This is a genomic window from Bifidobacterium thermacidophilum subsp. thermacidophilum DSM 15837, from assembly GCF_000426425.1.
Taxonomy (GTDB): Bacteria; Actinomycetota; Actinomycetes; order Actinomycetales; family Bifidobacteriaceae; genus Bifidobacterium; species Bifidobacterium thermacidophilum.
In genome coordinates, this window is sequence record NZ_AUFI01000001.1 from 1 (window position 1) to 57,671 (window position 57,671).

The 57,671-nt window shown below is 60.6% G+C and carries 40 protein-coding genes and 1 pseudogene; 35 read left to right on the forward strand and 6 right to left on the reverse strand.

The window, feature by feature from the left end; translation table 11 throughout:
- Nucleotides 1-229 precede the first annotated feature (229 nt).
- The 18 genes and pseudogenes from K315_RS0100005 (at nucleotide 230) to K315_RS0100095 (ending at nucleotide 23,262) form a co-directional block, all read left to right on the forward strand.
- Entirely contained in the window at nucleotides 230-1,750 is a 1,521-nt protein-coding gene (locus K315_RS0100005; RefSeq protein WP_029575634.1) for a glycine--tRNA ligase, read from the forward strand.
- A 163-nt stretch (nucleotides 1,751-1,913) separates the two neighbouring features.
- Nucleotides 1,914-3,149: a tRNA dihydrouridine synthase DusB gene (gene dusB / locus K315_RS0100010; protein WP_081666341.1), complete on the forward strand. Its 1,236-nt coding sequence runs from the start codon at nucleotides 1,914-1,916 to the stop codon at nucleotides 3,147-3,149.
- 115 nt (nucleotides 3,150-3,264) lie between these two features.
- Nucleotides 3,265-4,566, forward strand: a complete 1,302-nt coding sequence (ftsZ, locus tag K315_RS0100015) for a cell division protein FtsZ (RefSeq protein ID WP_033521116.1) — start codon at nucleotides 3,265-3,267, stop codon at nucleotides 4,564-4,566.
- A 35-nt stretch (nucleotides 4,567-4,601) separates the two neighbouring features.
- A complete protein-coding gene (locus K315_RS0100020) occupies nucleotides 4,602-5,084 on the forward strand; it encodes a cell division protein SepF (protein WP_029575637.1) in 483 nt (160 codons plus the stop codon).
- Nucleotides 5,085-5,252: 168 nt separating this feature from the next.
- Nucleotides 5,253-5,534, forward strand: a complete 282-nt coding sequence (locus tag K315_RS0100025) for a YggT family protein (protein ID WP_029575638.1) — start codon at nucleotides 5,253-5,255, stop codon at nucleotides 5,532-5,534.
- A gap of 214 nt (nucleotides 5,535-5,748) precedes the next feature.
- Nucleotides 5,749-7,179: a DivIVA domain-containing protein gene (locus K315_RS0100030; RefSeq protein ID WP_029575639.1), complete on the forward strand. Its 1,431-nt coding sequence runs from the start codon at nucleotides 5,749-5,751 to the stop codon at nucleotides 7,177-7,179.
- A 40-nt stretch (nucleotides 7,180-7,219) separates the two neighbouring features.
- Nucleotides 7,220-7,708, forward strand: a pseudogene (locus K315_RS0100035) (signal peptidase II); the annotation flags it as partial.
- A 206-nt stretch (nucleotides 7,709-7,914) separates the two neighbouring features.
- Complete coding sequence (locus K315_RS0100040; protein WP_029575641.1) at nucleotides 7,915-8,856, forward strand: RluA family pseudouridine synthase; 942 nt, start codon at nucleotides 7,915-7,917, stop codon at nucleotides 8,854-8,856.
- A gap of 10 nt (nucleotides 8,857-8,866) precedes the next feature.
- Nucleotides 8,867-12,439 carry a DNA polymerase III subunit alpha gene (gene dnaE, locus K315_RS0100045; RefSeq protein ID WP_029575642.1) on the forward strand — a complete coding sequence of 1,191 codons (3,573 nt, stop codon included), beginning with the start codon at nucleotides 8,867-8,869 and terminating at the stop codon, nucleotides 12,437-12,439.
- A 289-nt stretch (nucleotides 12,440-12,728) separates the two neighbouring features.
- Nucleotides 12,729-14,126, forward strand: coding sequence for a histidinol dehydrogenase (gene hisD / locus K315_RS0100050; protein WP_029575643.1), 1,398 nt, complete (start codon nucleotides 12,729-12,731; stop codon nucleotides 14,124-14,126).
- Nucleotides 14,123-15,286 (forward strand): histidinol-phosphate transaminase, encoded by a 1,164-nt coding sequence (locus tag K315_RS0100055; protein WP_029575644.1) that lies wholly within the window; start codon nucleotides 14,123-14,125, stop codon nucleotides 15,284-15,286. Before hisD ends, K315_RS0100055 begins: the two co-directional genes overlap by 4 nt.
- 159 nt (nucleotides 15,287-15,445) lie before the next feature.
- Nucleotides 15,446-16,045, forward strand: coding sequence for an imidazoleglycerol-phosphate dehydratase HisB (gene hisB / locus K315_RS0100060; protein WP_015450115.1), 600 nt, complete (start codon nucleotides 15,446-15,448; stop codon nucleotides 16,043-16,045).
- Nucleotides 16,045-16,845 (forward strand): hypothetical protein, encoded by an 801-nt coding sequence (locus K315_RS0100065; protein WP_029575645.1) that lies wholly within the window; start codon nucleotides 16,045-16,047, stop codon nucleotides 16,843-16,845. The genes hisB and K315_RS0100065 overlap by 1 nt, the downstream gene beginning before the upstream one ends.
- Nucleotides 16,846-16,969: 124 nt before the next feature.
- The gene (hisH, locus tag K315_RS0100070) at nucleotides 16,970-17,617 is read left to right on the forward strand and encodes an imidazole glycerol phosphate synthase subunit HisH (protein WP_029575646.1); all 648 of its coding nucleotides are present in this window, start codon (nucleotides 16,970-16,972) and stop codon (nucleotides 17,615-17,617) included.
- A gap of 234 nt (nucleotides 17,618-17,851) precedes the next feature.
- Nucleotides 17,852-18,577 (forward strand): bifunctional 1-(5-phosphoribosyl)-5-((5-phosphoribosylamino)methylideneamino)imidazole-4-carboxamide isomerase/phosphoribosylanthranilate isomerase PriA, encoded by a 726-nt coding sequence (gene priA, locus K315_RS0100075; protein ID WP_029575647.1) that lies wholly within the window; start codon nucleotides 17,852-17,854, stop codon nucleotides 18,575-18,577.
- A gap of 210 nt (nucleotides 18,578-18,787) precedes the next feature.
- Nucleotides 18,788-20,125: a type I glutamate--ammonia ligase gene (gene glnA / locus K315_RS0100080; RefSeq protein WP_015450119.1), complete on the forward strand. Its 1,338-nt coding sequence runs from the start codon at nucleotides 18,788-18,790 to the stop codon at nucleotides 20,123-20,125.
- A gap of 541 nt (nucleotides 20,126-20,666) precedes the next feature.
- Nucleotides 20,667-21,800: an MFS transporter gene (locus tag K315_RS0100085; RefSeq protein ID WP_044085906.1), complete on the forward strand. Its 1,134-nt coding sequence runs from the start codon at nucleotides 20,667-20,669 to the stop codon at nucleotides 21,798-21,800.
- Nucleotides 21,801-22,386: 586 nt separating this feature from the next.
- Nucleotides 22,387-23,262 (forward strand): hemagglutinin, encoded by an 876-nt coding sequence (locus K315_RS0100095; RefSeq protein ID WP_238556449.1) that lies wholly within the window; start codon nucleotides 22,387-22,389, stop codon nucleotides 23,260-23,262.
- A 626-nt stretch (nucleotides 23,263-23,888) separates the two neighbouring features.
- On the opposite strand, the gene K315_RS0100105 is transcribed toward K315_RS0100095, so the two are convergent.
- Nucleotides 23,889-28,037, reverse strand: coding sequence for a DUF3418 domain-containing protein (locus tag K315_RS0100105; RefSeq protein ID WP_029575651.1), 4,149 nt, complete (start codon nucleotides 28,035-28,037; stop codon nucleotides 23,889-23,891).
- On the reverse strand, nucleotides 28,034-28,729 hold the full coding sequence (locus K315_RS0100110) for a class I SAM-dependent methyltransferase (protein ID WP_044085903.1): 696 nt from the start codon (nucleotides 28,727-28,729) through the stop codon (nucleotides 28,034-28,036). The genes K315_RS0100105 and K315_RS0100110 overlap by 4 nt, the downstream gene beginning before the upstream one ends.
- Nucleotides 28,730-28,996: 267 nt before the next feature.
- Between K315_RS0100110 and hflX the strand changes: the two genes are divergently transcribed.
- The 3 genes from hflX to K315_RS0100125 all read left to right on the forward strand — a co-directional run bounded on the left by hflX (nucleotide 28,997) and on the right by K315_RS0100125 (nucleotide 32,935).
- The gene (hflX, locus tag K315_RS0100115; RefSeq protein WP_033521136.1) at nucleotides 28,997-30,544 is read left to right on the forward strand and encodes a GTPase HflX; all 1,548 of its coding nucleotides are present in this window, start codon (nucleotides 28,997-28,999) and stop codon (nucleotides 30,542-30,544) included.
- Nucleotides 30,545-30,721: 177 nt separating this feature from the next.
- Nucleotides 30,722-31,684 carry an L-lactate dehydrogenase gene (locus K315_RS0100120; RefSeq protein WP_029575654.1) on the forward strand — a complete coding sequence of 321 codons (963 nt, stop codon included), beginning with the start codon at nucleotides 30,722-30,724 and terminating at the stop codon, nucleotides 31,682-31,684.
- Between the two features lie 258 nt (nucleotides 31,685-31,942).
- Entirely contained in the window at nucleotides 31,943-32,935 is a 993-nt protein-coding gene (locus K315_RS0100125) for a cation diffusion facilitator family transporter (RefSeq protein WP_029575655.1), read from the forward strand.
- Nucleotides 32,936-33,103: 168 nt separating this feature from the next.
- Here K315_RS0100125 and lexA read toward each other — a convergent pair whose 3' ends face one another.
- Nucleotides 33,104-33,853 carry a transcriptional repressor LexA gene (lexA, locus tag K315_RS0100130; RefSeq protein ID WP_029575656.1) on the reverse strand — a complete coding sequence of 250 codons (750 nt, stop codon included), beginning with the start codon at nucleotides 33,851-33,853 and terminating at the stop codon, nucleotides 33,104-33,106.
- 262 nt (nucleotides 33,854-34,115) lie between these two features.
- Between lexA and K315_RS09005 the strand changes: the two genes are divergently transcribed.
- Nucleotides 34,116-34,523 (forward strand): LysM peptidoglycan-binding domain-containing protein, encoded by a 408-nt coding sequence (locus K315_RS09005; protein WP_052316517.1) that lies wholly within the window; start codon nucleotides 34,116-34,118, stop codon nucleotides 34,521-34,523.
- A gap of 85 nt (nucleotides 34,524-34,608) precedes the next feature.
- Nucleotides 34,609-35,079 (forward strand): transcriptional regulator NrdR, encoded by a 471-nt coding sequence (gene nrdR / locus K315_RS0100140; RefSeq protein WP_015450129.1) that lies wholly within the window; start codon nucleotides 34,609-34,611, stop codon nucleotides 35,077-35,079.
- Nucleotides 35,080-35,289: 210 nt separating this feature from the next.
- On the opposite strand, the gene serA is transcribed toward nrdR, so the two are convergent.
- Both serA and K315_RS0100150 read right to left on the reverse strand, forming a co-directional pair.
- A complete protein-coding gene (gene serA, locus K315_RS0100145; protein ID WP_029575658.1) occupies nucleotides 35,290-36,519 on the reverse strand; it encodes a phosphoglycerate dehydrogenase in 1,230 nt (409 codons plus the stop codon).
- 9 nt (nucleotides 36,520-36,528) lie between these two features.
- Nucleotides 36,529-38,808, reverse strand: coding sequence for a HelD family protein (locus tag K315_RS0100150; protein ID WP_029575659.1), 2,280 nt, complete (start codon nucleotides 38,806-38,808; stop codon nucleotides 36,529-36,531).
- A 1,613-nt stretch (nucleotides 38,809-40,421) separates the two neighbouring features.
- Between K315_RS0100150 and mraZ the strand changes: the two genes are divergently transcribed.
- The 12 genes from mraZ (at nucleotide 40,422) to K315_RS0100215 (ending at nucleotide 55,821) form a co-directional block, all read left to right on the forward strand.
- The gene (gene mraZ, locus K315_RS09010) at nucleotides 40,422-40,880 is read left to right on the forward strand and encodes a division/cell wall cluster transcriptional repressor MraZ (protein ID WP_044085896.1); all 459 of its coding nucleotides are present in this window, start codon (nucleotides 40,422-40,424) and stop codon (nucleotides 40,878-40,880) included.
- Nucleotides 40,881-40,887: 7 nt separating this feature from the next.
- The gene (gene rsmH / locus K315_RS0100160; protein ID WP_029575661.1) at nucleotides 40,888-42,027 is read left to right on the forward strand and encodes a 16S rRNA (cytosine(1402)-N(4))-methyltransferase RsmH; all 1,140 of its coding nucleotides are present in this window, start codon (nucleotides 40,888-40,890) and stop codon (nucleotides 42,025-42,027) included.
- Nucleotides 42,027-42,488 (forward strand): cell division protein FtsL, encoded by a 462-nt coding sequence (gene ftsL / locus K315_RS0100165; protein ID WP_029575662.1) that lies wholly within the window; start codon nucleotides 42,027-42,029, stop codon nucleotides 42,486-42,488. The genes rsmH and ftsL overlap by 1 nt, the downstream gene beginning before the upstream one ends.
- 1 nt (nucleotide 42,489) lies before the next feature.
- Nucleotides 42,490-44,286 (forward strand): peptidoglycan D,D-transpeptidase FtsI family protein, encoded by a 1,797-nt coding sequence (locus K315_RS0100170; RefSeq protein ID WP_029575663.1) that lies wholly within the window; start codon nucleotides 42,490-42,492, stop codon nucleotides 44,284-44,286.
- A 76-nt stretch (nucleotides 44,287-44,362) separates the two neighbouring features.
- Nucleotides 44,363-45,256 carry a hypothetical protein gene (locus K315_RS0100175; protein WP_029575664.1) on the forward strand — a complete coding sequence of 298 codons (894 nt, stop codon included), beginning with the start codon at nucleotides 44,363-44,365 and terminating at the stop codon, nucleotides 45,254-45,256.
- 182 nt (nucleotides 45,257-45,438) lie between these two features.
- Entirely contained in the window at nucleotides 45,439-46,935 is a 1,497-nt protein-coding gene (locus K315_RS0100180) for a UDP-N-acetylmuramoyl-tripeptide--D-alanyl-D-alanine ligase (RefSeq protein ID WP_029575665.1), read from the forward strand.
- A 24-nt stretch (nucleotides 46,936-46,959) separates the two neighbouring features.
- Nucleotides 46,960-48,063: a phospho-N-acetylmuramoyl-pentapeptide-transferase gene (gene mraY / locus K315_RS0100185; protein ID WP_029575666.1), complete on the forward strand. Its 1,104-nt coding sequence runs from the start codon at nucleotides 46,960-46,962 to the stop codon at nucleotides 48,061-48,063.
- A 78-nt stretch (nucleotides 48,064-48,141) separates the two neighbouring features.
- Nucleotides 48,142-49,626 (forward strand): UDP-N-acetylmuramoyl-L-alanine--D-glutamate ligase, encoded by a 1,485-nt coding sequence (gene murD, locus K315_RS0100190; RefSeq protein WP_044085825.1) that lies wholly within the window; start codon nucleotides 48,142-48,144, stop codon nucleotides 49,624-49,626.
- Complete coding sequence (locus K315_RS09015; protein WP_029575668.1) at nucleotides 49,613-51,166, forward strand: peptidoglycan glycosyltransferase FtsW; 1,554 nt, start codon at nucleotides 49,613-49,615, stop codon at nucleotides 51,164-51,166. Before murD ends, K315_RS09015 begins: the two co-directional genes overlap by 14 nt.
- Nucleotides 51,167-51,352: 186 nt before the next feature.
- On the forward strand, nucleotides 51,353-52,522 hold the full coding sequence (locus K315_RS0100200) for a UDP-N-acetylglucosamine--N-acetylmuramyl-(pentapeptide) pyrophosphoryl-undecaprenol N-acetylglucosamine transferase (protein ID WP_029575669.1): 1,170 nt from the start codon (nucleotides 51,353-51,355) through the stop codon (nucleotides 52,520-52,522).
- A 97-nt stretch (nucleotides 52,523-52,619) separates the two neighbouring features.
- Entirely contained in the window at nucleotides 52,620-54,176 is a 1,557-nt protein-coding gene (gene murC / locus K315_RS0100205) for a UDP-N-acetylmuramate--L-alanine ligase (RefSeq protein WP_033521142.1), read from the forward strand.
- A 781-nt stretch (nucleotides 54,177-54,957) separates the two neighbouring features.
- Entirely contained in the window at nucleotides 54,958-55,821 is an 864-nt protein-coding gene (locus K315_RS0100215) for a cell division protein FtsQ/DivIB (RefSeq protein WP_029575671.1), read from the forward strand.
- A 435-nt stretch (nucleotides 55,822-56,256) separates the two neighbouring features.
- Here the strand turns inward: K315_RS0100215 and K315_RS09810 are convergent, their stop codons facing one another.
- On the reverse strand, nucleotides 56,257-57,351 hold the full coding sequence (locus K315_RS09810; protein WP_029575672.1) for a 3'-5' exonuclease: 1,095 nt from the start codon (nucleotides 57,349-57,351) through the stop codon (nucleotides 56,257-56,259).
- Nucleotides 57,352-57,671: the final 320 nt, after the last annotated feature.

Genomic DNA, 57,671 nt, shown 5'->3' on the forward strand with positions numbered 1-57,671 from the left:
CATTACGGCCTCCGGATTGTGTGGTTTGTTTCCTCTCAGGTGAGCTGCGTATGTCGGGGCATGCGCGTGCCGGCATTCTGTTTCCTGAGTAGGGCGGGACGTTCCCTGCCCGATGGGCGGTATGTGAGCCAATCCTCACACGGCACCCGGCACCGGCTTCGTGTCAGAACGTATCGGTAAGCTTGACTTCCGTCATACGTCCCAAAACCGTCAAACCAGAAGGTGCATTGTGGCTAGTTCTAAACTCGATGAAGTCGTCTCCCTCGCCAAGCGTCGCGGGTTCGTGTTCCCCGCGGGCGAGATCTACGGCGGCACCCGTTCCGCGTGGGATTACGGCCCGCTCGGCGTCGCGCTGAAAGACAATATCAAGCGTGAATGGTGGCGCTCCATGGTCGTCACGCGTGGCGATGTCGTCGGCGTGGATACTTCCATCATCCTGCCGCCGGAAGTGTGGGTTGCATCCGGCCACGTGTCCGTGTTCAATGATCCGCTCATCGAGTGCCTCAACTGCCACAAGCGCCAGCGTGCCGACAAGTTGCAGGAATCCTATGCAGAAAAGCATGGCGACAAGATGCCGGAGAACGGTCTGGCTGATATTGTGTGCCCGGATTGCGGTGTGCGCGGCAAGTGGACGGAACCGCGCGACTTCAACATGATGCTGCGCACCCATCTCGGCCCGGTCGAGGACGAGAACTCGCTGCACTATCTGCGCCCGGAAACCGCGCAGGGTATTTTCGTGGACTTCAAGAACGTGATGATGGCGAGCCGTTCCAAGCCGCCGTTCGGCATTGCGAATATGGGCAAGTCGTTCCGCAACGAGATTACGCCCGGCAACTTCATCTTCCGTACCCGCGAGTTCGAGCAGATGGAGATGGAGTTCTTCGTCGAGCCCGGCACTGATGAGGATTGGCACCAGTACTGGATCGATACCCGCACCCGCTGGTACCTTGATTTGGGCATCAACCCGGCGAACCTGCGCCATTACGAGCATCCGAAGGAGAAGCTCGCGCACTATTCGAAGCGCACGGTCGATATTGAATACAAGTTCGGCTTCCAGGGTTCCGATTGGGGCGAGCTGGAAGGCATCGCGAACCGTACGGACTTCGATCTGTCCGCCCATGCGAAGCATTCCGGCGAGGACCTGAGCTACTTCAACCAGGCCACCGGCGAGAAGTACGTGCCGTACGTGATTGAACCGGCCGCCGGCCTGACCCGTTCCCTGATGGCCTTCCTCGTGGACGCGTACGACGTGGACGAGGCTCCGAACACCAAGGGTGGCGTGGACAAGCGCACGGTGCTACGTCTTGACCCGCGTCTGGCCCCGGTCAAGGTCGCGGTGCTGCCGCTGAGCAAGAAGCCGCAGCTGCAGACCATTGCTCACAACCTCGCCGCCGACCTGCGTCAGCATGAGTGGATGATCGACTACGACGAGGCGGGCGCCATCGGCCGTCGTTACCGTCGTGAGGACGAGATCGGCACCCCGCTGTGCGTCACCGTCGATTTCGACACACTTGACGACAACGCGGTCACGATTCGTGAGCGCGACACCATGCAGCAGGAGCGCGTCAGCCTTGACAAGGTCGCCGATTATGTGGCCGACCGCGTGAGCGAGAAGCGCGTGCGCTATCCGGAAGGTCCGGCCAGTGTGACCGGTGTGAAGGCGGCAGACGGTGGCATGGACGTTTCTAAGGAAAGCGGCATCGACGAGACCCAGCCGGTGAAGATCGCCGAGGCTGGCGGACTGTACTGATATCGCTATCGCGCGCGTCATCTTTCTACAAACTGCTTACGTTAGGAAGCCTCTTGGCGTAGCCAGTTTGTGGATGTGTGCGGTGGAGGAGTACACCCGCACAATCAGTTGGCGAGTGCGCCGGGATGGGAAGTAAGCGCTTACGGGAAAGGAATCCAAGGGTATGAGCAAGCACGACGAGGACATCATCGACGAGCGCGGCGATTCCAGACTCGGCGAAGATCCCCGTTCTACGGCGACCTCCGGTCCGGTGCAGATTCATCCCGTGGACCTTGGGCGCATCCATGTGCCGACGCCGGTCATGCTGTCTCCGATGGCAGGCGTGACCAATTGGCCGTTCCGCGTCATCTGCGAAGAGTACGGGCCAGACGGCTTGTATGTCGCCGAAATGATTACTGCCCGCGCACTCGTGGCCCGCAATCCTAAGGCTTTGCGCCTGTGCCGTTTCGCACCGAGCGAGAAAATCCGCTCCCTGCAATTGTATGGGGTCGATCCATCCATCGTCGAACAGGCGGCGCGCATTGTCGTCGACAACAATATGGCCGACCATGTCGATCTGAATTTCGGATGTCCGGTGCCCAAGGTCACCCGGCGCGGTGGCGGTTCTGCGCTTCCATGGAAAACCGACCTGTTCACTGAGGTCATCCACCGCGTGGTGTCCGTGTGCGGGCCGGCGGGCATTCCCGTGACCGCGAAAATCCGCGTGGGCATCGACCATGAGCACGAGACCTTCCTCGAAGCTGGGCATATCGCCCAGGAGGAGGGCTGTGCTGCCGTGACCCTCCACGCCCGTACCACCGCCGAATATTATGGCGGCCATTCCGACTGGAGCCGTATCGGCGAATTGGTGGAGCGTCTGGACATTCCCGTGTTCGGCAACGGGGACATCTGGGGCGCGGATGACGCGTTGGCGATGGTCCGTGAAACAGGTTGCGCCGGTGTGGCGATCGGGCGGGGATGCCAGGGCAGGCCGTGGCTGTTCGCCGATATCAAACATGCCTTCGAAGGCAGCGATGAGAGAACGAACCCGAATCTGGGCCAAGTATGTGCGGTGATTCTTCGTCACGCCGGGTTACTCACCGAGTTCTACGACGGTGACGAACGCATGGCGGTGCATGATCTGCGGAAGCATATCGCTTGGTATCTCAAAGGATTCCCGGTCGGAGGCACGACGCGTAAAGCCTTCATGGAATGTGAAAATATTGCGGATGTCAAGCGTGTCATGGATACGCTCGATCCACAAGCCCCATACCCGCAGCGAATCATCGACAAACCGCGCGGGCGTGTGCGATACGCGAAAAAGGTACACCTGCCGTATGGATGGCTTGAGTCCAGGACCACGACACACGAACAACGAGAAACGCTGTTCGGCGACGATCCGATGGACGTAAGCTATTGACAGAACCCTTGGCTGCTCCGCGACACGTGAAAAAAACGCGGTACATACCAAGAAATAACGTATGTGTTACTGGTTTTGCGCTACAGTTGAGCATAACCGTAAGTGACAGGAGACAATGGTGAGCGAGATTGCCCAGACAGACAATTTCAACGACAAGACCAACATCAAGGTCGTGGGGGTCGGCGGAGCCGGTGGCAATGCTGTCAACCGCATGATCGTCGAAGGTCTGCAAAACGTTGAATTCGTGGCCATCAACACTGATGCGAAAGATCTGATGCGCTCGGACGCCGACATCAAGATCGCGCTCAACGATGCCACCAGCCGTGGGCTTGGCGCTGGTGCGGACCCGGAGAAGGGTGCGAAGGCCGCACAGGACCATCAATCTGATATCGAGGAGGCCTTGAAAGGCTCTGATATGGTCTTCGTGACCTGTGGCGAGGGCGGCGGCACCGGTACCGGCGCCAGCCCGATTGTCGCGCGCGCCGCAAAGCAGCAGGGCGCACTGACCATCGCCGTGGTCACCAAGCCGTTCAGCTTCGAAGGGCCGCGTCGTGAAGCCTCTGCCGAGCTGGGCATCGAGAACCTGCGCAAGGAAGTCGACGCGATCATCGTCATTCCGAACGACCGCCTGCTCGAGCTGTCCGACAAGTCCATCGGCATTGTCGATGCGTTCCGAACCGCAGATACCGCGTTGCTTGCGGGCGTGCAGGGCATCACCGATCTGATGACCAACAACCCGTACATTCATGTGGACTTCTCCGATGTCACCACCATTCTGCGCGGTGCCGGAACCGCGCTCTTCGGCATCGGCTCAGCCCGGGGCGAGGACCGCGCCACGCAGGCCGCGGAAATCGCCATCAGCTCGCCGCTGCTTGAAGAAAGCATCGAGGGCGCTCAAGGCGCGCTCGTCAACATCGCCGGCCCGACCGACCTCAAGCTGCTCGAAGCTTCCCACGCTGTCGAACTGGTCAAGAAGGCCATCCATCCCGAGGCACAGATCATCTGGGGTCTTTCGCTTGACGACGCCTACGGCGATGAGGTGCGCGTCACCGTCATCGCGGCAGGATTCGACAAGGCGGGCAAGGAAGCTGCCGACGCGGGCGCCCCGGCAGCAGCCCAGCCGCTTGCCACCAATGCGCAGCCGGCGCAACAGGCGGCAACCCCCGCAGCCCAGCCGCAGCAAGCGCAGCCGGCCAGCGGGAACCTCATCGACGCCGGTGCCCAGAACCCAGCGTCGCCGGCACCTGAACGCCCGGCTGCCGCTCCCTACGTCGCCCCGCAGCAGAATCCCGCTGCCGGCAACTACGGGTACGGCAACTACGGCCAGTACGGCGATGACGGAGATGCGACCACCGAGCACCGCGTTGTGCCGTCAAACGATCCAGGCGATTTGGACATTCCGGATTTCCTGCGGTGAACGGCGCAAGGCACGAGTAAGTAAAAGGAGCTGAGATGGCTGGGTTCATGAAGAACGCGATGTCCTATCTGGGCATGTCCGATGTCGTCGACGACGATGACGACCTGCTCGACCAGGAGGAAGACGACAAGGAATCAACCTTTGATTCCGACCACACGGTGGCGCCGATGTCAACGTCACAGCTCGCAAGCTCGTCGGCATCGTCGTCGAGCCGTGGAGCCAGCCAGTTCCCGGCACGTGTCAGCCGGATCACTACGATTCACCCGAAAACCTATGACGATGCCCAGCTCGTAGGCCGTGCGATTCGCGACGGTGTGCCAGTCGTGCTGAATCTCACCGGGGTTCCTGAAGCGATCGCCTATCGTATCGTCGATTTCTCAGCGGGCGTGGTGTTCGGCGTGCGCGGATCCATCGAGCGCGTGACCCCGCGGGTCTTTCTGTTGAGCCCCGCGCAGATCAACATCAAGGTCGAGGAACCTGAATCCAAGGCTGCCGGACACGACCTCTTCGCCGATTGACGCGGTCTGACGCGGTCTGATGCCGGTATGGCTTGGCACCTGCCGACACCGGTCTTACCGGCACTGGTCCAGCTGGCGCCGACTAGTAGCACGGAGCCCAATACCTGTCACCATATGAGGGCTTCGATGAGCGCGTAATCATCGAAGCCCTCCTGCTATGCTGGGCTTGTGCTTGTATCTTTGGCTATTTTCGTGATTAACCTGCTGCTCGACGCATACATCACCGTGCTGTTCATTCGTATGATTCTCGACTGGGTGTTCATGCTCGCCCCACAATGGCGTCCGGGGCGTATCGCAGGTGATATTATCCATTTGGTCTACGATCTGACCGAGCCGCCGCTACGGTGGCTGCGGCGCTATATCCCGCCACTACCGTTGGGACCGATCGCCATTGACCTGAGCTTCATTGTCCTGTATTTTGCGCTCGGTTTGCTGCGGGCGCTCATCTGACGCGAATACTTGTGTACCTTCATGAACACGCGTGAGCGCTTGCATATCCTCGTAAATGCTGAAGACAGAGTGACGATTCGCTAGGAGAATCGCAGATATCATGACCGCGACACGAAAAAAGAGCGCGAAATCGGTCAGGAATTCATATGGGTCGTGCTAGCATCGGTATAGATACCGTCACAGCGAGGCATTACTCAAAGCGAGGTGGAGATTTATGGCTCTTTTGACGCCAAAGGATATTAGGGAGCATACCTTCCAAACGGTACGCTTCAAGGAAGGCTATGACGTCGATGAAGTCGATGACTTCCTTGACCAGGTAACCGAGACGGTCGAAGCTCTCGGCAAGCAGGCGATGCAGAACGGCCCGGCCACGCAGCCTCTCGGCCAGGATGTGGCGAATCTTAACGCCAAGATTTCCGAGCTGAACAACCAGATTGAATCCCTGAAGAAGGAAAACACCGATCTCAAGGCTGTCGCGGCTACGGCGGGCAATGCCTCTGCTGCGGATCAGGCCGCGAAGACCGCGACCGAGCAGCTGCACAAGGCTGAAGAGAACAACCGCGCACTCGCTGTGCAGAATGATCAATTCAAGCGTCAGAGCGAGCAGGCCACCGTTCTTGCCCAGAAGCTCAAGCATGAGAACGACCAGCTCACCGAGCAGGCCAACAGGCTCAACCAGCAGATCGAGCAGGCCAAGGCCCAGAGCGAACAGCTCAAGAACCAGAATGACCAGCTCAAGAGCCAGGTCGATCGTCTCAGCGCGCAGATCGATCAGCTCACCGCGCAGGCGGCAAAGGAAGCCGGCAACACGGACGTCGTCGAGCAGCTGAATGCCGTCACCCGCGAACGCGACCAGTTCCGTGCCAACACGGAGAACCTCAGCCGCGAACTGGCCGCTGCACGTCAGCAGCTTGCCGTCCAGCAGCAGACTGGCACGCAGGTCAAGGAACTCCAGCGTCAGCTCGAGGAATCCCGTGAGCGTGAGAACAAGCTTCGTGCGCAAATCGAGAAGGTCGAGCCGAGCACCGAAACCGGCAGCCTCCAGAAGATTGCCGGTGCTGCACAGAGCGCTTCCAGCGAGCCGGAGCGTGCCACCGCAATGCTCACCCTGGCTATGCAGTTGCATGATCAGTACGTCGACAAGGGCAAGGCCAAGGCCAAGGAAATCATCGAGGCAAGCCAAGCCAAGTACGAAGAGCTTGTCACCAAGGCCAACGATTACTCGAGCCGAACTCGCAGCGAGGCAGACGACTATAACAAGTCCACCCGTGCCGACGCTGACGCGTACAACAAGCAGGTTCATGCCGACGCCGACGGTTACTCCGTCAAGACCCGTCAGGACGCCGACCTGTACGCGAAGAACAAGCGCGAGGAAGCCGACAACTACGAGGCTGAAGTCCAGCGTCGTGCTGCCGACTACGACAACAAGACCCGTTCCGGCGCGGACAACTACGCCAAGCAGGTTCGCAGCGAGCTTGAGAACCAGGTCAAGGTCATCGAAAGCAACATCCAAGGGCTCAAGCAGTTCGAGACCGAGTATCGCACTCGCCTTACTGATTTCCTTGGCCAGCTGATGAATCAGGTGTCCGATTCCAACAACTACAGCAAAGTGGACCAGTCCCAGTCCAACCCGCGTCGTCGCTGATCGCGGTCTGACCAGGTAACGGTTTTCAGGTTTGGAATCCATGAATCCATCTCAGGCAACAAGACGGTCGCGTAGCAAGTACGTGGCCGTCTTTGCTGTTGCGGCAGTGATTGTGCTCGTCCTCGACCAAGGGACAAAGGCGTGGGCGAAACAGGCACTGTCCGGCGGCAATATCATCGAGGTCATCCCTCATCTGCTGTCTTTTGTTCTCGTGCACAATCCCGGGGCCTCGCTCGGATTCGCCTCAGGACACACATGGGTCATTTCCATCCTCGCCTTCGTGGCGTGCGTGTTGCTGGCGTATGCTTCAGCGCAAACCGATTCACACGAGTGGGCGGTCCTGCTGGGCACCGCGTTCGGCGGTGCGGCAGGCAATCTTATCGACCGTGTCGTGTACGCCGAGCATGTGCTTGACGGTCGCGTCGTTGACTTCATTGATTACGGATGGTCGGTCGGCAATGTCGCGGACATCTTCCTGACCATCGCCGGAATCGGTGTGTGCGCCCTCGTATTGCGCGGCGTCGCATTCCGCAGCGGTCTAGACGGCCGCAAACCGATTCCTGCGGAAGCTTATTTGTCGGCAACCAGTGACGAACCGGCCGAGATGCCAGCGGAGCCGTCCGAGGAACTGCCTGGACGTGTTATCGCGAGTACCAGCGGGAGCGACACGGATGCCGGCAAGGCCGATCGGCCCGAAGAGGATAGCGAGGTGAACGGCCGGGGGAGTGGGGCTAGATGAGCCGTCTTGCACCAGCGCCCGACGCCCTGATCGGCAAACGCTTTGATGTCGCCGTCTCCAAGATGCTCGGCATATCGCGCGCCAAATCAGCCGAACTCATTGAAACCAACCAGGTGCGCGGTTTGAACCGTGAGATGGCCAAATCAAGCACCCTCATGGAGGGCGATATCGTCGAATTCGATATAGTCGAGGAGGGTAAAGAACCTGAACCTCTCGCCGAGGACATGGCGGTCGTCTACGAAGATGACGACGTGATCGTGGTGGACAAGCCGGTCGGTGTCGCCGCCCATGCCTCCGTCGGCTGGACCGGCCCGACCGTCCTCGGTAGCCTGTTGCAGCGCGGCGTGCACATCACCTCGCTCGGGGCGGCCGGTAGACAGGGCATCGTCAGCCGGTTGGATGTGGGTACCAGCGGGCTCATGCTCGTATGCAAATCAGATCTCGCCTACAAGGAGATGCGCCGGCAATTCGCCGAACATGAAGTCGTGAAAACCTATCATGCGCTCGTCCAAGGCAATCTCAAGGAAGACAAGGCGACCATCGAAGCGCCAATCGGGCGGGCGAAAGTCTCCGATTTCCGCTTCACGGTGACCCCCACCGGCAAGGAAGCGATCACCCATTGGGATGTACTCGAACGCTTCGGCGAAGCCACACTGGTGAAAGTCAACCTCGAAACCGGACGAACCCACCAGATCCGCGTCCACTTCTCGTCCATCGGGCATCCGCTGGTAGGAGACCCGATGTACGGGGCGAACCCGGTGATGGCGAAGGAACTGGGGCTCGAACGTCAGTGGCTGCATGCGATGCAACTGGAATTCCGCCATCCTCGCACCCATGTGTGGACGACCGTCAAGTCGCGCTACCCTGCGGATTTGCAACACGCGCTGGATTCGCTGGAAGCCAAGCACGCCACGCCGCCGGTCAACTCGCTTGGTTAGAGTGGACGGCATGACAGATTCCGGAAACTTCGTCCAGCTGCACAACCATACGCATTACTCGCTGCTTGATGGTGCCTCGAAAATCCCGGATCTGGTCAAGCGCGTCAAGGAACTCGGCATGCCGGCCGTCGGCATCACCGACCACGGCAATATGCACGGAGCCTACGAGCTCTGGCGCAACGCCGTAGACCAAGGTATCAAACCGATTATCGGCATCGAAGCGTATGTGACACCGGAAACCGCGCGCCAAGACAAAACCCGCGTCTCTTGGGACACCAACTGGGTGCCGCAGCCGCATCACGAACGCAATCCTGACGACGTCTCCGGCGGCGGCCTGATCACTCACCTCACCCTGTGGGCGGAGAACGACGAAGGCCTCGTGAACCTCATCAAAGCCTCGTCCGTCGCCAATCTCGAGGGGCGCGTCATGCGCTACCCGCGTATGGACAAGGAAGTGCTCCAGCGCCACCACAAGGGCGTCATCTGCTCGTCAGGTTGCCCCTCAGGCATCATCCAGACGCGCCTGCGACTCGGCCAATTCGACGAGGCCCTGCGTGCCGCCGGCGAAATGCAGGACATCTTCGGCAAAGACAACTTCTACATCGAACTCATGGACCACGGGCTGGAAATCGAGCAGCGCGTCACCAAAGACCTGCTGACCATCGCCAAGAAGCTGAACGCCCCGCTGCTCGCCACCAACGACTCCCACTACGTGCATGAGGAGGACCGCGATGCGCAGGACGCGATGCTATGCATCAACTCCGGTTCGCGGCTCGACGACCCCGACCGGTTCAAATTCGACGGTTCCGGCTACTACATCAAATCCGCGCAGGAAATGCGCGACCTGTTCAAAGAACTGCCTGAAGCTTGCGACAACACGCTCGCCATCGCCGACCGGTGCAACGTGATCTTCGACGACCACGAGGACGGCGCGTTCATGCCGCGCTTCGACTGCCCCGAAGGCTGGGACGAGACCTCACTGTTCCTCAAGCATGTCGACGAGGGCCTCAAACGCCGGTACAACGGCAATCCGCCAATCGAAGTGCTCAAACAGGCCGACTACGAATGCGGCGTCATCTGCCAGATGCAGTTCTGCGGCTACTTCCTCGTCGTCGCCGATTACATCAACTGGGCGAAATCGCACGGCGTGATGGTCGGCCCCGGCCGTGGCTCCGCAGCAGGCTCCATGGTCGCCTACGCGATGGGCATCACCGAACTCGACCCGCTCAAGCACGGCCTGATTTTCGAACGCTTCCTCAACCCTGAACGCGTCTCCCTGCCGGATATCGACGTGGACTTCGATCCGGACGGGCGTATGAAAGTCCTCGACTACGTGGCCAACAAGTACGGGCACGACAAAGTCGCCCAATGCGTGATCTACGGCACCATCAAAACCAAGCAGGCGCTCAAGGATTCCGCACGCATCATGGGCTACGAGTTCTCCGTGGGCGAGCGCATCACCAAAGCCCTGCCGCCGAGCAAGAACGGCAAGGACGCGAGCCTGCACGACATCTTCGACCCCACGTCGAAGCGATATGCCGAGGCTCGTGAATTCCGCGAATTGTATGACGCCGATCCGGACGCCAAGCGCATCACCGAGGAAGCCAAGGGCATTGAAGGATTGATCCGCCAGACCGGTGTGCACGCCTGCGCGACAATCATGGGTTCCGAGGCAATCACCAACACGTCTCCGCTGCTGGAACGCACCGACGGCACCATCACCACGACCTTCGAATACCATACGTGCGAAACGCTCGGCCTGGTGAAGATGGATTTCCTCGGGCTGTCCAACTTGACGGTCATCCGCGACACGCTGACGAACATCCGCAACAACGGCAAAGAGCCGATTGACTACACGAAGATTCCGCTTGACGACAAGCCAACCTACGAGCTGCTCGCACGGGGCGACACCCTGGGCGTGTTCCAGCTTGATTCCGACGGTATGCGATCGCTGCTCAAGACCCTGAAGCCCGATAACTTCAACGATATTTCCGCATTGATTGCGCTGTACCGGCCGGGCCCGATGGATATGGATTCGCATAACAACTATGCGAAACGTAAGAACGGCTTGCAGAAGATTACTCCGATCCATCCGGAGGTGGCCGAGCCGCTCAACGAAGTGCTCGGCGAAACCTACGGCCTGATCGTCTACCAGGAGCAGGTGCAGTCGGCCGCACGAATCCTCGCAGGCTATTCGCTGGGCAAGGCAGACGTGCTGCGTCGAGCGATGGGCAAGAAGAAGCCCGAAGTGCTGGCTAAGGAGAAAGTCCCGTTCTTCCAGGGCATGAAGGAACACGGGTATTCGATGGAAGCCGCGCAGGCGGTGTGGGATATCCTGGTCCCGTTCTCCGGGTACGCGTTCAACAAGGCGCATTCCGCGGCATACGGCTTGATTTCGTACTGGACGGCGTATCTCAAGACGCATTATCCGGTCGAATTCATGGCGGCGCTGCTGCAGAACGAACGCACGAACAAGGACAAGACCGCGCTGTACCTCGGCGAGGCCCGACGCATGGGCATCAAGGTGTTGCCGCCGGATGTCAACGAGTCGCGGCTCGAGTATTCGGCAGTCGGCGATGTCGTGCGTTTCGGCCTGGGCGCCATCCGCAACGTGGGCGACAAGGCGGTTGAGGATATCATCGCCGAACGTGAAACCGCCCGCGGCAAGTACGTGAATTTCATGGACTTCATCCGCCGTGTGCCGGTCACCGCCTTGAACCGCCGTCTGGTGGAATCGCTGATCAAGGCGGGCGCGTTCGATTCGATCGACCCGAATCGCCGGGCGTTGTATGAGATTCATGAAACGGCCATCGACTCGGTGATCGGGCTCAAACGCAAGCAGGCGGAAGGGCAATTCGATCTGTTCGCCGATGACGATGACGGCGGCGCGGACATGATGGGTGATGCGTCCGTCGTGGTGCCGGACATCGAGGAGTGGGACAAGAAGACCAAACTCAATTTTGAACGCGAGATGCTCGGCCTGTACGTGTCCGACCATCCGTTGAGCGGCATGACCGCGATTCTGGCGAACCTTAGGGAAATGTCGATTGCGCATCTGATTGACCGGGCGAAGACCATGGGCGACAGCCAGCAGGTCACCATTGCCGGGCTCGTCACGAATGTGGACCGGCGTGTGTCCAAGAAGGGCAATCCGTGGGCCATCGTGACGGTGGAGGACATGGAAAGCTCCATCCAGTGCATGTTCTTCGGCAAGGTGTATGAAGCCGCCGCCGCGCAACTGGCGATCGACGAGGTCGTGCAGGTACGCGGACAGGTAGAGGTGCGCGACGAGACAGTGAGCCTGCGCGCCACTGAAATGCAGGTGCCGTCGCTGGAAGCCGACGATTCGCGGCCTGTAGTGATAACGCTGCCGCCGGTCGCGCTTGATCGGGACCATGTGATGCAGCTGGGACATGTGCTCATGAACCACCCGGGGTATTGCCCGGTGAAGCTGGCGATTATGGGGGAGAAGGGCGACGCGCAAGTGCTGACCTTTGGCGACCGGTTCCGGGTCAAGCGCGACACCTCGCTGTTCGCGGAGATCAAGATTCTCTTCGGACCGAGCTGTCTGCCAGCCGCCTGAGGGGCGGCGACCGGTTTGATGGCCGGGTGGTTGCTGGCGTATCGGTGCGCGGTGCGACTTTGGTGTCGCACGGTGACGGGATAGTCCGGGGTTTGGCCGGCTGTCGGTAGGTATCTGTCTGCCGTGTGATTTGGGAGTCGCATGGAGACGTGATGGGATTGGCGGCGGGGGAGGGCTGGCCATAGACGCGTCCCGTCACGCCCTGTCGCATAGGCCGTCATCTCAGCATGTGACAGCGGTCCGGGATTTTTCCGCGCAAGGTTTTCGCCCGCTGCTACCATGTGAGGGTATGAGCGACAATACCATGCGAATCATTGACCTGCGCGGAAAGCGCCTCACCCGTGCCGAGATGCTGGCGGCGATGCCACGTGCCGAGATGGGCACGAAGGAAGCCACCGATCTGGTGCGCCCGATCCTCGATGATGTCCGTGACCGCGGCGCTGCGGCCCTTCGTGATTTCGAGGAGAAGTTCGACCATGTGCGTCCCGAGCATCTGCGTGTGCCGGCCGAGGCTATGAAGCAGGCGCTCGACGAGCTTGATCCCGAAGTGCGCGCCGCCATCGAAGAGTCCGTTCGCCGCAGCCGTGCGGTGTCCGCATCCCAAGTGCCGCAAGACTTCCACACTGATTTGGCACCCGGCGCCCGTGTTGCGGAGCGTTGGATCCCCATCCAGCGTGTCGGCTTGTACGTGCCCGGCGGCAAGGCCGTATACCCGAGCTCGGTCATCATGAACGTGGTGCCCGCCCAGACGGCCGGCGTCGAATCGCTTGCCATCGCCACCCCGCCGAGCAAGGCGACCGCCGACGGTCTGCCTGACAAGACGATTCTCGCCACCTGCGCCATCCTCGGTGTCGACGAGGTCTACGCGGTCGGCGGCGCTCAGGCAATCGCCATGTTCGCCTACGGGGCTAAGGGCTCCGAGCCGCAGGACGGCGAGATTCTGTGCGAACCGGTCGACAAGATCACCGGCCCGGGCAACATCTTCGTCGCCACCGCCAAGAGCATGGTCTCCGGCATCGTCGGTATCGACGCGGTCGCCGGACCTACGGAAATCGCCATTATCGCAGACAAAGACGCGAACCCCAGCTGGGTTGCCGCCGATTTGATCGGTCAGGCCGAGCATGACGAGCTCGCCGGTTCCGTCCTGATTACCGATTCCGAGGACTTCGCCAAGCAGGTGCAGGCCAGCCTCGACCAGCGAGTCCCGCGTACCGAGCACGCCGAGCGTGTTGCCACTTCCCTGACCGGCAGCCAGTCCGGCATCATCCTGACGGACAATCTCGACCAGTCCATCGACGCCGTCAACGCGTACGCAGCAGAACACCTGGAAATCCAGACTACCGACCCGAATGCCGTCGTACCGCGCATCAAGAACGCGGGCGCGATCTTCCGCGGCCCATACTCTCCGGTCCCGCTGGGCGACTACATGTCCGGCTCAAACCACGTGCTGCCGACTTCCGGCACCGCGCGCTTCGCCTCCGGCCTCGGCGTGCACACCTTCATGAAGCCGGTCGAAGTCATCGAATACGACGAGGAAGGCCTGAAGGCGCTCGCCGCCCGCATCAACACCTTCGCCGTGTCCGAGGACCTGCCTGCGCACGGTGAGAGCGTGCTGAGCCGCTTCATCGCCGACCCGTACGACAAGGCGACCATCAAGCAGCAGGAAGAGCAGGCAGGACTGCGATGAGCGAGAACACCATCCCCTCCAGCCTCCCGCTGCGCAACGACCTGATCGGTGAGGAGCCATACGGCGCCCCGCAACTCGACGTGCCGGTGTGCCTCAACGTCAATGAAAATCCGTACCCGCCGAATCCGGACGTCATCGACACCATCGTCGAACGTGTCCGCGATATCGCCCCCACGCTCAACCGCTACCCGGATCGCGAGCATATCAAGCTGCGTCAGGCCTTCAGCGACTACCTCGCCAAGGAATCCGGCGCGCGTCTTGATATCAGCCAGCTGTGGGGCGCGAACGGCTCGAACGAAATCATGCTCCAGCTGTTCCAGGCCTTCGGTGGCCCCGGCCGCACCGCGCTGAGCTGCGACCCCACGTACTCGATGTACCCCGAGTACGCGCGCGACACGTTCACCGGGTGGAAGGTCGTCCACCGCAACGCCGATTTCACGCTGGACGTGGACCGCACTATCGAGGCGATCAACGACATCAAGCCGTCTATGGTGCTGCTCACCAGCCCGAACAACCCGACTGGCACGCCGCTGCCGCTCGAAGACACCGAACGCCTACTTGCGGCCTGCGAACAGGCGGATGTCGCCGGCGCGGCGCCTGGAGTCCACCCGATTCTCGTGATTGACGAGGCTTACGTGGAGTTCCGCAACCCGGGCACGCCGAGCGCGGTCACGCTCATCAACAAGCATGAGAACCTCGCGGTCAGCCGCACTGTGAGCAAGGCTTTCGCCTATGCGGGCGCGCGCGTCGGCTACCTTGCCGCTTCGAAGGGCATTATCGACAGCGTGCGCATCGTGCGCATGCCCTACCACCTGTCCGCCGTGACTCAGGCCGTGGCCCTCGCCGCGTTCGAACACACCGACGAGCAGCTCAGCCGTGTAGCCCACTTGCGTGAAGTACGCGACCAGACCGCGGCATGGCTCAAACGCCAGACCTATAAGGGTGTCCCGCTTGAAGTCGCAGATTCCGAATCGAACTTCCTGCTGTTCGGCGGGCATTTCGACAACCGCGAGCGGATCTTCCAGGAGCTGCTTGACCGCGGTATCCTCATCCGCGTGGTCGGCCCGGACGGCTGGTTGCGCGTGTGCATGGGCACCGACGACGAGATGGCCCGCTTCCGTGAAGCGCTCGCCGAAGTGCTACGCATCGTGGAAGCCTAATAGCGCGAACATCGCGAAGACAACAAGCCAATCGGTGCGGTTTTCGTAATCAAGCCCGCGAGCCTGCGAGCTCGCGAGTCAACAAGTCAACAAGCCAACGAGCATGACGGAAAGCCGCGCATCCGGTCTGTCGCCGCAGGCCGGAACTGAGGAGGAAACATGGCACGTACAGCCCACATCGTGCGCAAGACCAGCGAGTCGACCATCGATCTGTCGCTGAACCTTGACGGCACGGGCAAAACCCAGATCGACACGTCGGTGCCCTTCTACAACCATATGATGACCGCGCTCGGCAAACATTCGCTTATCGACCTGAACATCAAGGCGAGCGGCGACACCGACATCGACGTGCATCACACGGTCGAAGACACTGCAATCGTCTTCGGTGAGGCCCTGCGTCAGGCGCTCGGTGACAAGCGCGGCATCCGCAGGTTCGCCGATGCCACCGTGCCACTGGACGAGGCGCTCGCCAAGGCCGTTATCGACATCTCCGGTCGCCCGTACGTGGTGTGCTCCGGAGAGCCGGAAGGCTTCGAATACTGCATGATCGGTGGGCATTTCACCGGCTCGCTCGTTCGCCACGTCATGGAATCCATCGCGTTGCACGCCGGCATCTGCCTGCACCTGCAACTGCTCGCCGGCCGCGACCCGCACCATATCGCGGAAGCCGAATTCAAAGCAGTTGCTCGCGCGCTGCGGTTCGCCATCGAGCCCGATCCGCGCGTCGACGGCATCCCCAGCACCAAGGGAGCCCTGTGATGGCCGACGATACGACGACCCCCGGCGATCGCGACGATTCCGGTCTGTCCGGCGGTGCCGGCGAATCCGGGAATTTCGGTGATTCCGGGAACTCCGCGAATTCCGGCAACGAGGACGGTCTGCATTTCAACGATGCCGATCTTGACGCCGCGATGGCGGATTTCGAGCGAGAATTTGACCAGTCGCAGAATTCCCAGAACCAGGGTTCTCAAGGTCCGGATTCCGGCTTCGGCCAGAACGACACGTTGTTTGCCGGCGCCAGCACCGGAGAATCCACGGATCAGCCGGAAACTCAGCAATCCATCGAAGCGAGCTTCGACGACGAGTTGCAGGGGCTGCTCGGCAACAAGGCCAAGGCGGCGGCTATCATCACCCGTCTGACCTCGGCCGAACTGCTTGCCGCATTCTGCCAGCTCAGCGATATCAGCGCCGTCTGCATCGACGACCCGCAAGGCGCCGTCGCCGTCCTGCACAACCTTGACGGTGACAGTCCGGAAGCAGCAGCCAAGGATTTGACAACCGTGGTGTCAGGCATGCCTGCAATTCTCACGGTCAACCGCGCGGACAAGCTCGAAGCCACGCTGTTCCTGCAAGGTCAGGCGGGGGAGCAGTTCGCGCCGCCGATTCTATTCGCCTCCGCGGCTCCGTTCGTTGAGGATCTGATGCTCGGCATAACCCCGCTTGAGGATATCCTCTCCGACCGCAAAAGCTTCGATTCCGCCGATCTCGACCATGATGGGGCTTTGGCGGTGCTCGCGAAGCATATCAGATTCGGGCGCGGCAATTCCTCCATCTCGTAACGCCGCACCCAAGGCGTACACGAGACGGGAACACGGTAACATTCCCGGAGTACCGTGGAAACGTCCACGAACACCGGACGGCGGGCCGCACACATGCAGGCCCCCGACGAAAGGAAGGACAACGATGACATCGGTAGTGGTCTTTGACTACGGTTTCGGCAATGTGCGCTCCATGGTGCGCGCGCTCGCCAATCTCGGTCTTGATGTGACCCTCACGTCGGACCATCGTCAGGCTATTGAGGCCGACGGTCTTGTCGTCCCCGGCGTCGGGGCGTTCGGTGCCTGCGTGGATAGTCTGCGCAAGGTTGGCGGTGACCGCGTCGTCTACGATCGTTTGCGCGCCGGACGTCCGGTGCTCGGCGTGTGCGTCGGCGAACAGATTATATTCGACCATGGCAATGAGCTCGGCAAGCCGGCGGACGGCTTGGGTCTGATTCACGGGGATGTGAACCTGCTGGACGCCGATGTGGTTCCCCATATGGGGTGGGACACCATCGAGGCGCCGCAAGGCTCCGTGCTGTTGCGCGGACTGACCGGGGAGCGGTTCTACTTCGTGCATTCCTATGCGGCGATGGACGCTCAGCCTGTGGAAAACGGCACCGAAGACATTGATTTCGGCGGGGAAGAGCAGAAGGTGACGTGGTGCACGTATGGGCGCAGCAGGTTTGTGGCGGCCTATGAGCGCGGACCGCTGTTCGCCACCCAGTTCCACCCGGAGAAATCCGCCGAAGCGGGCGCACAGCTGTTGCGCAACTGGGTTTCGACCTTCTAAGCGATCCGGGCAGTGGCAGTCTAAGCAGTGGCGGTTCACACTGTGACAGACCATCGCAAGCAATCGCAAGCTATCGCAGGCCAGCGCGGGCCATTGCCACGACACAGGCCGCCGCATTGGCGACTGCCAGAGGAACACACCCGGATGCAGCATTCAGCAAAGCATACGAAACATCATCCGAAACAGCCGGTATTCCGGCACTGACAGCGGGACACCCGCAGAATCGAGGGCAATATGGCACTCACCCTTCTCCCGGCAGTAGACGTGCGCGACGGCAAGGCGGTCCGTCTGCGCCAAGGCGAATCCGGCTCGGAAACCGATTACGGCAGTCCGCTCGAAGCTGCCCGTACTTGGGTGGAATCCGGTGCGCAGTGGATTCACCTCGTTGACCTTGATGCCGCATTCGGCACCGGGAACAACCGTGACCAGCTCAGCGCGATCGTCAAGGAGCTGGGTGAGAAAGTCAATATCGAGATGAGCGGCGGTGTACGTGACGACGACAGCTTGAAAGCAGCGCTTGACGCCGGTGCCGCGCGCGTGAACATCGGCACCGCAGCGCTCGAGAACCCCGATTGGACCGCTTCGGTCATCAAGAAGTACGGCGATCGGGTTGCCGTCGGCCTCGACGTGCGTGGACATACGCTTGCCGCACGCGGCTGGGTCAAAGAGGGCGGTGACCTGTTCGAAACCATGAAGTTCCTCGACTCCGTCGGCTGCTCGCGTTACGTCGTCACCGACGTGGCACGCGACGGCATGATGAGCGGGCCAAACCTGACCCTGCTTCGTGAGGTCGCCGAGCGCACCGACGCGCATGTCACCGCATCCGGCGGCATCAGTAGCCTCGACGACCTGCGCGCCATCAAGGAGCTCACACCGCTCGGCGTGGATGCGGCGATTCTCGGCAAATCGCTATACGCGCGTGCGTTCACCCTCGGGGAAGCGCTCGAAGTGGCGCGTTGACGGCAGTCGGCGGTCGAGGCAGCCGAATCAATCAGCCTCGACCGCCGGCCGACACGGCAGCGCGCCTCGCAATAGGAATCTGCCAAGGTCAACGATGATCTGCGAAATCAGCGGGTCAACACACGAAACGCAACGCAAAACGCGGCATAGTCACGGGAATATCGCAACCGTGTAGCATGTCCGTAATATTTCGATGGGACGATGAGAACTATGGATAAACAGCAAGAGTTCGCCCTGCGCACGGTTGAAGAACGAGACGTGCGCTTCATCCGACTTTGGTTCACGGATGTATTGGGAACACTGAAATCAGTGGCCATCGCCCCCGCCGAACTCGAAGCGGCGTTCGAGGAAGGGCTTGGTTTCGACGGTTCGTCGATCGAAGGCATGACGCGTGTTTCCGAGGACGACATGATTGTCAAGCCTGACCCGTCCACCTTCCAGATTCTGCCGTGGCGTGGTGGTCCGCAAGGCACCGCACGCATGTTCTGCGACATCCTCACCCCGGACGGCGAACCGTCGCTCGGCGATCCGCGGCACGTGCTCAAGCAGGCGCTCGCCAAAGCCAAAGAGAAGGGCTTCACCTTCTACGTGCACCCGGAAATCGAGTTCTACCTGTTCGAAAACCAGGAGGATTGGTCCAAGGCCCCCACACCCATCGACGAAGGCGGGTACTTCGACCACGTGCCGCGCAGCCCGGGGATGGATTTCCGCCGCGCGACCGTCAACATGCTCGAGCAGATGGGCATTTCTGTTGAATACTCGCATCATGAGGCCGGTCCAGGCCAGAACGAGATCGACTTGCGGTATGCCGACGCGTTGACCACCGCGGACAACATCATGACCTTCCGCACCGTGGTCAAAGAGATTTCCCTCGAACGTGGCATTCACGCGAGCTTTATGCCCAAACCGCTCGCCGACCAACCGGGCTCCGGTATGCACACGCATCTGAGCCTGTTCGAAGGCGATTCCAACGCCTTCTACGAGGCAGGCCAGGAGTTCAACATGTCGCTTATCGCGCGCCAGTTCGCCGCTGGCATCCTGTACCATGCGGCGGAGATTTGCGCGGTCACCGACCAGTACGTCAACTCGTACAAGCGTCTGTGGGGTGGGGCGGAAGCGCCGAGCTACATCTGCTGGGGACATAACAACCGGTCCGCGCTGCTGCGCATCCCGCAGTACAAGCCAGGCAAGGGCAATTCCGCGCGTATGGAGTTCCGCGCGCTCGACCCGGCGGTCAACCCGTATCTCGCGTTCTCCGTGCTGCTTGCGGCCGGTCTTGACGGCATCGAACAGCAGATGACCTTGGGTGAGCCGACCAGCGACGACGTGTGGGAGCTCACCGATGCCGAGCGCAAGGCGATGGGCATCCAGCCGTTGCCGGAATCGCTCGACGAGGCGCTGAAGATTATGGAGAAGTCCGATTTTGTGGCCGGTGTCTTGGGTGAGCACGCCTTCGAATACTTCCTGCGCAATAAGCATCAGGAATGGGAGGAGTACCGCCGTCAGGTGACGCCGTACGAGCTCGGCAAGTACTTGCAGCGCCTGTAACTCCGGCTGTCCGCGCTGCCGAATCGGTGTTTCGGGCAGCGCATGCAGTACCGTCAGCCCCGCTTGCGTCAATCGCAGCGGGGCTTCGGCGTATCTATATGGCGTTCGTAATGTGTGTTGTGGTGCGCTGAGTGTCCCGTACAATTCCCCGTACAAACTGGTTACGCTGGTGGGTGGTTTTGCGTAGACGGTTTGTGGGACAGGGGCGTAAGAGAGCGGTGGACGGGTGACGTCGGATAGTTGACGTGCCAGAGGGTCGGTGTTCGGGCACACCCGGTGGTTCACTGGGATGGGCGGCCGGACGGGTCGTACAGGAGGAACGCGGCGCATGGCCGAAACACACACGCAAAGCACGACGACAGGAATTCCACAAGACACGCAGGCACCACAGGGCACGCTGACACCACAAGACACGCAGAACGCGCCGAGCGATCAAAGGCATCAGGTCGGTCAGCCTCACGGTCATGGCGGTGACGATACCGTCGTCCGACGCCAGCGGTTCTTTACGCCCGCGGTTGTCACCCTAGTCGCCCTGAGTTTCATGTTGGGGCTCAGCGAATTCATCATGGTTGGCATCCTGCCGCAAATCGCACGCGGATTGAGCATCAGCGAAGTCACCGTAGGCAACCTCGTCTCCTTATTCGCGGTCGCATACGCCCCGGCAACGCCGATCGGCTCGGCGCTTTCGGCTCGCTTCCCGCGTTTCGCCACACATATGACGTTGGTCGCGGTGTTCCTCGTCGGCAACATTCTGTGCATGGTTGCGCCGAACTATCCGATTCTGCTCATCGCACGTATCATGATTGCCCTCGTGGCAGGTACCACAGTCGCCGTATCCATGACGTACGCGCCGGATGTATCCAGCGCCGCGAATCGCACCCGGTTTATCGCATGGGTGTTCTCCGGCTTCTCGATAGCCTCGGTCATCGGCGTGCCTGTGGGCACATGGGTCGCGGGAACATTCGGATGGCGAGCCGCATTCGCACTGATTGTTGTGCTGACCGTTGCGCTCATGCTCGCCATGGTTCTCGTGTTGCCGCGCAACAGTCATCCGATGACCATCGGCTTTCTGCCGCAATTCCGTCTGTTTGCTGATCGTCGCATTCGGCTGGGCGTTCTCGCGGTGCTGTTCGGGGCGGCGGCAAGCTACGTGTTCTATACGTATCTCACGCCGATTATGCGTGACGAAATCGGGATTCCCCAGCGTTTCGTCAGCCTCGGATTGATGGTATTCGGTGCGGCGTGTCTGTGCAGCAATCTGTACAGTGGCAGGCTTGCCAATCGGGGGACCGGTGTGGCGCCTCTCGCCCGGATCCGGCCCATCTACCTGATGCAGGCGGTTCTGCTGTGTTTGCTCGCGTTCGCCAAGCTTCTGCCGGTCGCCGGGGCGTTGCTGCTCATCGTGCTGGGCCTGTTCATGTATCTGCAAAATTCCGCATCCCAAGTGCTGTACATGGACGTCGCAGCCCAAGCCCATCCGGGATCGATGAATCTCGCGGCATCATTGAATTCCATGTCGTTCAACATCGGTATCGCGCTCGGGTCGGCAGTTGGCGGTGTCGTCAACGATGAGCTTGGATTGACTTGGCTTGGACCCTTCGGTGCGGTGTTCGCGCTGCTCGCCGCCTTGACGGTTAGCGGGCTACACCCGACGCGCGCGGAGCTCGGAGCGTAGCAGTTCGGCGATAGTTGAGCCTGTCAGGCCGGTCACGCCTTACAATGACAGTGATGACAGCGATGACCTTGAACGGCCGGCATGATGAGGGCGCAACGACCCTGGTACCGGGGATGGCCACGTTCGCAATCGTGCGGAAGAGCCGATTTTTAGCAACATGCGGCGAGGGTTGGAATGTTAGACATCGTGCCCCGCGTCATCGGAGGACATAGATATGATGGCAGAACCTGCGGATACGACGGATGCGATGGAATCAACAGCATCAGCAGAAACGATAAAGCCGGGAGCATCGACGACAGTGGGTAGCACGACGAACACGGAGACGAAGACGGAAGCCTCGACATCTTCGAGCAAGCCGAAATCGGAACATGCAGTGAAATCATCCGCAGGACGCGACTGTGGACGGAGTACCGGTGGTTCCGGACGGCGTGCCGGCTCCAGCGCACAATCCGCGGGACGTGCCAAGTCTGCGCGGGGGGCATCGTCACGCGCTTCGTCCTCGCGTGGGTCATCGTCAACGGGGTCGTCGTTGCGTGCCTCGTCCCCGCGCGGCGGTGGTCAGAAAGCCTCATCGTTCCCGAAAGTAATACGACAATTGCAAACCCGGTATCGCAAGGCATGGAAGAAAGCGAATCCCGGCAAACGGTGTCTGATTGTGCTGGAAACCATGGTAGCGATTATCTGCGCGATGGCACTGGTCATGGGGCTGATTCGCGTCGTGCAATGGCGGACGGAAATCGCCATCGCCCAATACCGGCAGAATCAAACCGCGGAAAAGTACGGATTCAACCCCGGCAACATCATCTCCGATGGACAGTTCTTCAACGGCAATGCCATGAGCCAAGCGGAAATCCAAGCGTTTCTCGATAAGGAAGGCGCATCATGCACAGGAAGCCAATGTCTGCGCGTCATGACGTTTGATAGCGAGAACGAGCCCGCTGGCAGCGAATGCGAGGCGTACCAAGGGGCGCAAGGCGAAACCGCTGCCGCGATCATCAGCAAATCGGCGAAAGCCTGCGGAGTCAGTCCGAAAGTGCTGCTCACCGTGCTGCAGAAGGAGCAGCATCTGGTTACCGCGACCAGTACGACCGCCTTCCAGTTCAAAGCCGCGATGGGCTTGAGCTGCCCGGACGACGCGAGCTGCGACCCGCAGTACGCTGGGTTCTTCCGGCAAGTGTATGGGGCGGCGAAACGTTACAAGTATTATCTGCAGCATGAGGATACGTACGGATACCATGCCGGCAGCATGAACTACATCCAATACAATCCGAACGCCAGTTGCGGGGGCAGCCAGGTGTACATCGAGAACAAGGCGACCGCGTTGCTGTACATCTACACGCCTTATCAGCCGAACACGGCGGCGCTCGCAGCCGGAGCGGGGGAGGGCGACTCCTGCTCGGCGTACGGCAACCGCAACTTCTCGATCATCTACACCGGTTGGTTTGGCAATCCGCGCTCGTAGGAGGGCGGCTTCGGCGGCAAGGTCGCCGGGCCGGTCATGTGGCGTAGTGTGAGGATTGGCTCGCACAACGGCTCCCGGGAGTCGAGAGCAGCCGGTTTGTGACTCTCTACCCGGCATCGTGTGAGGATTGGCTCACACAACGCCGGCGATTGTTCAGATGATGCATGTGACGAAATACAGAACTTGCCGGACGCTGCGATGCCTGGACCCGTGAGTTGGCGAACCGACAAACCGTGTATGTCGTGGCATGCGTATCTTGACGGATGTCGTGATGTCCGGTCGTGGAGGACGGCGGGTTGTTGTTGCATGTGTATTGTTGCATACGGAATGTGCAGGTTGGCTGTGGATGGTAGTCGTTTGGGGGACAATGCCGCGCGTCGCGTATGTCGTGCCATACGTAACATGTCGAATCGGAGAGATTGAAGGCTGAACGATGCCAATCGTTGACCCGCATATACACAACCTACGTATGCGGCAGCATACGGGATATGCCGGATGCCGCCGCATACGAAGACAACGATTGGCGATGGCGCGTGTTGCGTATGTCCGGGCACACAGCGCGCGACAACTTGCAGAACCCTCCTGCGGCGTACTGGTGAGTGCCACAACTAAGCACTGCAACCTGCCTATGCGAGCATCTTGCGGATTCGTTGGATGCTCACCGGTTTCGCCGTGCCCAGCTCCTGCGCCCACAGGGACACGTAGAACTCCTCGAGCATCCACCGGGCTTGGGTCGCCTTGCCCAGCAGCTGCTCGTGACGTGGTCCGGCCGGCTCGGCCTTTGCGCGTTCCATCGCCTTGTCCACGAGTCCGCGCGCTTCATCGGCCTGCCACGCCCAGCGCACGTCCCGATTCTTATCAGTCTTCGCTTTGGCAAGCCGCATCAGATCAGCGTGCAGATACCGTTCGATATTCGGCAACGCATCCGGGGGAGCGACTCCGATGAACCCGGGGAACACGAGCGTGGCGATATGCTCACGCACCGATTGCAGCACCGAGAGCATCGGCAGGTCGGCCTTGCCGGACACCGCCTTGTCCACTTCGGCGTACCGCTTGAGAATCGCAATCACATCATATGCAACCGCATACACGGTATCCTCGAACACTTCCGACACACCACTGACCGCTTGGGCGAGCGCCTCATCGTCCGGCAGCTTGTCCACACGCGGCAGCAGTCGCTTGACAGCGGCGAGCTGCAAATCCTCGACCAGATCGGCGGTGGAACGGTATGGCGCGCTTGCCAGCATGAGCGCTTCGGTGCCCAGCCACCGTGAGGAAATACGTTCCGATGGCAGACGTAGGGAGTCCAGTGCGCCTGCCCACAGAATGTCGGCGCGCGGTTTGGTAGTTGCCCCCGCTTTGTGCAGCAGATTCGCCTGTTGGACGATTTTTCCTTGCGCTTCGGCGGCTTTCGCCTGTCGCTGTACGACTTTGCGCGCGGATGCGGCGGCGAGCTGCGCGAATTGCCGTTGCAGCCCGACCAGGGATTTGCCGGTACCGAGTACTTTGACGGCCTGCCGTCCGCCATGCCTATGCCCATTGCCGTGCCGATGTTGGGATTTGGCTTGCGGCAGTGGCTGTTCGATGCTGAAGGTCATCCTCAGGTAGGGGGCGAGTTTGCTGATTTGCTCGTCGGTATAGACCTCCGGGTGAATCTGCGCGCCGACTGTCGAAATCGCGGCCGCGGTGAACGCGTGGATGATATCCGGCCACGCACCGGCACCGGCCACCTGTGAGCCGACTGGTGAACCTTCCCGCGCGATTTCTTGCAGATCACCACCAGGCAGGTTCGGATGCCCCATCTCCCCGGATCCGGGCAAATCCGGGTATCGTTCGTCAATCGCCTCGCGGATTGCCCGCGCGGTGTCGGGGGCGGGCACGAACTGGACGCGCAGCGCCTTCGGCAGGGATTTGATCATGCCGAGCAGCAGTTCGTCAAGCAGACCGGGCACGTTCCATGTGAACTGCTCAGGCGTCAACCGTGACAGTTCCTTGATGGGGATGTGCACGGTCACACCGTCGTCCGGGGCGCCCGGCTCGTACTTGTAGCTCAGCCGCAGGTCGATCGGCGTACCGTCGGTGCCGAGCGTATGCCAGTATTCCGGGTAGTCGTCCATACTCACGCTGCCGGATTGCTGGAGCCGCTCGACGTTCTCTGGGTCGAAATCCAGCAGGTGCGGCTGCTTGTCGTGCTCGCCCTTCCACCATTTCGCCAGATCAGCGACACTGGTGATATCCGCGGGGATGACGGCATTGTAGAAGTCGAACAGATCCTCATCGCTGACCGTGTCGGCGACCTGCCGGGTGCGGTCGGCATCCTGCGCTGCATCCTCAAGGATGTCCCGGTTGCGTTCGATGAAGCCGTCATATGGGAAGCGCTGCTGGATATCCCCTTCGACCAAGCCTTGCCGCAGCAGGAAATCACGTGCTTCGGGCGGGTTGATGCGCCCCCATTGCACCGGACGGTCCTGCACAATCGGCAACCCATATAGCAGGACTTTCGATTGTGCTACCGCCGACCCGCGTGAGCCGGACCAATGCGGCTCGGCGTAGGTGACGCGGGTGAGTGAGCCGGCCAGAGGTTCCGCCCATGCCGGGTCGATTGCGGCGGAATACCGCGCCCACAAGCGGGAGGTTTCCACCAGTTCCGTGCTCATCACCCACGGGGGAGTGGTTTTCGCGACCGCGGACGCGGGGAACAGCGCGAAACGTGTGCCGCGAGCGCCCTGATAGTCGTTTTTCGCGGTTTTCTGTGCGCGTTTCATCGCTCGAGCTTTGGCCGCCCCCTTGAGACCGGCGAAATCCGAAGCTTTCGGCTCGCGCACCACCTGCATGCCCATCATGGACAGCAACCCGGCGAGCATTGATTGGTGGATGCCTTGCGCGTCCCACGTGCAGCACATGGAGTGCGCGGCCTGCTGGTTCATCGGCAGATTGCGGATGTCAAGCCCCGGCCGAGAGATCGGCTGTGGCTCGCCTACGCGGAATTTCAGTTCGCGGCACATCTGGGACAGTTGCGCGACCAGATCTTTCCACTGCCGCATGCGCAGGAAGCTGAAATACTCGGCTTTGCAGATGCGACGCAACGCATTGTTGCCTGGCTCGCCGTCCACTTGGAACACGCGGTCCCAAATATTGAGCGCGGTGAGGAAATCACTGGTCGGGTCAGCATACCGATTGTGGATCCGGTCAGCTTCCTCGCGTTTATCTTCGGGGCGCTCCCTTGGGTCTTGCAAGCTGAGGAACGCGACGACGACCAGCACAGCGGCAAGCGTGTTCGGCGTGGTGCGGGTGGCCGCTTCGATGACCATGCGCCCGAGCCTGATGTCGATTGGGATATGGGACAGTTGTCGGCCGATGCGGGTCAGTCTGACTTCGCCGTGTTTATGGCTGACGGCCTTGAGTTCGGTCAGCTCGTTGAACCCGTCGGACACGGAACGCACATCCGGCGGGTCGATGAACCCGAAATGCGTGATGTCGTCGACCGTGTGCGCCACGCCGACCGACAGCATGTGCAGCACCACCGCGCCCAGCGACGTGCGCAGGATTTCAGGCTCGGTGAAGCGTGGCCGCGTCTGGTAATCCTCGTTCGAATACAGGCGAATCGCGATGCCGTCGGCTACACGCCCGCATCGGCCGGAACGCTGGTCGGCGCTCGCCTGCGAAATCGGTTCAATCGGCAGACGCTGCACTTTCGCCGTTTTCGAATATCGTGAGATACGCGCGGTACCCGGATCGACGACATAGCGGATTCCCGGCACGGTCAGCGATGTTTCCGCCACATTCGTAGCGATGACAATGCGTTGATGGGTGTGCGGTTCGAACACCTTGTGTTGTTCCTTGGCGGACAACCTGGCGAACAGCGGCATGATTTCGATCGCGTCGGGGCGGCGCATATCCGCTGTGCGCGGACCGAAATGATGATGCAGGGCGTTTTCGAAATCATGGATATCGCGCTCGCCGGACGCGAAGACGAGGATGTCCCGCGGCCCGTGCTCATGGCTGGAACGGATGACCAGTTCGGCGCAGGCGCGCGCCACGGCGGTCGGCACATCGGTCTGGTCGTCGTCACTGTTGCCATTGTTGCCGCCGCGCCCGTCGTCCCCGCCGATTGCGGGATTGCGCGGATTGGGGAAGCCAGGCACGTGATTCATGAGAGCCGGCAGTGATCCCAAGGGCTCGTAGACGATCTGCACAGGATAGGTGCGCCCGGAAACTTCGATGACCGGCACCTTGGTGTGCAACGCGTGCTCGAAATGGTCACGGAACTTCTCCGAATCGATGGTCGCCGAAGTGATCACAAGCTTCAAATCACGGCGTTTGGGCAGCAGCGCGGTCAGATAGCCGAGCAGGAAGTCGATGTTGAGGCTGCGTTCGTGCGCCTCGTCAATCACGATGGTGTCGTAGCGGCTCAGCTGCGGGTCACGCTGAATCTGCGCGAGCAAGATGCCGTCGGTGACCACGCGCAGTCTGGTATTAGGGGAGCTTTCGTCGGTGAACCGCACCTGGTAGCCGATCTCATCGCCGAGTTTCGTTCCCATTTCCAGGGCGATGCGTTCGGCGACTGTTCGCGCGGCAAGCCGGCGCGGCTGCGTGTGCACAATCTGGTGGCCATGCGTGCCACGGCCCATTTCCAGCAGCATTTTCGGAATCTGCGTGGTTTTGCCCGATCCGGTTTGGCCGGAGACGATGACGACCTGCGAGCGTTTCACCGCGTCGATGATCTCGTCATGCGCCGCGGAAATCGGCAGTTCCTTTGGATATGTGAACTTCATGCCTGACGCAGCACCTCGATGACGCGATACCCCTTGGAACTGGCGTATTTGCTGACCGAATAGCCGTCGCCAAGCGCTTGGGCGAGCCAGGGGATGAGCGAATCGGAGCCGAGGTTCTTCTGCACCACCAGATACGCGGCGCCGCCTGGGTTGAGCCGCGGTAGCCACGCCATGAGCAGCTCGTGCAACGCGTCTTTGCCGATGCGGATCGGCGGGTTGGACCAGATCACGTCGAAGGTCAGGTCGGCGGGCACAGCGTCGGACGTGATGGCGTGCACATGCTCCAAACCGTTGGATTTCGCGTTTTCCGCGGTCAGATCGACTGCGCGTTCGTTGATGTCGATCGCCCAGATGTCAAGGTTAGGGGATTCGAAGCCCAAAGCGAGTGCGATTGGCCCCCAGCCACACCCCAGATCGAGCCCGGTGCCTTGCCGCGGCGGCATGGGCGCATGGCGCAGCAGCACGGACGTACCCAGATCGACACGATTGCCTGAGAACACGCCGTTGGATGTCTGGACCGTGGCATCGTAGCCGCGTAAGGTCACCTTGCGTTCGCGCCTGACGTCGGCCGATTGGGGGTTCGCCGTGAAATACTGCTCGTCGCCTGTGCGCTGTTTCTGCGCGGAGCGTGTGCCGTTCTTCTGTTTGGCGTCACGCTCTTCGGCGCCATGATGTGCCTTCGATACTGCCATATCCTTGTGTTCTTCCTGCAAACGTCCGTTGGTCGCGCCGGCGTGCTCGCCTGTCGCTGACGGCGGAACCGGCTTGGTGTTGTCGTCCAACATGTTGATAATAAAGACAATAGTTGATACTAGGAAGATACCGTCGGTCGTGCCGCCGATTCGGCGGTGCGAGAAGAAGGAACCGCCATCACCACGACAGCTTTCGCACGTACGGACGACGTTGAAGACAACCGGGAAACCCAGGCCAGTCAGGAACGGCAGGGGAGTACGACGGGTATGACACCGCAACAGGCAGGGCACCAAGGTGCGGCGGAGCACGCTTCGGACGGCACCCTGAACCAATCCGAGCAATCGGGCCAATCCGCCCCTGTCCAAGACGAGGATGTGCTGTCCGAACATTCCGAGGTCCTGCTTGACGATGCCGCGGCCCACCCCTACGCCCACGAAGACCAGGAGTGGCGCGAACGCGAGGCGCGCAACGAACTCAAACGAGTCGCCGGTCTCGGCGAATTGCAGGATGTCACCGAAGTCGAATACCGCAAGGTACGTCTCGAACGCGTGGTGCTCGTCGGCGTGTGGTCGAGCGCGAAAACCACTCAGGCACAGGCCGAGGAATCGTTGCGCGAGCTCGCAGCACTCGCCGAAACCGCCGGCGCCCAGGTATGCGACGGCCTCTTGCAACACCGTCTGCGCCCGGATTCCGCGACTTATGTGGGTTCCGGCAAGGCCAAGGAAATCGCGGGTGTTGTCGCGCGTGACGAAGCCGATACCATCATCGTCGACGACGACTTGCCGCCGAGCCAGAGGCGAGCCTTGGAGGATGCGACAAAAGTCAAGGTCGTCGATCGCACGGCCGTGATTTTGGACATTTTCGCCCAGCATGCGACCAGCCGCGAAGGCAAGGCGCAAGTCGAGCTCGCCCAATTGCAATACATGCTGCCGCGACTGCGCGGTTGGGGCGGGTCGCTGTCCCGTCAGGCGGGTGGTCGTGCGGCGGGCGCCGACGCGGGTATCGGCTCGCGTGGCCCCGGTGAGACGAAAATCGAAATGGACCGCCGTGTCATCCGCAACCGGATCGCCAAATTACGTAAACAGATTGCCCACATGGCCCCCGCGCGCGATGTCAAGCGCGGGTCGAGGCGCCGCTTCGGTCTGTCCACGGTCGCCGTGGTCGGGTATACCAACGCCGGCAAATCATCGTTGACCAACCGGCTGACCGGCTCGCGTGAGCTGGTGGAGAACGCGCTGTTTGCCACGCTTGACACCGCGGTGCGACGCGCGAGCGCGAAGGACGGCCGCCAATACGCTTACGTGGACACCGTCGGATTCGTCCGCCGTCTGCCCACACAGCTGGTCGAGGCTTTTAAATCCACGCTCGAGGAAGTCGCCGACGCCGATGTCATCGTGCACGTGGTCGACGCCTCGCACCCGGACCCGTTCGCCCAGATCGACGCGGTCAATGCCATCCTCGCCGATATCAACGGCACCGAAAGCATCCCGCGCATCCTGGCATTCAACAAAATCGACCGGGCGGATCAGGCGACCCGTGAGCGTCTTGCGGCGCTCGCTCCCGAGGCGCACCTCGTATCCGCGTTCACCGGGGAAGGCATCGACGCGTTGCGTGAGGCGGTCGAGGCGCTCCTGCCGGTGCCCGATGTGCATGTCAGCGCGTTGCTGCCGTACACAGCCGGGTCGCTCGTCTCGAAAATCCGCGAATACGGTCAGATGGACTCGATCGAGTACCGCGGGGATGGCATGATGATCGAAGCGCAGGTTGACAGCCAGCTTGCCGCCCAGGTGGTCGATGCCGCCATCGATGAATAACCGCTGAACGACTGCAATTCTTGATACGACTTCATTGTGAACGCTCTCATATTTTTCCTTCCCTTGGCCCCGCGTCAAGGCGTTTTCCCTGCGTAAACGTCACGGAGAGCCACTAGAGTGGAGATGTTACTGAATGAAGCCCGTCACAATCGGGTCATTGCCAAGGAGAAGTAGCAAATGGTGAATTCAGCTGTAAAGCCCACGAAGCTCGCTATCATCGGTGCCGGCGCTGTCGGCTCAACGCTTGCCTTCGCGGCCGCCCAGCGTGGCGTTGCACGCGAAATCGTTCTCGAGGACATCGCCAAGGAGCGTGTCGAGGCCGAGGTGCTCGACATGCAGCACGGCTCCAGCTTCTATCCGACCGTCTCCATCGACGGTTCCGACGATGTTGAGATCTGCCGTGACGCCGACATGGTCGTCATCACCGCGGGCGCTCGCCAGAAGCCGGGCCAGTCCCGCCTCGATCTTGCAGGCGCGACCATCAACATCATGAAGTCCATCATCCCGAACGTGGTGAAGGTCGCCCCGAACGCGATTTATATGCTCATCACGAACCCGGTGGATGTCGTCACCCACGTGTCCATGAAGCTGTCCGGACTGCCGGCGAACCAGATGTTCGGCTCTGGCACGAACCTTGATTCCGCTCGTCTGCGCTTCCTGATCGCGCAGCAGACCGGCGTGAACGTGAAGAACGTGCACGCGTACATCGCTGGCGAGCACGGCGATTCCGAAGTCCCGCTGTGGGCTTCCGCCACCATCGGTGGTGTCCCGATGTGTGATTGGCAGCCGCTGCCGGGCCATGAGCCGCTCGACGCCGCCAAGCGCGAGGAGATTCATCAGGAAGTCAAGAACGCCGCCTACAAGATTATCCAGGGCAAGGGCGCGACCAATTACGCGATCGCTATGTCCGGCGTGGATATCATCGAGGCTGTGCTGCGCGACACCAACCGCATCCTGCCGGTGTCCTCCATGCTCACCGACTTCCACGGCATCTCCGACGTGTGCATGTCCGTGCCGACCCTGCTGAACCGTCAGGGTGTGAACTCCCGCATTAACACCCCGCTGTCCGACCATGAGCTCCAGGAGCTCAAGAAGTCCGCGGAGACGCTGCGCGAGACCGCTGCGAAGTTCGGCTTCTGATACGTTCGCGAGCCGTATGGCGCCGTGACTGACTTGATGTCGTGACGCCATACCCGGTACACTCGGAACAACAAGGAAACCCCGGCCGTTACGCCGGGGTTTCGTCGTATCTGCACGGATGAGAATGGTAATGAGAAGCGGTTTCGACAGTGCGCAGGTGGCAGTGCGCAGTGCCTATACGCAGGCGGCAGGGCGCTGGCGGCAAGGCGTATGGGCTCTGTGCAAGTACGGCTGCGGAATACCCAAGGAGAGTATGCGATGACGCACGGTGAAGGAACGTCCCGGAAAGCGGGAAGCAGCAAGGAACATCAGCGCAGGCTGACCATGTCGCTGGTGCTGACCTCGACGGTGTTCATCGCCGAAGTGATTAGCGCGGCATTGACCGGATCGCTGGCGTTGCTGGTGGATGCCGGGCATATGCTCACTGATCTTTCAGTGCTGGTCGCCTCGGCAGTGACGGCGATGCTGATGCGGCGCAAGCCCAGCAACACCCGGACATGGGGGTGGGCGCGGCTGGAGGTCATCACTGCGGCGCTCGGTGCGTTGGTGTTGTTGTTCGTCGGGGTCTATGCGCTTGTCGAGGCGGGGATGCGCCTGTTTGGCGGAGCAGATGACGGTGTGCGCAGCGTCGGGCTGCTGATGTTCATGGGCGTGTTGGGTCTGGCGGCGAATATCGGTTCGATTGTCATTCTTCACGGGAACAGCGATGACAACATGAATATGCGTGCGGCCTTTCTCGAGGTGGTCAATGATGCCCTGGGATCGGTTGCGGTTATCGTCTCGGCGATTGTGCTGCAATGCACGGGCTGGGGCGGCTTTGATGCGATTGCGGGCGGCATCATCGCGTTGATGATGATTCCGCGTGCGGTGTTGCTGCTGCGCAAGGCGGTGCGCGTGCTGTTGGAGGAGACGCCGGATGGGCTGGATCTCGATGAGGTTCGAGCACATATGGAACGCGTGCCGCATGTGGTGGCTGTGCATGACTTGCATGCGAGCACGGTGTCGACTGGCATGCCGGTGCTGATGGCGCATGTGGTGGTCGATCCGGGGTTGTCGATGGCGCAGGGGTCGCAGATTCTGGCTCAGTTGCAAAGCTGCCTGCGTGAGCATTTCCCAGTGTCAATTCCGCATACGACCTTCCAGCTTGAGCCGGCCGGGTGCGAGGCGACCCGTGCGGAACATTTGCACGACGCGCCGGAAGATGAGGGTGACAGCGGTGATGGTGTTGGGGTTGGTGACGCGGCTGATTGAGCTGATGGTGATGTGCCCATTTGAGGGAATGTGTGAAGATTGAATCGTACGCCGGGCTAATCGGTCATTCCGAGCCGGTGTGCTTGGCGGTTATCTGCCTGTCGTGTGACTGTTGTGTCGCGTGATGTCGCGACAGATGACTGCGACGTGCGACACGACCGGCAAGACTTAGATCTTGCGCAGAACGGTGACTACTTTGCCCATGATTTGTGCATGGGTGCCATCGATGGGGGAGTATGCAGGATTGTGAGGGATGAGCCACACGTGGCCGTGCTCCTTGCGGAAGGTTTTTACGGTGGCTTCGTCATCGAGCAGCGCCGCGACTATGTCCCCGTTTTCGGCGTTTCGCTGCTCGCGTACCACCACGAAATCGCCGTCGCAGATGGCCGCGTCCACCATGGAATCCCCGTGGACTTCGAGCATGAAGAGATTACCCGTGCCGGTGAGCCGTTCCGGGAGCCTCATGACATCTTCGATGTGCTGCTGGGCGGTAATCGGAGTGCCTGCTGCAATCCTGCCCACAAGGGGCACGTCGCGCGACTCAAAAATGGATTCCTGATCGTTCGTGGATGCTGCCGCCGTGGGGAAGGGAAAAATCTGCGCGGCCTGTTGATGTATGGATTTGGACGGAACAGATGGTGTTGAAGCGGACTGATCCTCGACAAGTTCGATGGCACGGCCTTTTTTGGCGCCGATGCGGATATAGCCGCGGTCGGCGAGAACCTGCAGCTGATGCTTGACCGACGACGGGCTTTTCAACCCCACCAAATCACCGATTTCCCTAAATGACGGGGCATAGCCGTGTTTGGCGACATGGGAGCGAATGGCGTCCAGCACTTGGCGCTGGCGGTTGCTCAACGCCAATGATTGTTGGCTGTGCTCGTCATCATGCCTAGACGGGAATGCGATGGTGCCCACATCAAATCCTTTCGTTCTCCACTAGCATAACCGAGCCCGCGGGAAAAATCAAACAAATGTTCGACACGCCACTTGTCAACTTCGAACGTCCGTGTCATAATTAGAACACCTGTTCGATAGAACATGTGTTCGAACGTATTGCGAGTGGTCGCAGCGTAGCCGTATGGCGTCGCGGGTTGCAAGGCAGCTGGCACATGCGCATGGCTGGTATTGCAGATTAGACATGCGCATGAGGCATAACGCACGGGAAAGGTGGAGAGGTATGCGAGCTCAGAAGTATATGGGGATGCGTTCTGTTGGCTATTGCGCCGTCCAGACGCGCCCAGGCGAGGGGGTTGGTGTGCTGCATCGGCGTGGAACTGCGCGAGCGTCCGCGATCGCTGCAGCGAGCAGCCGGTCTGTGCTGTCGAAAGGTTTGATTGTCGCCTTGCTGGCGATTGCGGTGGTGTTCGGGTGGAGTATGCTAGAACCGCGGACTGCGGAATCGGCAACCCCGGTGCAAACCGTAACCTATCAAGTCCAGGCGGGGGATACCTTGTGGCAGTATGCGCAGGAGGTGACTCCTGCTGGCGGTGACGTGAACCAGAAGGTTGATGAAATCGTCAGACTCAACAACTTGCAATCCACTGGTCTCAAACCGGGGGAATCAATTGTGGTGCCCATTGACTGACGGTGGTCGGCTGGTTCGCGTTGATACCGGCCACTGGTTGACAAGTGGGAACGGCAAGTTGGGGCTGTCGACTATGGTTGGAGATATGCATTGCCCGTTTTGCCAGAATCCTGAAACCAAGGTGGTCGACACCCGTATCAACGAGGACGGTCATTCCATTCGTCGTCGTCGTGAATGCCTCAAATGCGGCAGGCGTTTCACTACGGTGGAAACCACAATGCTTCTGGTGCAGAAACGCTCGGGCAATGTGGAGCCGTTCGACCGCAACAAGGTGGTCAACGGTGTGCGCAAAGCTTGCCAGGGTAGGCCTATTGACGAGGATCAGCTCAAGATGCTCGGTCAGCGGGTGGAGGAAGATCTACGATCCCGCGGTCTGGCGACTGTCAAATCCGACGAGGTAGGCAAAGCGATTCTCAAACCGTTGCGCGATTTGGATGAAGTCGCGTACATGAGATTCGCCAGCGTGTATCAGAACTTTGAAAACCTGCAAGACTTCCAGCATGCCATCGATGAGCTAAACGCCAGCAAAGCTAAGGAACTCAACGGCGTTCACTGACCATGTGTCGGTGATTGACATGGTTGCTTTCGCAGAAGACTCGCATCTCGCTGTTCTCAGTCAGATGTGATATGTTGACAGTGATGACACAGACCCACATAAGAAACCGGTCAGGCCCCCTAGGAGCCTGACCGGTTGTGATATCAGCTGAATACAGCTACTTGAACCGCGCCTACGAACTCACTCGCATTAATAAACGCGTCACGAGTGTCAGTGTTCAGTATCTTCTGCAGTGTTGCCGTCGGTGAGGACACGCATACGAATTGTGCCTTCGATATGGCTCAGCGCGTCAATCGTCGCCTGATCTGGGACTTCGGCGACGTCAGTGACCACGTATCCCAACTCACCTTCAGTGCCGAGGGACTGTGCTGAGATGTTGATGTTCTCCTCGCCGAGGATGTGGTTCATCTTGCCCAGCACGCCAGGCAGATTGGCGTGAAGATGCGCGATGCGTGCGACGCCGCGGTTGTTGCCGAGGTTGAGCTGCGGGAAGTTCACGGACAGCGCTGCGGAACCCTTGAACCAGTAGTCTTCCAGACGTTGCGACACGAAATGGCCGATGGATTCCTGAGCTTCGAGCGTCGAGCCGCCGATATGCGGTGTCAGGATCATATTGTCCTCGTCGGCCAGCGGTGTGGTGAACGCATCGCCGCTCTTCTTAGGTTCGACCGGGAATACGTCAACGGCCGCACCGGAGATATGCCCGGAATCCAGATGGCACTTGAGCGCGTCCAAATCCACGACAAAACCGCGAGACAGGTTGATAAAAATAGCGCCCTGCTTCATGTGGGAGAACTGTTCCTCGCCGAAGAAGCCAGTGTTCGACTTGCGCCCGTCCACATGCAGCGTCACGGCATCGGACTGCTCAAGGAGCTCATTGAGGCTCGACATGCGCTTGGCGTTGCCCATCGCGAGCTTCTCCTCAAGATCGTAGAACAGGACGCGCATGCCCATGGCCTCGGCGAGAACCGAAAGCTGGGAGCCGATATTGCCATAGCCGATGATGCCAAGCGTCTTGCCACGCACTTCGTGGGAACCGCTGGCGGACTTGTCCCACACACCGTGCTTCATATGGTGCGTGTGCGCGGGAATACGGCGCATCAGGCAGATGATATCGCAGATGACCAGTTCCACCACGGAACGGGTATTCGAATACGGTGCGTTGAACACGGCGATGCCGCGCTTGCCCGCGTAGTCGAGATCGACCTGGTTGGTGCCGATGCAGAAGCAGCCGATCGCGGTCAGGTTGGGACGGGCGTCGATCACCTTGCGCGTGACATTCGTCTTGGAGCGAATGCCCAGCAGATCAACACCTTCGAGCGCGTCGATGAGCTCATCCTCGCTCAGAGCGCCCTTGAGCGTTTCCACTTCAAAACCGTGGTCTCGCAGCGATTGCGCCGCGAACGGATGAATATTCTCTAATAACAATGCTTTGGGCATACTACTACCTTAAATCATCAATTGACGTTCGTCATCCTCTTTCCGCACTATAAGCAGACGTTGTGTCGGACGTGTCATCGCCACGTACAAATCTGCGGCGGCAACAAGTCGTGAAGGTGCGGTCTGTTCGATCTCTCCGGGCTCGACGACAATGACCGCGTCGAATTCCAAGCCTTTGACTTCCTCGGTGGTGCACACCATGACCTGTCGATCCCAACTGCTCTGCTCCGCAAGCCGCTTGTAGCGATCTTCGGGCAGTCCATCGCGCAACGTGTCGTCGACCGTTGATTGCATGGCGGGAAGCCGCTCGGGGGAGCAGATGACCGCGATACGTCCGGTGCCGTCATCGCTGATGAACTCCTTGACCAGGCCGAGCGTGCGCGAGGCGACATCTGCGTTGAGCTCAGCATCGGAGTGCACAAGAACGCGCCGGACGGAATCGTCTACATGCCGAACGGCCTTGACCGTCGAGACATACAGGCCCTCCCGCTGAGCGAAATCAGAGGCCAAGTCGGAGACTTCCTGCGGATTGCGGTAATCGATGGTCAATTCGTTGAGATCCCAATGATCAGGCCCGAACAGCCGATCCATGGTTTTCGCCCACGAGCGTGTGCCGCCGAGTGCAGAGGTTTGCGCGACATCTCCGACGATTGTGAACGAACGCGACGGACAGCGTCTGATGAGCATCCGCCAATCCATGGCGGTCAGTTCCTGCGCCTCATCGACGACGATATGCCCGTAAGTCCATTCTCGGTCGGCTGCCGCATGCTGGGCGATGAGTTCGTCGTCGCCGCCGTTGATATTGTCAAGCAGCATTTGCGAAGTGACGATACCTGTGCCGATGCCGGCCTGTGCGAGCGTATCGCTGGCGAACTGTTCCTCTTCGGCTCGCTTGGCGTCCTGCGCCGCCTGCCGTGCGGCTTGGCGGGGGTCGGGGCCGAGCAGCTCCAACGCCTCGTCGAGCAGAGGGATGTCGGAACGGGTCAGCGGAGAGCCTTTCGGCCTGGTCAGAATGCGGATATCGCTGTCCGTCAGCCATGGGGCATATGCGCGCAGCTGGTGCGGCTTGGCGAACATCTGATCGATCAGCCATTCGCCGGTCATCGGCAACCATGCTTTGTTCAGGGTAATTCGGATCTGGTCGTTCATGCGCAACTGCGAGACGATGTCGGACAGTTCTGCCTGATTCGGCTGATAATCGAGTTGCTCGACGTACCGGTTGCACAACGCGCTGAGCATGCTGCGCACGAAGGTTTCACGCGCCTTGTTGTGTGGCTGGCGTGTACGTTTCGCGTCGGCGCTCGCCTGTTCAATATCCGTACGGAGCATGGGCACTTTGAAACCGTTGAGCGTAACGACAGGCAATCGTTGTGGAACGCGTTCACGCGCAGCAACTGCATGCTCGATCGCGTGGCGCATGCGATAATCGCCTTTTAGCATGGCGGCTCTCGCGTCATCCTCGTGTGTCGCGACGACACCGGGGATGAGGTCGGCGATGGTGCGGCTGACCACGCCGGTCTCGCCGAGTGAGGGGAGCACCTGATCGATGTAATGCAGGAAGCTTGTACTCGGGCCGATGACCAGGACGCCGGAATTGGCGAGTCTGCGACGGTGCGTATACAGCAGATATGCGGCGCGATGCAGCGCGACAGCGGTTTTGCCGGTTCCCGGTCCGCCCTGAACGATGACCACACGGTCGAGCGGCGCGCGGATGATGCGATCCTGTTCCGCCTGAATGGTGGCGACGATATCGGTCATCTTGCCGGTACGCTTCGAGTTGAGCGACGCGAGTAGCGCGCCCTCGCCGGTCAGTGTGCCGGCGTCGGAGGCTTTACCGACCTGATCGGCGTGTACGTCGAGCACCTCGTCCTCAACCCCGACGACCTCGCGGAAATGAAGTGTGATATGGCGTCGCATGACGATATCGCCATGATGCGACGGGGTCGCCTCATAGAACGGTCGGGCGGCTTCGGCACGCCAATCGGTGAGAATAGGTTCATGGTCGGCGCTGGACAGGCCGATCCTGCCGATGTACCGGCGTTTGCCGTGCACGTCGTCAAGACGACCGAACACCAGACGATCCTCGACTGCGCGCAGCTGCATCAGCCGATCCTCGTACATGGTGGCGAAGGAATCACGTTCGGTGCGCTGGGTCGGCGAGCCGTGCGACCCCGCGGCACGTACTTTCGCCAGACGCTGCCGGGCTTGGTCACGCAGTGCGTCAAGCCGATTGTAGGCGCGGGTGACCGCTTGCTGTTCCTCGTGAAGCTGGGAGGAGTATGTCGTCATGCTGTTCCGTTTCTGCATTTCGGGTGCTGCAATTCAGGCATTCCAGTGTAGCGCGAGGCTTCTACGTTGTTCCTGCGTTGTCCCCTGTGGTCGCTGATTTTCAGCTGGGCTTGATGTTGCTGGTGGGGCGGCGAACAGTCGGGTGTCGTCGGATTGCTGATGTGCTGGTTTCGACATGGGGGTGTGCCGCCGCCGGTGCTGCGTTTCGTGGCTCCGCCTGCTGGCGCGTGGAGGCGCGTCGAGCTGCGTTGTGTGAGTGAATCCTCACATGATGACGAGTTGGAACGCTTTGCTGGACAGATTGTGGGTGTATCTGCCCGGCGTGCGACTCTGCGATCGCACCGTGGGGAGGTGGAGCGCCTAGCTGGTTTCAATTAGTGGGTTATCTGTCTGCCGTGCGACTTGGCGATCGCACGGTGGGGACATCGACGCGGTTGAGGCGATCAGTTGGCGCGCTCTGCGCTATCAGCTTGCTGTGCGACCTCGCGTTATTTCCTCTCGCATAGCTGGTGACTTGCATTTAGAGATGGGCGATACAGCCGATTTTAGGGATGATTCACCGCAAAAGCATCAATCCCTAGCGCAATCCGTAATGTGTGTAGGAAAAATGGTGATTGCATCACCATAGATATGGGATTGATGTGGGAGACGCTTGTCGAACGGTAATCTGAGTGCGATGGGGTCGAGCGGGGAATTGGCAGGATTTCCGAGCGAAACGCCTGTGTCGAACCGGTTTTCGAATGATGGCAACGGTTTGAGCGCGATATCGTGAGTTTTTTGTGTCGTGATGGGGAAAATTGGTGAATTGTGGGGTAAAGTGGTGAGTCAGCTGTGGCGACGCGAAACAACATGGTCAAAAGGAGGTGGGTCCAATGGCAGAACAGCGCGATGATGACAAGCCGGTGACCCCCTCCGAATCCCAGACTTCCGGCCAAATTCCGCCACTCGACCAAACCTCGGCGACCCCGCAACCTTCATCGGACTGGCCTCAACCCACCACCCCAGCCAGCGCTATCAACGGTGTCGCTAATGGTGCCGCAGACGCGGCTGCAGCAAATGTTTCCAACGGTTATCCCGCGTCGCAAGTCCCGCCCGCCTTCCTTCAGCAACCCCAGTCGCAGACCGCTGCGCCGCAATCGCCAGCCGTGCAAATGCCGCCTGCCCAGCAGTCGTCTGCGTCGGCATATCAAGTTCAGGGCTATCAATCGATGACCCCTTATGCTGTCATGCCGCAGCAGTCCCAGACGGCTCAGCCATCCCAAGCCGTCCCACAGCCGCAGCAGGCCGCACCGCAGCAGTATGCCGCGACCCAGCAGTCCATGCCGCCCGCCCAGTTCCCGGCCTCCTATGCCCAGCAGCAGTCCCAGCAATACGTCGCCATGCCTCAAACCATGGCCGGCCAGCCGTTGACCCAGCAGCCGTTTGCCCCGCAGTCGCCTATATCCGCGCCCGCCCAGCTTGCCGCAGCCCAGCAAGCGCAAGCTGTGTACCCGCAGCAGTCGCTAGGCACCATGCAAACGCAGCCGCAGGCGGCCCTGCCGCAGTCCGCCACCAGCCCCGTCTTCGTCTCCGCCCCCGCACCCGCCCTCAACTCGGCTTTACCTGCCGCACCCATGCCCACAGACAGCGGCGAAGTCATGCTTTTGGGCACGTACACCCCGAAAATCGACGCGAAAGGCCGTATGGCGCTCCCCGCGAAGTTCCGCACCCAGCTCGGCCCGGGCCTGATTATGGCCCGTGGTCAGGAACGCTGCGTGTACCTGTTCCCGCAGGCCGAATTCCGCCGTGTCGCCATGCAGATCCAGCACACGTCATTGGGTAACAAGGCCGCGCGCGAATATCTGCGTGTTCTGCTTTCCGGTGCCGTCGATCAGACCCCCGACAAGCAGGGCAGGGTGCTGGTGCCACAAATGTTGCGCGATTACGCCAAGCTTGGCAGCGATATCGTCGTAATCGGCGTGGGCACGCGCGCAGAAATCTGGGATAAGAAGGCTTGGGAGCAGTATCTCGCCGACAACGAGCAGGGGTACTCCGATATCGCCGACGATGTGCTGCCGAGTGTGGAATGGTGATGACGCGATGACTGATTTCTCTCAAATCCACCAGCCGGTCCTGCTTGAGGAATGCGTAGGACTCGTCGCTCCGGCGCTTGAACGTCCCGGCAGCATTGTCGTCGATTGCACCTTGGGCCTGGCTGGGCACGCGTGTGCGTTCCTCAAAGCAGCCCCCGAGGCCCGCCTGATTGGCATCGACCGTGACAGCGAGGCGTTGTCCCTTGCCACACAGCGGATGCATGAAGAAGGTTTGGATGACCGGTTCACCCCGGTGCATGCGGCATTCGACGAATTTGACCGGGTTCTTGACAATCTCGGCGTGCGCAGTGTGCAGGCTGTGTTCATGGATCTGGGTCTTTCCAGCTTGCAGATTGACGAGACGGACCGTGGTTTTTCCTACTCCCATGACGCCCCGCTCGATATGCGCATGGACGTGACGCAGGAACTCACGGCAGCCCAGGTGCTTGCGCAATACGACGAGCGCGACCTGGTCCACATTTTCAAGACCTATGGCGAGGAGCGGTTCGCCCGGCAGATTGCCCACGCAATCGTGCAGGAACGTGGGGAGGAACCGTTGACGACGTCTGGCCAGCTCAACCGCCTTGTAGACCGCGTGGTTCCCAAGGCGCACCGCCCAGCCGGCAATCCGGCGAAGCGCGTGTTCCAGGCGTTGCGCATCGAAGTCAACGGCGAACTGGACAAACTCGCCCATACCCTGCCACAGGCCGCGATTCATCTGGCGGTCGGCGGCAGACTGGTTGTCGAGTCCTACCATTCGCTTGAGGACAAGACCGTCAAATCCTTCATGCGTCACGGTCTTGAAGCGGACGTGCCCGCGGGGCTGCCTGTCATTCCCGATGACGCGAAGCCGTTCTTCACCGCGCTGACCCGAGGTGCTGTCATGGCCGACGATCAGCAGATCGCCGAAAATCCGCGATCTGCGTCGGTACGGCTGCGTGCCGTCGAGCTGAATCGTGAACTACCCCAACGGTGGCGTGAACGCTTCGAACAGATGGCGGTCGAAGGTGGTGGCCGTGACCGGCGTGCCTCGCGCGGCCGCACTGACGCCCATGGTCGCAATGACACCCATGGCGATTTCACCCATTCGACCCGTGCAATCCACGTGAAAGGTACCCGGCATGACCATGGATCGAGGAGGGGATGATGGCAGCTTCCGCCCGTAGAATCCGCTCACAGGCGTCTCCCGCCAGTCATCCTGAGCGTCAACAAGAGACGCGTCGGGCAGCCGCGCGCCCGGAGCTGCATGTAGTCAAAAGCGAGCAGGCCGACTCCTCGTCCTCGCAAGACCGGTTACGCAGCTTCATCGAATGGACACGCTCGCATACTGTTCCGGTGATCCAGGTGGGCATCGCTCTCGCGTTCCTTGGCGCCACTGCGGTGGGGTCATTGACCCTGCGTACCCAGATGGCGGAAAACTCGTTCGATTCGCAGCAGACTGAGCAGCAGATCGAAAAACTCCAACAGGACATCCAGACGGACCAGACAAAACTCGACTCATTACAGGCGTCCTTGCCGCAGAAGGCCCAGGATATGGGTATGGTTCCGCAGCAGGATTCCGTCACTATTGATTTGAACGGCTACCAACCTAGCGACGGGAGCAAATGACATGCGAAGAATCAGGCGTTTCTTCGATGCGCTTGGACAGTTCGGTACGCGCTGCCTGCTGGTTCTGGTGGCATTCGCCGTGTTGTCCGCAGCTTGCGTCGGCAAGTTGACGGTTCTGCAACTGGTCAATGACAAGGGACTTGCCGTGGCCGCCGAGGAGAATCGTACGAAAACGGTGACGGTTCAGGCCAACCGCGGCAAGATCGAGGACACGAACGGCACGGTGCTCGCACAGAGTGTCGAACGCTACAATGTCATCGGCGACCCGGTGCTTGCACAGTCGTTCAAGCCGACCGATTGCACGACGAGCAACAAGGGCTATTGCCATTCCATCAACGGCAAACCGGTGGGAACGACCGGTGCGGCGGCCGTCGCGCGACTGCTGTCCAGCGTGATTGACGTGGATGCGAAAACCTTGGGAGCAAAGCTCAGCAGCAATCTGCGGTACGTGGTGCTGAAGAAGAATGTGTCCCCGGAAGTCAAACGAAAAATCGACAAGCTCAATATCGGCGGGTACGTGACCACGGAACTGTCCAGCATCCGAGAGTATTCCAACGGTGCGCTGCTGGGCTCGTTGCTCGGTGGTGTGGACGGCAGCGGTAAGGGCGTCAGTGGTATCGAATTGCTTGAGGACAAGACCCTGACCGGCACCAACGGCTCCAAAAAGTATCAAAGTGGCGGCGGCGGCCAGGTGATTCCGGGTACGCTGGTTGATTCGAAAGATGCCGTCAACGGTTCGGATGTCAAGCTCACCATCGATTCCGATGTGGATTGGTATGTCAAGAAGGCGCTGACGGACGGCGTAAGCCAGTACCACGCGCAGTGGGGTATAGCGGTTGTCCAGGACGTGCAGACTGGTGCGATCATCGCGCTTGATGATTCCGACCAGATCGAGGCCGGCAGCACCGAAGCGATGCAAACCGCATCCCGTGCCGTCGCGCAGACTTTCGAGCCTGGCTCGATCGGCAAGGTGTTCGCGATGGCGGGCATGTTACAGCTTGGTCTACACAAGATGACCGACCAATTCAGCGTGCCGAGCACCATCACCGTTGACGGGCAGCCATACAAGGATTCGCACGAGCATGCTACGACCAATTGGACGCTCGCCGGTATTCTGCAACAGTCCTCGAACGTAGGCATGATCATGGCTGCCGACCAGTACACCAGCGAGGAACGCTATGAGTTCCTGAAGAAATTCGGCATCGGTCAGGCCAGCGGATTGAATCTGCCGGGAGAGTCCAGCGGTTCGCTGACCAGCGCGAGTACCTGGGACGGCCGTACCCGCAACACCGTGCTGTTCGGCCAAGGCTACTCGACCAATGCCCTGCAGATCACAAACGCGATTGCGACCATCGCCAATAAGGGTGTGAAAAACCAGCAGTACATCATCAAATCCGTGACGGACGCCGATGGGCGGACTACAACACCGAAACGCGGTGAAGCGACCCGGGTCATCGATGAATCCGTGGCCAGCGAGATGCTCAACGCCATGGAGTCGGTCGGTGAATACTACCAGGCGCAGGCCGGTATCAGCGGGTACCGCATCGCGGCGAAAACCGGCACCGCGCAAGTCGCCGGTTCCAACGGGGCACTTACGTCGATCGTCGCCGACTGGGTAGGTGTGCTCCCCGCCGACAATCCGCGGTTCGTGGTCACTGTCATCCTCAAGGACCCGGAAGGCACTTATGGTGGTATGACGGCTGGCCCAATCTTCAAGACCATCGGTGAATTCCTTATGCAGAAGTATCAGGTGCCGGCATCCACGCCGCGTACCGATGCTATCCCGGTGACGTGGTGACCGGCATGGTACGGCATTCGGTCTGTCCGACGGTACTGTGCAAACAACAGGGCATACCAACAGAAAGGGGCGTGTGATGAGCGTGGTGACTGAGGCCGTAGGACGGCGGATGACGCTGGGTGACATCTGCTCGCGTTACGGTTTCGAGCTCGTTCCCCAATTCGCTGGCAGTGTAACCATCACTTCAATCAGCAGTGATATCGATTCGATTATGCCTGGAGCGCTGTTCACCCCGTTGCAGGATGTGGATGCAGAGACCTTGCACATTGCCCATACTCGCGGCGCGTATGCGGCTATCGTTCCCCACACGAGCGAGCAGGTGGGCAGGCAGGCTGGATATCCGGTGATCATTGCGCAGCCGACGCCCGAACAAATCGGTGCCCTTGCGGCTTCAATCGCGGGGGAGCCGTCCCGCGCGCTAGCGGTATTCGCGGTCGGTGGGCAGGACGGCGATGAGGTGCAGGCTACAGCCATCCGCCTCGCCACATTCCTGCATATGCTTGGCAATCCCGTCGGACAGGTCAACGCCGCCGGCTCATCATCGCTGGAACGGCAGCTCAACCTGTCCTATCCGCTTGACATCTACGATATTCAACACACGATGGCGGTATGCGCCGAAGACGGTGCAGCTGCAGTCATCATCGCCCTTGAACCGGGTACCCTTGCGGATCACGCGCTCGAAGGTACCAGTGTTGATGTCGCCGGCAGCTGCGATGCGTTGACGCCCACCTTGCTCAAGACGACATTGGCTGATTGGACGCAGCGCTACGGCCTGTCCCTGGAAGGCAACAACCAGATGATTTATCAGCGTGACGCTGAAACCGATGAAATCGCCGCTGAAGCGGTTGATGGGTCGGCCGGCGTCGGCGATGCGTCGAGACTGAGCCTATCCATCGCGATGGTTATGGCCGCCGGCGTGCGCAAATCCAATATCCGCAACGCATTGCGCGTATCGAGCGAGATGCAGTGAATGGCAGTGGCGAGATATGGACACTGCACCGATACATGTGGCAGTATGCATGGTTTTTCGAGGTCGGATGATTTGACAGCATTGCCATAGTCGGCGTGTCGTAGACGGACAATAAAGACATGTGCAGGGAACAACTCGTGCAGACGAGCAGGAAGGAACGAAAGATGACACAGGAGACGGGCATGATGCCGGTGACCCTTGAACAGATCGCCGACGCCGTGGACGGCAAGCTGGTGGTACCCGGCCAGGTGCAGGTGCCGCAGGGGCCGTTCGAACCCGCAGTGGTCAGCGATTCGCGTCAGACGGGCGCCGGGTCGGTATTTGTGGCGATTCCCGGTGAGCATGTGGACGGCCATGATTTCGTGGGAAAGGCGGCCCAAAACGGTGCTGTGGCGGCCATCGTCGAGCATATCGTGGATGCGACGGTCGCCCAAATCCTTGTCCATGATTGCGTCGAAGCGTTGGGGCGTCTCGCCGCCTACAACCTTGCGGCCCGTCGCAAGGTGAAAGGCGATTTCACCATCGTGGGGATTACTGGTTCGGTAGGCAAAACCACCACCAAGGACCTGCTGCACGCTTTGCTGGAAGACATGGGACCGACCATTGCACCGGTGGGATCGTTCAATAATGAGATTGGTCTGCCGCTGACCGCCCTCAAAGTCGGCAGGAACACCCGGTTCCTAGTCGTTGAAATGGGCGCGAACCATGTGGGGGAGATCGCGCACCTGACCACGATCGCTCCGCCTGACATCGCCGTTGTTCTCAAGGTCGGCGTGGCGCATCTCGGCGAATTCGGTTCGCCGGAGCGCATTGCACAGGCGAAAAGCGAAATCGTGCGTGGCCTGGTGCCCGATGGCACCGCCGTACTCAACGCGGGTGACGTGCATGTGGCTGCGATGCAGGCCATCGCCCCAGCCGATGTGCTGTGGTTCGGCATCGAGGACGTCCGGAAGGACGCTTCCACGCCGAAAATCACCGCCCGTGACGTGACTCTTGACGATTTGGGCCATCCGTCCTTCACTCTGGTCGATGCCGACGGGCGCACCGCCCCGGTGACGCTGGGCATCACAGGTCGTCATAATGTGGTCAATGCGCTCGCCGCCGCGACGGTCGCACGCCGGTGTGGCATGCCGCTGGAACGCGTTGCTGAAGTGCTCGGCAGTGTGCGGCGCATCAGCGCGCATCGCATGGCCGTGTCCACCGTCCGTCGTGGGGAAGTCTCGTTCACCCTGATTGACGACTCCTTCAACGCGAACCCGGATTCCATGAAGGCCGGCCTCGACGGTCTGGCCGCATGGCATGCCAAGGAGGCTGTGCAACCGTACCGCATCGGCGTGCTCGGGGCGATGCTCGAGCTGGGGGACAGTGAACGCGAACAACACCGCGGCATCGGCGAATATGCATTGAGCCACGGCGTCGATGAGTTGATTGCGGTCGGCAGTGCCACAGACAAGCATTTCGACGCGCTCGCCGAAGCCATGTCCCAAGGTGCCCGCGAGTACCTTGAAACATCCGGCCGTGCCGACGTCCCGATACACTGGGTACATGACACAGCCGAGGCCGATCGCCGTGTTGTGGCCGCCGCGGCGCACCATCCGGACACGGTGGTGCTGCTCAAGGGGTCGCATGTTGCCGGGCTGAGCGCATTGGCTGAACGTTGGTCCGATAAGGCTCTGTGAGTCGCGCAGGAAGTGGAGTAGACAGTGATTTCGCTAATCATCGGCATCGTGGTTTCGCTGCTGGTCGTGTTCTTCGGCACTCCAGTGCTAATCAACACCGTGCACAAGCTGCATTACGGCCAGTACATCCGGCAGGACGGCCCGAAATCGCATCAGGTCAAACGCGGTACCCCCACCATGGGCGGGCTGATCATTGTTCTTGCCATTGTGCTCGGGTGGGGCGCTTCCGCGATCTACCGCTTCTGCACGGGCGGCTCGGTGCCATCATGGTCCGCGGTGCTGGTGCTGTTCGCCATGGTGTCGATGGGCCTGCTCGGGTTCATTGATGATTTCGCCAAGGTCCGCAAGAAGCAGAACCTCGGATTGTCGGTGCACGCCAAATTCATCGGCCAGTTCATCTTTGCGACCTGCTACGCGGTGCTCGCGCTGATCATCCCCACGAAATCAGGTTTTCCGAGCGCGCAGGCCGGTATGAGCTTCATCGAGAAGCCATTCTGGAACTTTGAATCCGCCGGAAAAGTCGGTGCGATGATCCTGCTCATCATCTGGGTGAATTTCCTCATGACGGCGTGGACGAACGCTGTGAACCTGACTGACGGTCTGGACGGCTTGGCATCCGGCTCATCGATGATCGCCTTCGCCGGGTATGCGATTATCGCCTACTGGGAGTACTACCATCTCAAGGGTGCCGGTCATGAGGGGTATGCATATGCGGTATCCGACCCGCTTGACCTGTCCATCATCGCCGTATGCGCGGCGGTCGCATGCTTCGGTTTCCTGTGGTACAACTCCAATCCGGCCACAATCTTCATGGGTGACACCGGCTCCCTTGCGTTGGGTGGCCTGTTCTCCGCGTTGTCAATCGCCACGCACACGGAGTTCCTTGCGATTATTCTGGGTGGCCTGTTCGTGATTGAGGTCATGTCCGACGTCATCCAGGTCAGCTGCTTCAAACTCACCCACAAGCGCGTGTTCAAGATGGCCCCGATTCACCATCATTTCGAATTGCTCGGCTGGAGCGAGGGCAAGGTCGTCGTCCGCTTCTGGATGATCGAACTGCTGTTCACGTTGGTCGCCATCATGATCTTCTATGGCGATTGGGTGGCCCGTTCCGGATTGTTGCTGTAGCCTGCGTCCCGTAACCGGAAGGCGTTAGGGTCGTGTCGAAAACCTGCGGATTGCGCGCAAGCGCGGAAAAGAGATGACATGAACGACGAATTGAGCGGCGAGACAGGTAACGGCGGCGCATCGATCGCCGACAAGACGGCCCTGGTCGCGGGGCTTGGTGTATCCGGCCGCAGTATGGTCGAAGTCCTCAAAGGGCGTGCCAAGTCGGTGATCAGCGTGGACGAGCACAAGCCCGAAGCCGATCTGCATTCCTTCGACGATATCGATTGGGACCGTATCGATCTGGTGATGACCTCGCCGGTGTTCACACCGAGAACCCCGTTCATTCTTGAGGCGCAGCGCCGCGGCATCCCCGTATACTCCGAAGTCGAGCTCGCCTGGAGGCTACGGGTCGATTCCCGCCGTACCGGCAGCCCGGCGCCGTGGATCGGCATCACCGGCACCAACGGCAAAACCTCGACCACCGAAATGACGTCGGCCATGCTCACGGCGTGCGGGCTCACCGCGCCTGCGGTCGGGAACATCGGCAAAGCCGTCTCGCATGCCGCAGTCGATCCTGACAACGACGTGTTGTGCGTCGAATTAAGCTCGTTCCAGCTGCATTTCACGGATTCCTTGGCGCTGGAGTGCGCGGCCATCACGAATATCGCCGACGACCATCTTGACTGGCATGGCGGCATCGAAAACTATGCTGCGGACAAAAGCAAGGTCTTCCACCGGGCACGCAAAGCGCTCGTCTACAATGCTGACGACGCTCGGGTGACCGCTTTGGCCCATGCCGCGCAGACCGCGCCGGGTTGCCGCAGGATTGGATTCACCCTCCATGCGCCTGAAGAGGGGCAGATCGGCGTGGACGAGGGGTGGATTGCCGACCGCAGTGGTGTCGCCGGAGCGGTGCCGGGTGTCGCGTATCGAGTGGCTAAAATCACCGAATTCAGTCATTTGTGCGAACCGGACGGTACGGTCTACCCGCATCTGCTTGCCGACGCGTTGACTGCCCTTGCGCTGGTGCTCGGAGCGGGAGCAGACCTTAATACGGCTTTGGATGCGCTGCGGTCCTTCGCTCCCGGTGGACATCGCATCCAGAGGGTCGCGACCGCTCACGTGGAGGGCGGCGACATCCGCTTCGTCGACGATTCCAAGGCAACGAACGCGCATGCCGCGCATGCCTCCCTGTCCAGCTTCGCCCCGAAATCCGTGGTGTGGATCGCCGGCGGACTTGCCAAAGGCGCCCGGTTCGAGCAGTTGGTGCGCGACCAGGCCAAAACCATCAAGGCGGCCGTGATTATCGGCGTGGACCAGGAGCCGATGATTGACGCGTTCAAGACTTCAGCACCTGATATTCCTCTCACCCTCATCGACCCTGCCGACGCGTCCACGGTCATGCAGCGTGCCGTCGAGGCTGCGGGGGCGTACGCCAAGGCCGGTGACATCGTGCTCATGGCGCCTGCCTGCGCTTCCATGGACCAATTCCGTTCGTATGCGGACCGCGGCGACCAGTTTGCCCGCTCGGCGCAACAGTGGTCCGCACAACATCAGGTTGATGCGCATGGCGAGCACTGACCCCAAGCGACGCGGCGAACGTAAGGGGCGCACAGCCCAGTCCACCGTGTTTCCCAGGCAGCGGCGGGATGACACCCGCGGAGCTGAGGTTTTCGACATTCTTGCCCCGACCGGGTCGCAACCCGCTCAGCGGGCGTCCCGGCGGCCGTCTCGCAAGCCGGCAGACGGTGCCAGCGCCGAGCCATACCGCGGTAAGACGGCAGTGACAGCGCGCAATCGTCGGGCCATCCCGTCCGGGACGCCCAAGTCCAAAAGCGCTAAAGACCCGCAGACGCGTCACCGCTTGTGGGAACAAGCCAAAGACAGTGTGCTTCCCCAGCGCATTATGGCGGTGGAAAAAGACACCGCGGCATGCAAGCCGGTCATCGACCCAAGCACCACCGGCGACGCCCACGGCATCCGTATGCTCAAAAGCCCCCTATGGTGCTACCACTGCTTTATCGGCGCAGTCATGTTCCTCACCTTCCTTGGCGCGGTCATGGTCTTCTCCAGCTCGGTTATCAGCAATATCTCCAGCGGGAAAAGCCCGTGGTCGCAGGCGCTGACCCAAGGCAAATTCTGTCTGATCGGTCTGGTGCTCTGCTTCGGCGCGTCACGCTTGAAAGCTCTCGCCTACCGCCGGTGTTCCGGCGTGATTCTCATCATTGCATGGGGATTTCAGCTGCTGACCATGTCACCGCTGGGCGTCAACTATCAGGGCAACACCGGATGGGTCAACCTCGGCATATTCACTATGCAGCCAGCCGAGTTCATGAAACTCGCGGTATGCCTGTGGATGCCGCTCGGCGTGGTTATTGCCCAACAACGCAGCACCGATAAAGATCACCGGCCGTACGCCGTGCCAATCATTATGCTGATCATCTGCTGCGCACTTGTTATGCTCGGCCGCGATATGGGCACCGATATGGTCATTCTCATCATCGGCCTTATTGCACTGCTGCTCGGCGGCATGCCGAAATCGTGGTTCGGCATCATGGGTGCCGTGGTCGCAGTGCTCGCCGGAGTGCTGGTCATCCAAAGCCCGAACCGTCTCGCTCGTGTGCTTTCGGCGTACACCTCATGCGATACCACACAAATGCAAGGCACCTGCTATCAGAGCATCCACGCGAAATACGCGCTCGCATCAGGTGGTTTCGCCGGAGTCGGGCTGGGCAACTCCCGCGAGAAATGGAACTACTTGCCGGAAGCGCACAACGATTTCATTTTCGCGATCATCGGCGAGGAACTTGGCTTTGTCGGCGCAATCGTTATCATCATCATGTTCGTGCTGATCGGATGGTGCCTCGCATGCATCGCCCTGCAATCCAAGGACCGGTACACTTCGATTGCGTTGGTTTCCATCGCGGTGTGGATCGTCGGCCAGGCGATTATCAACATCATGGTCGTTATCGGCCTGTTGCCGGTGATGGGCGTGCCGATGCCGTTCGTGTCGGCGGGCGGCTCGTCATTGATCATGTGTCTGACAGCAGCTGGTGTGGCCATCAGCATGATGCGCCAGGAGACGCAGATTGCTTCGGCGACCAACCCGCTCAATTCCTAATGGTGAGGCCATGCCCGACGCCGGCGCGCGGATGCGGGAGCGTCACTTTTAAGGCTCCGACGAGCGAACTTGTAGCGGCGGGCAATCTGAGCGGTAGAGTAGTGGAGATGGCCGCGTGTGGTATCCGCGGCATCAAGACCAGTACTGTACAGGACCATAAGGCAACCCACGAGGTGAGCTGAAAGCATGACGAATATCGTATTGGCCGGCGGCGGCACCGCCGGACACGTGAACCCGCTGCTGTCCGTCGCGGACGCCATCCGGAGGATTGAACCCGATGCCGGGCTGAGCGTCATCGGCACGGCGGTCGGACTCGAGCACGATCTCGTCCCGCAGGCAGGCTACGAACTGGATACGGTGGAAAAAGTCCCGTTCCCGCGCCGCCCGAACAAGGACGCGCTCACCTTCCCGTGGCGGTGGAGCCGTGAAAAGCGCAAGGTACGTGCGATTCTGGAGCGCCGACAAGCGCAGGTCGTCGTCGGTTTCGGCGGGTACGCCTCCGCACCCGTGTATTCTGTAGCCCACGCGATGGGCATCCCCGTGGTGATCCACGAACAAAACGCCCGAGCGGGCATGGCCAACAAGCTCGGCGCCAAATGGGCGTCCTTTATCGGCACGGCATACGAAAACACCGGCTTGCAGCCTGGCAAAGGAACCACGATTGAGCGGGTCGGCCTGCCGTTGCGCCCCGCCATCGCGCAGCTCGCTGCTCGCATCAGAACCGACTATCCTGCGGTGCGTGCGCAGGCTGCCGCACAGCTGGGCATTGACCCCGGTCGTCCGGTCGTCGTGGTCACCGGTGGTTCGCTTGGCGCGTTGAGCCTCAACACGGCGGTCGCCGGTGCGGCAGCCGACCTGCTGAAGCGTGCGCAGGTCATCCATTTGACCGGCAAAGGCAAAATCGCGCAGGTCGAAGCCGAGGTGACAGCCAAGGCCGGGGCGGACGCCTTGAACGACCTTGATCCGGCCCACGCCGGGCAGGGCGATTATCATGTCGCGCAATACTTAGAACGCATCGATTTGGCCTTCGCATGCGCCGATTTGGTGATTTGCCGGGCGGGGGCCGGCACGGTATGCGAACTGACCGCGCTTGGACTGCCCGCAATCTACGTTCCGTTGCCGATCGGCAACGGCGAGCAGCGCTTCAATGCGCAGCCAGTTGTCGACGCGGACGGCGGCATGATGGTCAATGACAGCGATTTCACCGCTGCATGGGTGCACGACCATATCGCCGGACTGCTGGATGATCCGCAACGTTTGCACGAGCTCGGCGACCACGCCTGGCAGTATGGCATCCGTGACGCGGCCGACATCATGGCCCGGCACATCCTCAGCCTCGCGGCGGCGCGCCGATAGGTGAGGGACGCCACCGGTGTACAGCCCGCTACGCCATCATCACGCATAATCATGCCATAATAGGGACAGCAACCAAGAGAAAGCAGTGCCTTCCATCATGAATACAGAGCCTATCGTGCTTGACCCGACTGTTGCGGCCTTCACTGAAGACCAGCAAGTCAGCGATTTGGGAACAACCCACTTCATCGGCATTGGGGGAGCGGGCATGAGTGTCCTCGCTGAAATGCTGCATGAGCAGGGTGTGAATGTCACCGGCTCGGACAGGGAGCGCAACGCGAAAACCGAACGGCTCGAAGCCCTCGGCATTCAGGTTGCGATCGGCCAGCGGGCGGACAATGTGCGTGGCGCGTCAACCGTGGTGTATTCCAGCGCCATCAAGCCGGACAATCCGGAGATCGTCGCCGCGGCGGCCCAAGGCTCGCATATCGTGCATCGCAGCGATATCCTCGCACTGCTCATGAACCATCATGATGCGGTCGCCGTAGCCGGTGCACACGGCAAAACCACCACCAGTTCGCTGCTGTCTCATATCCTCGTGCACGCAGGCACCGGTGACCTGGCTGATCCCAGTTACGCGATTGGCGGCACCATCCAAGGCCCCGACGGCCAGACCCTTGACGGCGGACATGCCGGCACCGGGCGCATCCTCGTCGCAGAAGCCGACGAGTCGGACGGCAGTTTCGCCAAATACCAGCCCGCCATCGCCATCATCACCAACGCCGAAGCGGATCATCTTGACCATTACGGCACGCCAGAGCGCTATTGTGAGGCCTTCGTCGCCTACGCATCGCACGCGCGAGGGCATATCGTCATGACCGCCGACGACCCGGGTGCGCTCGACGTGCTGCGCGGCCTTGATGATTCGGTCATGCATCGCACGGTCATCTACACCACGCACAGCGCGCAGATGGTGCTCGACGCCGTAGCTCAGGCCGCAGGCGCCGCCATCGTCACCATCACCTCAGAAAGCGAGCAGGCCGGTGACGGTGAGGAACGGTTCACTATCGACATGCCCGCCGCGCTCACCGGAGAGACACACGCCATCCCCGTCAGCCTTAAGATTCCAGGCATCCATAACGCCCGCAACGCGACCGCCGCAATCATCGCCGCCACGCTGCTGGGCATGGACCCCGATGCCGCCGCGCAAGCCGCGGGAAGCTTCCTCGGCGCATCCCGCCGCTTCCAAGTGCGCGGATGCGAGAAGCAAGTCACCGTCGTGGACGATTACGCGCATCACCCCACCGAAATCACCGCGCTGCTCAACGCGGCGCGTCGGCGCTACCCGGATGCCGTCATCCGCGTACTGTTCCAGCCGCATTTGTTCTCTCGCACCAAATTCTTCGCACGCGAGTTCGCTGAGGCGTTGGCACTCGCTGATGATGTCATTGTGACCGGTATTTACCCGGCGCGAGAAAAGCAGGAGGATTTCCCTGATATCACCGCGCAGACCATCGTCGATGCCGCCAAGGGGATCGACCATGAGCCGACGGACTGGATTCGTGCGGTTGACGACATGCATACCGCGGCGCTGATGATGGCGATGCGCGCGCATCACGGCGATGTGGTCTTCACCGTGGGGGCAGGCGATATCACCGCCATGGGACCGGTGCTGTTGCACGCGCTCGAGGCGCACCGCGAGAACTGCGGGGATTGATATGCCAGGACGCGTGGCACGAAGCGGGTCTGTCGGCGGGTCATCGCATGACGGGCGGCAACACACCGGGCGCGAACCGCGTTCTGTCGCAGGTCGTGTTCAACCCGGCGCTGGGCGTGCTGGATCCGGAGCCGATACCGCGGCATCGAAAAGGGTGACAGGGAACGCGGCAGCGGGGAGTATAGCATCAGGAAACGCCGCATCAGGAAACAAGATGCCGTCAGACAACTTGTCACGAGATGCCCGGATATCGTCGAGCGGTACTTTTCCGCGCGTCGCAAGGCAATCCCGGAGTGTGCCGGGTCCGTCCATCCCCGGTATGTCATACGGCGGTGCCAGGGATGCGAACTCATCCAAGCCAGTATCTCGCAGAGCGGCTTCCGGCCGCGCCGCCTCAGACCGCGGGTCGTCGGGTCGTTCCGTAGCATCCGGACGCGCCACCGTACCTGAACGACGTCCATCGTCATCGGACAATGCAGACGTTGTCGGCAAATCCAGTAATGCAGGCAATGCCGCGGAGCCTGCCACGAGCCGCCGGGAGCGGTCGTTGCGCGCGATCGTGTCCCGAAACAGGCGCAAGAACGCGGATTCGGATGCTGCCTCCAAGAAGGGTGGGACCCCGAAACAAGGCCGTGTGGCGAGTTCGGCGAAGCGCAACAGGCTGAACAAATCCTCGGATGGCGGCGAACAGGGGAGTGGTTCTGATCTTGTAAGTCCAACGCGACGCGGAAGGAGAGTCTCCGTCGGCGGTGTGTCTGGCACGGGTACGTCCGGAACTGGTGTGTCCAGAGCGACTGGATTCGTGGATGCCAGAGCGTTGCAAAGTGAGGACTTGGTCGCCAAAACGCTGAGGGAAAGCACCGGGCCGTTGGGTGTCGCCGCGCGGCCAAAAGTCGTGGATTTCAACGCGCGTGTCAAGGAACGTCGGCATGTCAACACGCTGATGGTCGTCAAACGCGTGGCAATCACCATTGTGTCCATAGCAGCTGTCGTGGGTGTCGTGTGGGCGCTGTTCTTCTCGCCCTTGTTGCGGCTTGACTCTGCGCAAATCACCGTGTCCGGGGCCAACGAATGGGTCAGCGGCAGCAAAGTGGAGTCCATCGCCTCGGCTCAGGCAGGGAAATCCTTGCTTCTGGTGTCGACCAATGACATCGAAACGCAACTTGCTGCCATTCCTGGTGTCAGCAAGGCGACGGCGACGAAACAATACCCGCACGGCATGCAGGTCGCCATTAGCGCGCAGGAGCCGGCCGCAATGCTGAAAACGCCCGACGGTTCGCTGACCGCGGTCGACGGCAAAGGTCGGGTGCTGAACTCCGTGAAAAACGCCTCGACCGACGGCATTCCGGTCATCGAAGTAAACGATGTAACCAAAAGCCTGAAGAGCCGGTCCGTGGTGACTGCGGTGAAAGTCGTGGATTCACTGTCCGACGCGATGCGGGCGCGGGTGAGCAAAGTCACCGCGCAGACGCAGGATTCCGTCACCACCGAGCTAGACAACGGCAACTACACAATCATCTGGGGAAATGCCTCGCAGATGAAACTCAAGAAAGCCGTGGTCGACAAGATCATCAACGACCCGAATGTGATTGGGGACAAGCATTCAGTGGACGTCTCGGCGCCGCTGCGGCCGATGATTAAGTAGCCGGCGGGCTGGCTCGCGGGCATGCGGTGTCACCGGTGCGGCGTCACTGGTGTGGCAGGTGCTGGCCGTCATGGATGCTGCCGGTTTGCCGACGGCATACAGGATGCGATGTAATCCCCAAGTCGGCGGACCTGTCTGGTGGGATACGCCGGGTTACGTATGTAACGGTATACGCGACGTGCAGTTTGCCGGCCGGTGCAGCTTGATTGGCCAAGCATGCTACGGATCGTGCATGCGGGGACATGCATAACTTGTCATTTCCGCCGTCGGAAAGATTGGTTTGATGAGGATGTGACAGGTTTTGCATGCGGTGACATGCACAGATTGTCACCAGCCTGCACGATTGATGTGGCATGCGCAATGGGACCGCGGTTGCGCATGCCACGGCATACACGACTCGTCGATTCGCGGTCCGGCAAGTCCGGCCTGCCCGGTTCAGTCCTCCCGACTGTTTTCAGCGGGCATCTGGAGCCGAAGACGGTATATGCCGCTTTCCCGGTCGGCCTTCGAATTGGGGATGTGTGCCACCATCACCGCGCCTTGTGGCGGGACCTGACCGCGATGCCGTTCTTCCTGGAGCGCGGGAATCCGCCCGATTTCAACACCGTCAAGCGCAACGCACAGCGTCGGATGCCCGGTGTTCTTGCCGGATTCAATGATGCCATGGCTGACTGTCACCCACAGCCACGCGTCATACCCGTATCGGCTGAGCACGTCCTGATGCACGGTGTCACCGGAAACGGTGACACCGCTCACAAACTGGTCGATTACCATGCCGTCAGGCTTCGGGTTGACCGGAGTGGTGTTCCGGTTGCTTAGGTACGAGCTGCGCATATAGGCGTTGGTGCGGCGTCGCTTTGTCATGGCATGACGACGGCGCGACTCTTCGGCTTCATCGTCGGACAGCACCACCGGATCTTTCATGTGTTTAAGCTGCTGAAAACATTGCCATGTCTGCCGGGCATCCGAGATTGCACGATGCTCTTCGATTTCATTGATATCGAGCAGTCGCATTACTTCTTGCAACGAGCAGCTGGGAGCGTTGGGGAACATGCGGCGGGACATGGTCATCGTATCGAGAGAATCGTTGGAAACTTCGCGGCAGCCCAGCAGGCCGCCCTCAATATTCAGCATCCTGATATCGAACGATACGTTATGCCCGATAAGCGGCAACGGGCGGATTGCGGTCAGGAACTGGGGAATGACGAATCCGGCGTCAGGCTGGTCGGCGAGATCGGACTCGGTGATGCCGGTCAGTTCCGTGATGCCTGCTGGCAGTCTGGTGGGAGGCTGAATCAGCTGGTCGTACTCGTAGATTGGGGCGTCGTCGCCGATCAGCAGCGCCCCGATTTCGATGATGCGGGCGTCGTCGCCGATGCCGGTGGTCTCTGTATCGAACACGACGGCATCGGCGTTGCCGGCTGCAGCGACGAATGACCACAGTTGCTCAATCGGATTAGCCGTCGACATGCCCCTGTCGGCGGCATGACGTCCATGACGATGCGACGCGCGAAGCCCAAGAGCACTCATGACCAGCCCTTCCAATCATCGCACTGTGACCGGCGTAACCATCGTTGCGATCACAGTGCGATTCCTGTGCAAACGTACACACCGTATCGTGACAATCAGACACGGTCTTCGGGCAGGAGGGGGAGTCTAGACGTCAACGGCTCTGCCAGCTACTTTGATAGGCATGGCTGCATCGTGCGCATGTCTTGGCATACGTTTCGTGCTGGATGAGGGGCATTCCACCTTGTCTGGGACCAGAAATGTCGGGTGATGTATGCCCGGGCATGCGTAGAACGACCGATGAAGCCAGTACAGCCGCTTTCCGGTGAGGTTTGATGAGC

Bases quoted from the DNA above. Each gene is read 5' to 3' on its own strand.
- hflX (WP_033521136.1), top strand. From the start codon at position 28,997: ATGACACCGCAACAGGCAGGGCACCAAGGTGCGGCGGAGCACGCTTCG.
- K315_RS09015 (WP_029575668.1), top strand. From the start codon at position 49,613: ATGGCGAGCACTGACCCCAAGCGACGCGGCGAACGTAAGGGGCGCACA.
- murC (WP_033521142.1), top strand. From the start codon at position 52,620: ATGAATACAGAGCCTATCGTGCTTGACCCGACTGTTGCGGCCTTCACT.
- K315_RS0100030 (WP_029575639.1), top strand. From the start codon at position 5,749: ATGGCTCTTTTGACGCCAAAGGATATTAGGGAGCATACCTTCCAAACG.
- K315_RS0100125 (WP_029575655.1), top strand. From the start codon at position 31,943: ATGACGCACGGTGAAGGAACGTCCCGGAAAGCGGGAAGCAGCAAGGAA.
- K315_RS0100065 (WP_029575645.1), top strand. From the start codon at position 16,045: ATGGCCGACGATACGACGACCCCCGGCGATCGCGACGATTCCGGTCTG.
- K315_RS0100170 (WP_029575663.1), top strand. From the start codon at position 42,490: ATGCGAAGAATCAGGCGTTTCTTCGATGCGCTTGGACAGTTCGGTACG.
- K315_RS09005 (WP_052316517.1), top strand. From the start codon at position 34,116: ATGCGAGCTCAGAAGTATATGGGGATGCGTTCTGTTGGCTATTGCGCC.
- K315_RS09810 (WP_029575672.1), bottom strand. From the start codon at position 57,351: ATGAGTGCTCTTGGGCTTCGCGCGTCGCATCGTCATGGACGTCATGCC.
- serA (WP_029575658.1), bottom strand. From the start codon at position 36,519: ATGCCCAAAGCATTGTTATTAGAGAATATTCATCCGTTCGCGGCGCAA.
- mraZ (WP_044085896.1), top strand. From the start codon at position 40,422: ATGCCCACAGACAGCGGCGAAGTCATGCTTTTGGGCACGTACACCCCG.
- murD (WP_044085825.1), top strand. From the start codon at position 48,142: ATGAACGACGAATTGAGCGGCGAGACAGGTAACGGCGGCGCATCGATC.
- K315_RS0100055 (WP_029575644.1), top strand. From the start codon at position 14,123: ATGAGCGAGAACACCATCCCCTCCAGCCTCCCGCTGCGCAACGACCTG.
- K315_RS0100085 (WP_044085906.1), top strand. From the start codon at position 20,667: ATGTTGGGGCTCAGCGAATTCATCATGGTTGGCATCCTGCCGCAAATC.
- hisD (WP_029575643.1), top strand. From the start codon at position 12,729: ATGAGCGACAATACCATGCGAATCATTGACCTGCGCGGAAAGCGCCTC.
- K315_RS0100180 (WP_029575665.1), top strand. From the start codon at position 45,439: ATGATGCCGGTGACCCTTGAACAGATCGCCGACGCCGTGGACGGCAAG.
- hisB (WP_015450115.1), top strand. From the start codon at position 15,446: ATGGCACGTACAGCCCACATCGTGCGCAAGACCAGCGAGTCGACCATC.
- K315_RS0100200 (WP_029575669.1), top strand. From the start codon at position 51,353: ATGACGAATATCGTATTGGCCGGCGGCGGCACCGCCGGACACGTGAAC.
- hisH (WP_029575646.1), top strand. From the start codon at position 16,970: ATGACATCGGTAGTGGTCTTTGACTACGGTTTCGGCAATGTGCGCTCC.
- rsmH (WP_029575661.1), top strand. From the start codon at position 40,888: ATGACTGATTTCTCTCAAATCCACCAGCCGGTCCTGCTTGAGGAATGC.
- ftsL (WP_029575662.1), top strand. From the start codon at position 42,027: ATGGCAGCTTCCGCCCGTAGAATCCGCTCACAGGCGTCTCCCGCCAGT.
- dnaE (WP_029575642.1), top strand. From the start codon at position 8,867: ATGACAGATTCCGGAAACTTCGTCCAGCTGCACAACCATACGCATTAC.
- glnA (WP_015450119.1), top strand. From the start codon at position 18,788: ATGGATAAACAGCAAGAGTTCGCCCTGCGCACGGTTGAAGAACGAGAC.
- K315_RS0100110 (WP_044085903.1), bottom strand. From the start codon at position 28,729: ATGGCAGTATCGAAGGCACATCATGGCGCCGAAGAGCGTGACGCCAAA.
- K315_RS0100105 (WP_029575651.1), bottom strand. From the start codon at position 28,037: ATGAAGTTCACATATCCAAAGGAACTGCCGATTTCCGCGGCGCATGAC.
- nrdR (WP_015450129.1), top strand. From the start codon at position 34,609: ATGCATTGCCCGTTTTGCCAGAATCCTGAAACCAAGGTGGTCGACACC.
- K315_RS0100040 (WP_029575641.1), top strand. From the start codon at position 7,915: ATGAGCCGTCTTGCACCAGCGCCCGACGCCCTGATCGGCAAACGCTTT.
- dusB (WP_081666341.1), top strand. From the start codon at position 1,914: ATGAGCAAGCACGACGAGGACATCATCGACGAGCGCGGCGATTCCAGA.
- priA (WP_029575647.1), top strand. From the start codon at position 17,852: ATGGCACTCACCCTTCTCCCGGCAGTAGACGTGCGCGACGGCAAGGCG.
- K315_RS0100175 (WP_029575664.1), top strand. From the start codon at position 44,363: ATGAGCGTGGTGACTGAGGCCGTAGGACGGCGGATGACGCTGGGTGAC.
- K315_RS0100020 (WP_029575637.1), top strand. From the start codon at position 4,602: ATGGCTGGGTTCATGAAGAACGCGATGTCCTATCTGGGCATGTCCGAT.
- ftsZ (WP_033521116.1), top strand. From the start codon at position 3,265: ATGGTGAGCGAGATTGCCCAGACAGACAATTTCAACGACAAGACCAAC.
- K315_RS0100120 (WP_029575654.1), top strand. From the start codon at position 30,722: ATGGTGAATTCAGCTGTAAAGCCCACGAAGCTCGCTATCATCGGTGCC.
- K315_RS0100150 (WP_029575659.1), bottom strand. From the start codon at position 38,808: ATGACGACATACTCCTCCCAGCTTCACGAGGAACAGCAAGCGGTCACC.